50 protein-coding genes and 2 pseudogenes are annotated in these 56913 nt (G+C 61.3%); 23 read left to right on the top strand and 29 right to left on the bottom strand.

The annotated features are described in order from the left end of the window. Positions 1 to 89 precede the first annotated feature (89 nt). The 8 genes and pseudogenes from REA38_RS09570 to REA38_RS09535 form a co-directional block, all read right to left on the bottom strand. Positions 90 to 914, bottom strand: a pseudogene (locus REA38_RS09570) (M55 family metallopeptidase). A gap of 16 nt (positions 915 to 930) precedes the next feature. Then, the gene (locus REA38_RS09565) at positions 931 to 1986 is read right to left on the bottom strand and encodes a P1 family peptidase (protein WP_308885780.1); all 1056 of its coding nucleotides are present in this window, start codon (positions 1984 to 1986) and stop codon (positions 931 to 933) included. A 229-nt stretch (positions 1987 to 2215) separates the two neighbouring features. Further along, entirely contained in the window at positions 2216 to 4315 is a 2100-nt protein-coding gene (locus REA38_RS09560; RefSeq protein ID WP_308885779.1) for a peptidase domain-containing ABC transporter, read from the bottom strand. Continuing rightward, a complete protein-coding gene (locus tag REA38_RS09555; protein ID WP_308885778.1) occupies positions 4308 to 5582 on the bottom strand; it encodes an HlyD family secretion protein in 1275 nt (424 codons plus the stop codon). Before REA38_RS09555 ends, REA38_RS09560 begins: the two co-directional genes overlap by 8 nt. A 104-nt stretch (positions 5583 to 5686) precedes the next feature. Continuing rightward, the gene (locus REA38_RS09550) at positions 5687 to 6964 is read right to left on the bottom strand and encodes a TcdA/TcdB catalytic glycosyltransferase domain-containing protein (RefSeq protein WP_308885777.1); all 1278 of its coding nucleotides are present in this window, start codon (positions 6962 to 6964) and stop codon (positions 5687 to 5689) included. Positions 6965 to 7024: 60 nt separating this feature from the next. Next, on the bottom strand, positions 7025 to 7291 hold the full coding sequence (locus REA38_RS09545; RefSeq protein WP_033638479.1) for a hypothetical protein: 267 nt from the start codon (positions 7289 to 7291) through the stop codon (positions 7025 to 7027). A gap of 56 nt (positions 7292 to 7347) precedes the next feature. Then, positions 7348 to 7632 carry a hypothetical protein gene (locus REA38_RS09540; protein WP_154067230.1) on the bottom strand — a complete coding sequence of 95 codons (285 nt, stop codon included), beginning with the start codon at positions 7630 to 7632 and terminating at the stop codon, positions 7348 to 7350. 207 nt (positions 7633 to 7839) lie between these two features. Then, a complete protein-coding gene (locus tag REA38_RS09535; RefSeq protein ID WP_060420933.1) occupies positions 7840 to 8586 on the bottom strand; it encodes a sulfite exporter TauE/SafE family protein in 747 nt (248 codons plus the stop codon). Between the two features lie 107 nt (positions 8587 to 8693). On the opposite strand from REA38_RS09535, the gene REA38_RS09530 reads away from it, so the two are divergent. Then, complete coding sequence (locus REA38_RS09530) at positions 8694 to 9599, top strand: LysR substrate-binding domain-containing protein (RefSeq protein ID WP_039566275.1); 906 nt, start codon at positions 8694 to 8696, stop codon at positions 9597 to 9599. Here the strand turns inward: REA38_RS09530 and REA38_RS09525 are convergent. The 5 genes from REA38_RS09525 to REA38_RS09505 all read right to left on the bottom strand — a co-directional run bounded on the left by REA38_RS09525 (position 9583) and on the right by REA38_RS09505 (position 16334). Then, positions 9583 to 10443 carry an alpha/beta hydrolase gene (locus REA38_RS09525; protein ID WP_033655284.1) on the bottom strand — a complete coding sequence of 287 codons (861 nt, stop codon included), beginning with the start codon at positions 10441 to 10443 and terminating at the stop codon, positions 9583 to 9585. The genes REA38_RS09530 and REA38_RS09525 overlap by 17 nt on opposite strands. A gap of 99 nt (positions 10444 to 10542) precedes the next feature. Next, positions 10543 to 14115, bottom strand: a complete 3573-nt coding sequence (locus tag REA38_RS09520; protein WP_308885775.1) for a molybdopterin cofactor-binding domain-containing protein — start codon at positions 14113 to 14115, stop codon at positions 10543 to 10545. Continuing rightward, positions 14108 to 14650, bottom strand: coding sequence for a (2Fe-2S)-binding protein (locus tag REA38_RS09515; protein WP_033655193.1), 543 nt, complete (start codon positions 14648 to 14650; stop codon positions 14108 to 14110). The genes REA38_RS09520 and REA38_RS09515 overlap by 8 nt, the downstream gene beginning before the upstream one ends. An 85-nt stretch (positions 14651 to 14735) precedes the next feature. After that, entirely contained in the window at positions 14736 to 15209 is a 474-nt protein-coding gene (locus REA38_RS09510; protein WP_033634451.1) for a MarR family winged helix-turn-helix transcriptional regulator, read from the bottom strand. Positions 15210 to 15275: 66 nt separating this feature from the next. Continuing rightward, complete coding sequence (locus tag REA38_RS09505; RefSeq protein ID WP_015377796.1) at positions 15276 to 16334, bottom strand: 2,5-dihydroxypyridine 5,6-dioxygenase; 1059 nt, start codon at positions 16332 to 16334, stop codon at positions 15276 to 15278. 327 nt (positions 16335 to 16661) lie between these two features. On the opposite strand from REA38_RS09505, the gene REA38_RS09500 reads away from it, so the two are divergent. The 5 genes from REA38_RS09500 to REA38_RS09480 all read left to right on the top strand — a co-directional run bounded on the left by REA38_RS09500 (position 16662) and on the right by REA38_RS09480 (position 21464). Beyond that, positions 16662 to 17813, top strand: a complete 1152-nt coding sequence (locus tag REA38_RS09500) for an FAD-dependent monooxygenase (protein ID WP_033648243.1) — start codon at positions 16662 to 16664, stop codon at positions 17811 to 17813. Then, complete coding sequence (locus REA38_RS09495) at positions 17810 to 18604, top strand: alpha/beta fold hydrolase (RefSeq protein WP_033634449.1); 795 nt, start codon at positions 17810 to 17812, stop codon at positions 18602 to 18604. The genes REA38_RS09500 and REA38_RS09495 overlap by 4 nt, the downstream gene beginning before the upstream one ends. A 15-nt stretch (positions 18605 to 18619) precedes the next feature. After that, on the top strand, positions 18620 to 19372 hold the full coding sequence (locus tag REA38_RS09490; protein ID WP_015377793.1) for a maleate cis-trans isomerase: 753 nt from the start codon (positions 18620 to 18622) through the stop codon (positions 19370 to 19372). Positions 19373 to 19381: 9 nt separating this feature from the next. Beyond that, positions 19382 to 20011 carry an N-carbamoylsarcosine amidohydrolase gene (locus REA38_RS09485; protein WP_308885774.1) on the top strand — a complete coding sequence of 210 codons (630 nt, stop codon included), beginning with the start codon at positions 19382 to 19384 and terminating at the stop codon, positions 20009 to 20011. A 142-nt stretch (positions 20012 to 20153) separates the two neighbouring features. Continuing rightward, positions 20154 to 21464, top strand: a complete 1311-nt coding sequence (locus tag REA38_RS09480; protein WP_033655189.1) for an MFS transporter — start codon at positions 20154 to 20156, stop codon at positions 21462 to 21464. Positions 21465 to 21535: 71 nt separating this feature from the next. On the opposite strand, the gene dcp is transcribed toward REA38_RS09480, so the two are convergent. From dcp to guaD, 3 genes and pseudogenes are all read right to left on the bottom strand, one after another. Further along, the gene (gene dcp / locus REA38_RS09475; RefSeq protein WP_308885773.1) at positions 21536 to 23737 is read right to left on the bottom strand and encodes a peptidyl-dipeptidase Dcp; all 2202 of its coding nucleotides are present in this window, start codon (positions 23735 to 23737) and stop codon (positions 21536 to 21538) included. Between the two features lie 165 nt (positions 23738 to 23902). Then, entirely contained in the window at positions 23903 to 24706 is an 804-nt protein-coding gene (locus tag REA38_RS09470) for a hypothetical protein (protein WP_308885772.1), read from the bottom strand. Positions 24707 to 24818: 112 nt separating this feature from the next. After that, positions 24819 to 26128: pseudogene (gene guaD, locus REA38_RS09465) on the bottom strand (guanine deaminase). 425 nt (positions 26129 to 26553) lie between these two features. On the opposite strand from guaD, the gene fecI reads away from it, so the two are divergent. From fecI to fecA, 3 genes are all read left to right on the top strand, one after another. After that, positions 26554 to 27078 carry a ferric citrate uptake sigma factor FecI gene (fecI, locus tag REA38_RS09460; protein ID WP_033638471.1) on the top strand — a complete coding sequence of 175 codons (525 nt, stop codon included), beginning with the start codon at positions 26554 to 26556 and terminating at the stop codon, positions 27076 to 27078. Next, positions 27075 to 28031, top strand: coding sequence for a ferric citrate uptake sigma factor regulator FecR (gene fecR / locus REA38_RS09455; protein WP_308885770.1), 957 nt, complete (start codon positions 27075 to 27077; stop codon positions 28029 to 28031). Before fecI ends, fecR begins: the two co-directional genes overlap by 4 nt. Before the next feature lie 114 nt (positions 28032 to 28145). Further along, complete coding sequence (gene fecA, locus REA38_RS09450; protein ID WP_041034990.1) at positions 28146 to 30497, top strand: TonB-dependent Fe(3+) dicitrate receptor FecA; 2352 nt, start codon at positions 28146 to 28148, stop codon at positions 30495 to 30497. Between the two features lie 41 nt (positions 30498 to 30538). Here fecA and REA38_RS09445 read toward each other — a convergent pair whose 3' ends face one another. Beyond that, on the bottom strand, positions 30539 to 30706 hold the full coding sequence (locus REA38_RS09445; protein ID WP_308885769.1) for a hypothetical protein: 168 nt from the start codon (positions 30704 to 30706) through the stop codon (positions 30539 to 30541). On the opposite strand from REA38_RS09445, the gene REA38_RS09440 reads away from it, so the two are divergent. Continuing rightward, a complete protein-coding gene (locus REA38_RS09440) occupies positions 30698 to 31219 on the top strand; it encodes a GNAT family N-acetyltransferase (RefSeq protein WP_060430138.1) in 522 nt (173 codons plus the stop codon). The genes REA38_RS09445 and REA38_RS09440 overlap by 9 nt on opposite strands. Before the next feature lie 125 nt (positions 31220 to 31344). After that, positions 31345 to 32094 (top strand): bifunctional NADP-dependent 3-hydroxy acid dehydrogenase/3-hydroxypropionate dehydrogenase YdfG, encoded by a 750-nt coding sequence (ydfG, locus tag REA38_RS09435; protein WP_033648231.1) that lies wholly within the window; start codon positions 31345 to 31347, stop codon positions 32092 to 32094. 36 nt (positions 32095 to 32130) lie between these two features. Here the strand turns inward: ydfG and REA38_RS09430 are convergent, their stop codons facing one another. Beyond that, positions 32131 to 32457 (bottom strand): YnfA family protein, encoded by a 327-nt coding sequence (locus tag REA38_RS09430; protein ID WP_033648230.1) that lies wholly within the window; start codon positions 32455 to 32457, stop codon positions 32131 to 32133. Positions 32458 to 32605: 148 nt separating this feature from the next. Here REA38_RS09430 and REA38_RS09425 point away from each other — a divergent pair, with 148 nt between their 5' ends. Both REA38_RS09425 and REA38_RS09420 read left to right on the top strand, forming a co-directional pair. Next, entirely contained in the window at positions 32606 to 32974 is a 369-nt protein-coding gene (locus tag REA38_RS09425) for a DUF1283 family protein (RefSeq protein WP_004938560.1), read from the top strand. 89 nt (positions 32975 to 33063) lie between these two features. Continuing rightward, positions 33064 to 33363 carry a DUF1161 domain-containing protein gene (locus tag REA38_RS09420; protein ID WP_033648229.1) on the top strand — a complete coding sequence of 100 codons (300 nt, stop codon included), beginning with the start codon at positions 33064 to 33066 and terminating at the stop codon, positions 33361 to 33363. Positions 33364 to 33419: 56 nt separating this feature from the next. On the opposite strand, the gene REA38_RS09415 is transcribed toward REA38_RS09420, so the two are convergent. Beyond that, positions 33420 to 34907, bottom strand: coding sequence for an MDR family MFS transporter (locus REA38_RS09415; RefSeq protein ID WP_047567634.1), 1488 nt, complete (start codon positions 34905 to 34907; stop codon positions 33420 to 33422). Between the two features lie 508 nt (positions 34908 to 35415). Between REA38_RS09415 and REA38_RS09410 the strand changes: the two genes are divergently transcribed. The 5 genes from REA38_RS09410 to clcB all read left to right on the top strand — a co-directional run bounded on the left by REA38_RS09410 (position 35416) and on the right by clcB (position 40279). Beyond that, positions 35416 to 36132 carry an ABC transporter permease gene (locus REA38_RS09410; protein ID WP_101426871.1) on the top strand — a complete coding sequence of 239 codons (717 nt, stop codon included), beginning with the start codon at positions 35416 to 35418 and terminating at the stop codon, positions 36130 to 36132. Between the two features lie 64 nt (positions 36133 to 36196). Beyond that, positions 36197 to 37054, top strand: coding sequence for a glycine betaine ABC transporter substrate-binding protein (locus REA38_RS09405; RefSeq protein WP_223307178.1), 858 nt, complete (start codon positions 36197 to 36199; stop codon positions 37052 to 37054). 11 nt (positions 37055 to 37065) lie between these two features. Next, positions 37066 to 37716, top strand: a complete 651-nt coding sequence (gene osmW / locus REA38_RS09400) for an osmoprotectant ABC transporter permease OsmW (protein ID WP_033638455.1) — start codon at positions 37066 to 37068, stop codon at positions 37714 to 37716. Further along, complete coding sequence (osmV, locus tag REA38_RS09395; protein WP_041034977.1) at positions 37713 to 38852, top strand: osmoprotectant ABC transporter ATP-binding protein OsmV; 1140 nt, start codon at positions 37713 to 37715, stop codon at positions 38850 to 38852. The genes osmW and osmV overlap by 4 nt, the downstream gene beginning before the upstream one ends. A gap of 125 nt (positions 38853 to 38977) precedes the next feature. Then, the gene (gene clcB / locus REA38_RS09390; RefSeq protein WP_308885768.1) at positions 38978 to 40279 is read left to right on the top strand and encodes a voltage-gated ClC-type chloride channel ClcB; all 1302 of its coding nucleotides are present in this window, start codon (positions 38978 to 38980) and stop codon (positions 40277 to 40279) included. On the opposite strand, the gene REA38_RS09385 is transcribed toward clcB, so the two are convergent. Further along, complete coding sequence (locus tag REA38_RS09385) at positions 40276 to 40668, bottom strand: helix-turn-helix domain-containing protein (RefSeq protein WP_103829478.1); 393 nt, start codon at positions 40666 to 40668, stop codon at positions 40276 to 40278. The genes clcB and REA38_RS09385 overlap by 4 nt on opposite strands. Before the next feature lie 68 nt (positions 40669 to 40736). On the opposite strand from REA38_RS09385, the gene REA38_RS09380 reads away from it, so the two are divergent. Continuing rightward, complete coding sequence (locus REA38_RS09380; protein WP_126192334.1) at positions 40737 to 41231, top strand: DUF2938 family protein; 495 nt, start codon at positions 40737 to 40739, stop codon at positions 41229 to 41231. A 6-nt stretch (positions 41232 to 41237) separates the two neighbouring features. Here the strand turns inward: REA38_RS09380 and bioD are convergent, their stop codons facing one another. The 3 genes from bioD to REA38_RS09365 form a co-directional block, all read right to left on the bottom strand. Continuing rightward, positions 41238 to 41903: a dethiobiotin synthase gene (bioD, locus tag REA38_RS09375; protein WP_033648223.1), complete on the bottom strand. Its 666-nt coding sequence runs from the start codon at positions 41901 to 41903 to the stop codon at positions 41238 to 41240. Positions 41904 to 42047: 144 nt separating this feature from the next. Then, positions 42048 to 43265: an ROK family transcriptional regulator gene (locus REA38_RS09370; RefSeq protein WP_004938526.1), complete on the bottom strand. Its 1218-nt coding sequence runs from the start codon at positions 43263 to 43265 to the stop codon at positions 42048 to 42050. Between the two features lie 159 nt (positions 43266 to 43424). Next, positions 43425 to 44315: a LysR substrate-binding domain-containing protein gene (locus tag REA38_RS09365; protein WP_033638441.1), complete on the bottom strand. Its 891-nt coding sequence runs from the start codon at positions 44313 to 44315 to the stop codon at positions 43425 to 43427. Between the two features lie 147 nt (positions 44316 to 44462). Between REA38_RS09365 and REA38_RS09360 the strand changes: the two genes are divergently transcribed. Beyond that, complete coding sequence (locus REA38_RS09360; RefSeq protein ID WP_176692236.1) at positions 44463 to 45731, top strand: MFS transporter; 1269 nt, start codon at positions 44463 to 44465, stop codon at positions 45729 to 45731. 51 nt (positions 45732 to 45782) lie between these two features. On the opposite strand, the gene REA38_RS09355 is transcribed toward REA38_RS09360, so the two are convergent. Together REA38_RS09355 and REA38_RS09350 are read right to left on the bottom strand one after the other, a co-directional pair. Next, positions 45783 to 47069 (bottom strand): glycoside hydrolase family 10 protein, encoded by a 1287-nt coding sequence (locus tag REA38_RS09355; protein WP_374213781.1) that lies wholly within the window; start codon positions 47067 to 47069, stop codon positions 45783 to 45785. A gap of 118 nt (positions 47070 to 47187) precedes the next feature. Continuing rightward, positions 47188 to 48984 (bottom strand): glycoside hydrolase family 3 N-terminal domain-containing protein, encoded by a 1797-nt coding sequence (locus REA38_RS09350; protein WP_308885767.1) that lies wholly within the window; start codon positions 48982 to 48984, stop codon positions 47188 to 47190. A 332-nt stretch (positions 48985 to 49316) separates the two neighbouring features. On the opposite strand from REA38_RS09350, the gene tus reads away from it, so the two are divergent. Beyond that, positions 49317 to 50255: a DNA replication terminus site-binding protein gene (gene tus, locus REA38_RS09345; protein WP_094860125.1), complete on the top strand. Its 939-nt coding sequence runs from the start codon at positions 49317 to 49319 to the stop codon at positions 50253 to 50255. On the opposite strand, the gene REA38_RS09340 is transcribed toward tus, so the two are convergent. The 4 genes from REA38_RS09340 to REA38_RS09325 all read right to left on the bottom strand — a co-directional run bounded on the left by REA38_RS09340 (position 50245) and on the right by REA38_RS09325 (position 53416). Next, positions 50245 to 50613 (bottom strand): VOC family protein, encoded by a 369-nt coding sequence (locus REA38_RS09340; RefSeq protein ID WP_033638436.1) that lies wholly within the window; start codon positions 50611 to 50613, stop codon positions 50245 to 50247. The genes tus and REA38_RS09340 overlap by 11 nt on opposite strands. Before the next feature lie 90 nt (positions 50614 to 50703). Continuing rightward, on the bottom strand, positions 50704 to 51393 hold the full coding sequence (locus REA38_RS09335) for a YafY family protein (RefSeq protein WP_308885766.1): 690 nt from the start codon (positions 51391 to 51393) through the stop codon (positions 50704 to 50706). Positions 51394 to 51454: 61 nt separating this feature from the next. Then, positions 51455 to 52852, bottom strand: a complete 1398-nt coding sequence (gene fumC, locus REA38_RS09330; protein WP_033638434.1) for a class II fumarate hydratase — start codon at positions 52850 to 52852, stop codon at positions 51455 to 51457. A gap of 231 nt (positions 52853 to 53083) precedes the next feature. Beyond that, a complete protein-coding gene (locus tag REA38_RS09325) occupies positions 53084 to 53416 on the bottom strand; it encodes a hypothetical protein (RefSeq protein ID WP_033654745.1) in 333 nt (110 codons plus the stop codon). Positions 53417 to 53892: 476 nt separating this feature from the next. Here REA38_RS09325 and manA point away from each other — a divergent pair, with 476 nt between their 5' ends. Both manA and REA38_RS09315 read left to right on the top strand, forming a co-directional pair. Further along, positions 53893 to 55071 (top strand): mannose-6-phosphate isomerase, encoded by a 1179-nt coding sequence (gene manA / locus REA38_RS09320; protein ID WP_197668636.1) that lies wholly within the window; start codon positions 53893 to 53895, stop codon positions 55069 to 55071. Positions 55072 to 55211: 140 nt separating this feature from the next. Continuing rightward, complete coding sequence (locus REA38_RS09315) at positions 55212 to 56744, top strand: YdgA family protein (protein WP_033638429.1); 1533 nt, start codon at positions 55212 to 55214, stop codon at positions 56742 to 56744. Positions 56745 to 56913 lie beyond the last annotated feature (169 nt).

Raw genomic sequence — 56913 nt, 5'->3', positions numbered from 1 at the left:
TAGCCTATTATCCAGCAGGCCTAATCTTGATAAGGGATTTTTTCGTTGAGGAATCGTGCGCTGCGGGCGGCTAGCTCGCATATCGTGCATCAATTCTGCGTCGTCGCCAGATACGAAAAGACGCTGAGCAGGCGGATTGGCGCCGCCATGTTGTCGCTGTCGAAGGCCACGGTGAGCGCGTCCTGGCGCTCCACGCCGGGCACCAGGCTGAACAGATCCGCCAATACCGGTTTGGCCGCCATCAGCGTCAGCCGGTAAGGCGGCATGAAGCGGCGCTCCACCGGCAGCTTCCCGCCCTAGCGCACCTGCTGCATTGCCCGTTCGCGGATCTCGGCGCGCGCCCGCTGCGGGCTGAGCGATTCGGCGGCGGTTTGCGAGATCGCACGCTTGACGCAGGCATAGCCGACGTGCGGGTAACGTTCCGCTACCCAGCGTTGCAGCTCGTCGTCGCCGCTCACCAGCCACAGCGGCACGTTCAACTCGGCCGCCGCCGCCGCGTACAGATCGCTTTCGCCCACCGCTTCGCCGTTCAGGCTGACGCGGTAAAAGGCCCGGCCGTTGATGGTATGCGCCAGCACGCCATGCTCGCCGGCGGCGCTGTGGTAGCCGATGAACATCAGGCCGTCGTAACGTTGGTGTTGCAGCCCTTCCACCATCGACAGCCCACGCGGTTTACCCTGCACCAGGCGCGCGCGCCCATCGAGGCGATCGGCGCGCAGATTCTGCATCATGGCGTGGCTGTCGGCCACCGTCACCGCGGTGGCCCCGCCGGCGAAAGCGCCGTCGATGGCCGCGTTGACCTCCTGCTCCATCAGCTCGCGCGCCGCCGCATAGTCGGCATGGGCCGGGTTGCATTGCTCCGGCCGCATTACGCCGGCGATACCTTCGATATCCGCAGAGATAAAGACTTTCACGTCACGCTCCCGTTATTTAATTTTCCGCCAGCCGATCGAGCAGCGGCCCCAGCGCCATGCGATCGTGCCGCTGGAAACCGCTGACGCCCTCGGCGCTCAGCAACGCATCCAACACCGCGTATTCGGTGGCGTCCGCCGCCGCCGCAAACAGCGGCTCCAGCCGTTCGTCCGGCAGCGTTGCCCCCAGCAACCGGGTGGAAAACGCCAGCGCAATATCGCCGGAGCCGTGCCCCCAATGGCTGCCCACTCGCCCCAGGCCCGCGCCCGCGCGGCGGGCGATGCGGTTAAGCTGGCGGCTGTCCAGCGCCCGATCGCAGGCGATGATGATAATGACCGAACCGGCGTCCACCTGCGGCGGCGGATCCGCCAGCTGCCTGCCCAGCGCCTGGCCAACGCGCACGCCGCTCAGCGTCAACGAGTCGAGGGTGCCGAAGTTGGCCAGCACCAGCACGCCGAGCGTGGTGCCAAGCCCCGGGCAATAGCGCGAGGCGGTGCCGATGCCGCCTTTCAGGCCGAAGCTGCTCATGCCGCGCCCGGCGCCGACGCTGCCGCGCGCAAAGCGGGTGGAATGGTTATCCAGCGCGCTGAAGACGTGCTCCTCGCGCACCGCCATCGCCTGAATATCGTTGAGGTAGCCGTCGTTGCACTCCAGCACCAGCGGGTTGATGGTGGCGCTGCCGCGGCCGATCTGCGGGTAGCGCAGGCAGCTGCGCCGCACCATAGCGTTGAACAGCGTGCCGACGGCGAAAGTGTTGCTCAGCAGGATCGGCGTTTGCAGCACCCCCAGCTCGTTCAGCTGCACCAGCCCCAGCGGTTTGGCGAAGCCGTTGAGCACCGCGCTGCCGCACGGCAACGGCTGGTTGAACAGATCGCCCGGCGGCACGATGGCGGTAACGCCGGTCTGGCATTCGCCGTCGGCCAAGGTGTGATGCCCGACGCTGACGCCCGGCACGTCGCACAGGGTGTCGGTCGGGCCGGCCGGATAGCGCGCGCCTGGCAGGCGGCGATGGCGCCGCCAATAGCTCAGCAGATTGTCGAGGCTTTGTTGTTCAAACGCCTGGCTGTCCGTCATGGTTCCCTCATCCGCCGTTAGCCCATCAGAAAACCAGAATATCGCGCAATGTAAGCGCCCAGTAAATTGAAAACCGGAGCGGGCAGAAAAAATAGCCTTGCTCCGTCGCCGTTCAGACCAACTCGCCGGCATGTGGGGGACCATTTTGGCGGCCCGCAGGCCTGAGCCTTATTGGGTTTTTAGGGGGCAAAACAGGGTTAACGGCCGGTGCCGCTGGTGATATCCCCCCTTATCCAAAATGGATGACCCGATCTGCCGACGCAATGGTCGTTTCACGGTGGGCAATGATCACCTTCGTGATATTGAGTCTCTTGATGGCCTGATTCACCACAGCTTCGCTCTCCTTATCCAGCGCACTGGTGGCCTCATCCAGGAACAAAATCGCCGGCTTCTTGTAAATCGCCCGGGCAATGAACAGGCGTTGCTTCTGCCCGCCGGACAATCCTTCCCCCAGCTCGCCGATCGGGGTTTCATATCCCATCGGCATACGCATGAGCACGTCGTGCAGATAGCTGGCACGGGCACAGGATTCCATCCAGGCGTCGTCCACCTCGTCCGCGAACCCGCAGATATTTTCCCGGATCGAGCCGGAGAACAGTTTGTCGTCCTGCATCACACAGGCGATCATCTTGTGGTAGTTGTTGATGCCAAGCTGCCGGATATCAACGCCGTTCACCTCAACCCGCCCTGAGTCCGGGGGAAACAACCCGCACAGCACCTTCATCAGCGTGGTCTTGCCGGCGCCCGACGGGCCCACGATGGCCACGCTCTCGCCCGGCGCAACACTGATGTCCAAGGCATCGAAGACCGCCGGTGACTGGCTGTCGTAACGATAGCTCAGGGCATGGGTCGACAATCCCAAAGGTTGCAGGCCCGCCGCGTAAGGAAGGTCCGGTTTACGGTTTTCTCGTGGGTGCAAGGCGATATCAGCGATGCGCTCGTTATGCAGGCTCATCATACGCAGCTGCAACAGAAATTCCGTCAGCGACCCGATGCGGTCGGAAAACTGCCCGCGAAAGGCGCCGAACGCCACAAACATGCCGAGTGTCATCTGGTTATCGATCACCAGGCTGGCTCCCAGCCAAAGAATAACGACCTGATCGCAGGCGGCAATGAAGGTGTTGATCCCGCCAAACAGCATGTCCATGCGGGTGACCCGGATACCGGTATTGATAGTGTCGATTTCAAGGTTGAGCCAATGGGCAATGCGACGTTCCGCCATGCCCTGCATCTTGACGGTGGCGATACCGTACAGCGTCTCCATAAAATACGAGCCGGCGCGGGCCTCCCTGACCAGCGCTTCTTCGGACAGTTGGCGATAATAGCCGTAGGTCAGCAGCCGCATCAGCACGTAGAGCGCGGTGAACGCAATCACCACCCAGGTCAACCAGCCGCCATACAGCACCATCATCACCAGCACGCCGATCACCATGATGCCGTCCATGATGGCGCCGACAATGCTCGTGGTGAAGGTGCTGCGCAGCGTATCCAGCGAGCCGAAGCGCGACTGAATGTCACCCAGCTTGCGTCGTTCAAAGTAGCCCAGCGGCAGGCGCAACAGGTGGGTAAACAACCCGGATTGCCACTGCACGTTGATGAGCGTCGACATGACCAGCCCGGACCAGGCGCGCACCATGCCGACAGCTGCCCGCAGCAGGATGAACAGCATCAGACCAACGCAGATGAGCGTCAGTAACCCGCGATCGCCGGCGGGAATAGCATGATCCATCACCAGCTGCGTGCCGATGGGCATCACCAGGTTGATGGTTTCGAACACCAGAGACAGGCAAAAGATTTTGCCGAGCGCCCCCTTAAGACCGTGTACGCTGCCAATCAGCGTGCGCAGGTGAATGCGGTGGCGGACGCTGTCGGCGGTGAAGGCGCTGCCGGGCCAGGCCTCAAGCGCCACGCCGGTAAAATTGTGCGACAGCTCCGTCAGGCTGATGGCCCGGCGCCCGCGCGCCGGATCATGCAGCACCGCGCGGTGCCCCTTGATACTGACCAGCACCACGAAATGGTTGAACTCCCAGTGCAAAATACAGGGGAGTTTCAGCGCGCTGAGCTCGTCAATATCAAGTGATAGAGGGCGAGTGGCCAGGCCCAGCTGTTCGGCTATACCGGTTAACCCGGTCAGCGTGGCGCCGCGGGTCGACAGGCTGAACTGCCGACGCAGCGCGATCAGGTCGACGTTTTTACCATAGTAACCGCAGATCATCGCCAGGCAGGCCAGCCCGCATTCTGACGACTCTGTCTGGTGCACCATCGGAACCCGGTGGCGCAGCCGCAGATCCAGCTGGCTGATCCGCTGTTTGAACGTGGGCTTACTCATTGATCGGCCCCGTCGCGCTGTGTTTCATGTCGTAGAACGGTGACAACATCCACTGATAAATCTGCCTTTTTTCCAAAAACAGGGTGCTTTGCGCTTTCATGCCGTTTTCCAGGCTCAGACGTTTACCGTCATAGGCAATGACCTGTTTTTCCGGAATGACGATCGTCTTGTAGTACGGCACGGCGGCGGTCAGCGCCGCTTTGGGCGCCCCCTGGTAGGTCAGCATTTCCTGCGGTGAGGCCGGGGCTTTGGAGATGACGGATACCGTAGCGGCAAACTGGCCGAATTTCTCCGCCGGAAAGGCGTCATAACGCACATTGACTTTGTCACCGGCGGCGATGTAGGGGATGGCGTCGTTGGGCACCCATAGCACCAGGGCGTAGTGAGCGATATTGTGGGGGATCACTTGCAGCAGACTGTCACCGACGTTGACCATCTGGCCAACCGTGACGCTCAGCGAATCGATGCGGCCGTCGGCCAGCGCGCGAACGATGATCGCCCCGCCGGCATCAATGTTGAGCCGCTCCTTCTGCAGCTCGTGGCGCTGCAGCTCCATCTGGTAAATCTGGTTGTCGAAGTTGGCGGCCTGGATATGGATCTGGCTTTCCAGCGCGGTGATCTGCAGCGCATTCTGTTCGTTCTGGCCGGACAGGCCCAGCAGGTTGTTCTGCTGCTGGTAATACAGCGCCACCTGGTTGGTGAGCTGATCCTTAGTGATCAATCCCTTGGTTTGATAGTGCCGGTAATTCTCCATATTTTCCTTCATGATGCGTATCCCTTCCTGGGCGCGTTTGAGGATGTCGGTTGAACGGGTGAACGCGGCGGTATACTGCGCCTTTTGTTTTTCCAGCATGGTAAGCGTGGTCTGCTTGCTGCTTTCCAGCCGGCTGATGATTTGCGCAATGCGCGCCAGCTGGCCGTCGATATCCCGCTGCTGGTTATCGCTGACTACACCGCTGCGGGTGCTTTTGCTGACGTCAATCTGGTAAATGGGCGCGCCGGCGGCGATCACCTGCCCTTCGGTGACGAATTGTTTGACCACCACCCCCTGGACGGCGGAATAGACGTTGGCGGCCCGGGGATAGGTGCTGATTTCGCCGGTCACGTTGACCCGCCGGGTATAGGTGCCGGCGATTGCGAAGGTGAGAAAAGCAATGAGAAAAAACAGGCAGAGCCCTGCCGTGAGCCAAAAGGGAATACCGGGTAGCAGGATGGCCCGACCACGCCATTTCATTTTCTGATTATCGATCGCTTCCTGGCGAAACATGATCAGCGTCCCTTATTGAAAGCTAATATTCAAATTCACAGGCTATTGCATTGGTAATAAAACAAGCGGAACGTCAGTGAATCTGCATTACAAACCATCCCTTTTTATTTGCGCCACGTGGAATAGGCGCCATCAGGGGTATCTATGGTGTGTTGAAACAATGCAATTCCAAAATCAGGATTTTGCATATATTCCGCAATGCTGGAGGGCTCTATCAGACACCCAATATTAAAGGCCTTATAAGCCAACCCCAATAAAACCTCGACAATTAAACCCGGCCCCGTTAAGACCGAGGTAACGCAATAATTCCTTGTTGTTAACTCGCTCCTCCATGGTAAGATCCTGGTTAGATAACACCTTGACCCATCATCAATATAACAGTCAAATATGCAATTATTTCTTTCTAAAAAGCGGTATCTTTTTTTCATTACTCTAAGAATGATCCTTACCGCCTTGGATTTTTGGTGAGAGGATATGAAGTTATTAAAATAAACACCTTTAAATCTTCTGAGTGATCCTAGCGCCAATAAATTTTTATGAACGTATGTCTCACCCAATGGCAATATCATATCCAGAGAAAAATCAGTGAGATCCAGTTCGATAAGCCTTTTTATTTCTTCAAATCCAACAGCATCTAGCCCTAACTCATTTTCATCGCAGCCGATCACGGCTTCAGGCAGCACCCCTTCTGAATTTGTCTTTTTTAAAAAACATACGGTTTTAAACAATAGAAAGGAGTCACTCTCGGCAATGCCCTTTTTTCTTATATATTTGTTTAATTTATGATATATATTGTCAATATATGGGAGCGTATCAACATCTATATAAGTGCCGCCATACTGATAGATAATTAAAATCCTGACAATGTCACTTGCACTGGCAATGTTATGCCTTAGTATAATCTCATAGTAATAATACCTCATAAAATCATCGAAATCATTGCAAAAAAGCTCCGTTATAGACTTTTTTATAAAGCCTCTGTTGCCAAACCATGCGTCTTCAATCGCTTTTGGCGGTCTCTGATAAGGGATTTTATGCTTGGTTAAGAATTCAATAACGAGCTCATCAAAAGAAAAACCTGCCTTTATTTTTGGATATATATATTTGAAGGCATGATTTTTTATTTTTAATTCAGCCTTGTCTTTATTTTTAATTTTTTTGACGCTGACAAAATCGCGTATGGCATTGTTTAGCAAATGGCACAGTGAAGAGTCTTGGTCATACCAAAAGAATATCTGCTTATCTTTGTTTGTTTTTTTCCATATGTCGATATAATGCGTACTTACTTCATTTAAGTCACCAATCCATACAAAATGCAGGATATTTGGAACGGATAACCTTTCTATCTTTGATAAATCAATACCTAATGCCTGATGGCTCATTTAAATCACCACGAAAACTATAGTATGGAAAACTTGAATGATTCAATGCTGGATTATGGCTTAGCTAAAAAAATAGACGATCGCCATCACAATAACACAAATAGAACAGAGCAATAAATCACCGGAAAAATTTTTCAATGAATCCAAATAGTCATTGCTGTTCTTATTTAATTTGTTAATGGCATCGCTTTCGTTATCAGCCTCTACTTCGACATGATGCTTTCTGAAGCCTTTCCGCTTCATATCCTTAATAATTTCGCGTGTAACCACGTCCTTTCTTAGCACTTTTGATTCATCACTCTTTATAAAAACAACATATCTATTCATCATATACCCCATAAAAGCACAGAATTTTACTTCTGTGCTGGGATTGCATCGGTTAATTAGCGTTTGGTTCCGAATTCTCTGGCTTCTCTCGGTCCAGTGCCATTGCCGCCGTACCCATTTCTTGCAGAACCACCATTCCCCCAGAAACCACCGGCACCGGAACCACTGCCATAAGGGCTGTTTTTTGACAGGAATGACTGAAGCCCGCGGTCACCGCCGTTATTCCCGCCGCGACTTGAAGAACCGGAGCCTCCGTTATCAGACGATCTTTTTCCACTCCCATCTCGATCCTGCCATCCACCCGACACCGCATCGAGTTGGCTGCTTAAAATTTCCTTCATCAATATTCTCCTATGGATTCACTGGGGTTACCCCGTTTAAAACGGGTTGTAGTTGCAAAAGTAAAATACACTAATAACAATCCATAACTACTCTGTATTTCATAAACAAACCAATAAGCAAAGTGTATTTTAAATATCGAAAACCATCATATTAGAATAAAACCCAGAATAATATACCGAACCTGATTACACGTAGATGCTATCGATTCAATTAATTGAACGCCAAATAATCTCAACGCCCAAGATTAATAAGCCAATAAAGAAAAGGCGACGAAAAATCAGCGGGCTGCTGTGACGACGCGCGATCCCGCCCAGCCACATGCCGGCCAACGCCGGCAGCAGCGCCAACAGCGAAACGCCGAGCAGCGCGCCGGGCAGCGCCTGATGCCAGGCTAATCCGGCGGCCAGCGCCAGCGTCGAGACGGTGAACGACAGCCCCAGTGCCTGCACCAGATCGTCACGCGCCAGGCCCAATGCGTTCAGATAGGGCACCGCCGGTATGACGAACACGCCGGTGGCGCCGGTCAGCACGCCGGTCAACAGGCCGCACAGCGGCCCCAGCCAAGGCTCCGCCGCAGCGGAAACGCGCCAGTCGAAACGGGTAAAACCCAACAGCGCATAGCCGGTCAGGCAAATACCCAGCGCCAGCGGCGCCAGGCGGCCGTCGATGGCGGTGAGCGTGCCGGCGCTCAGCAAGGTGCCCAGCGTGACGCACAGCATCATCGGCCAGAGCCGACGGCACAGCGCCCCCAACCGCGGCCCGCACAGCAGTTGCCACAGGTTGGTGATCAATGAGGGCAACAGCAGCAGCGCGGCGGCCTGCCCCGGCGGCATCATCAGGCTGAGCAGCCCCATCGACACCGTCGGTAATCCCAAACCGATCGCCCCTTTGACCGTGCCGGCCAGCGTAAAAATGCCCGTCAGGGCGACAATTTCGAGTAACGTCAGCGACATGCGTCTATCCTTATGGCGAATCAACGGCCCGATTGTGGCCGGCGCCGCGCCGCGGCACAATGCGGCAATGGCAGAGCCTGCCTGCGGCAAAGACAGAGGAAGAACGCATGCATTTTGACTTTATCGATCTGCGGCTGTTGGCAGCGGTGCTCGAGACCGGCAGCATCACCGCCGGCGCCGAGCGCGTCGGGCTGTCGCTGGCCGCCGCCAGCGCACGCATGCGCGGGCTGGAGCAACAGGCCGGCGTGGCGCTGCTGACGCGCAATCCGCGCGGCGTCCAGGCGACGCCCGCCGGTGAACGCCTGTTGCAACACGCGCGCGTGCTGCTGCAGCAGCGCGACCGGCTGCGCGGCGACATGGCCGAGTTCGCGCCGGGCCAGCGCAGCCAGCTGCGCATCGTCGCCAATACCGTCGCCGCCGACGCTTTTCTGCCGGAACTGCTGGCGGATTTTCTGGTGCTGCACCCGTACACCGACATCGCGCTGGAGGAGCTGCCCAGCCCGGCCATCGCGCAGGCGATCGCCGAACGGGCGGCGGATATCGGCATCGTGGCGGATCATGCCGATCTGCGCGGGCTGGCAAGCTACCCCTTCCGGCAGGATCGTCTGGTGCTGGCGCTGCCGCCGGGGCATGCGCTCAGCGGCCGCCGCCAGCTCAGCTTTGCGGACGCCCTGCCTTTCGACTTTATCGGCCTGCCGGAACAGAGCGCGCTGCAACAGCATTTGGAGCAGTTGGCGATACGCAGCGGCGGCCCGATGCGGCTGCGGGCGCGCGCCGCCAATTTCGACGCCATCTGCCGCATGGTGCTGCGCGGCGCCGGGCTGGCGGTGGTGCCGGAAGAGAGCGCCCGGCGGCTGCCCGAGATCCTGCGCAACGCCCTGCCGCTGACGGACGACTGGGCGATCCGCCGTCTGTCGATCGTGGTGCGCGAACGGGCGCAGCTGCCATTGCCGGCGCAGCGGCTGGTGGCATTTCTGCGCCAGGAGGAGGACGGTATTACAGGTGCTCGTTGAACCAGGCGATCTGACGGCCGATGATGCCGGCGAAATGCGGGCCGGCGTACATGTCGTAGTGCTTCGCATTCTGCTCGACGTGCAGCGCCTTTTTCGCGCTGCCTACCGCCTCATACAGCGCGATGCCCTGCTCCGGCGGGTTGACGGTATCGTTGCCCGCCACCACCACCAGCACCGGGCATGTGACGCGCGCCGCATTGTCGCGCGGCTGATAGCGCAGCGTTTCGCGCACGGTCAGGAACGGGATCTTGATGTCCATCGCCGGGTAGCGCGCCTTGTTCTCCTCGAAGAACGCTTTCGACTCGTCATCGCTCAACACCCGGGTGACGGCGACAAACATCTCTTTGCCGGTGGCCTGTTTCTTCTCCGCCATTTTGTCCAGCGTGGCGATGAACGCCTGTTTTTCGTCGGCGGCCATTTTCCCCGTCACGATGGTTTCCCCGTCGGCGAAGGCCAGCTGGCTAACGATGCACTTGATGGCCGGATCGGCCGCGGCAGCGCCGAACACGTGGCAACCGCCAAACGATGTGCCCCACAGGCCGATGCGCTCACTGTCGATCTGCGGCTGCGTTTGCACCCAACGGCTAACCGCCAGAATGTCCTCAATCTGCAGCGCCGGCACCAGCCGCCCGCGTTCACCCTCGCTGGCGCCGAAGCCGCGATAGTCAAACGTCACCGCCGCAAAACCGGCGTTGACGAAGGCCTCGGCAAAGGCCGGCAGCAACAGCTCCTGAATGCCGCAGAAGCCGTGACACAGAATAATCGCCGGAACCTTGGCCTGATTCTCAGGTAAACGAACTGTTACGGCCAGGCCGCTTTCCATTTTATGCGTGGTTAATGCCATGTTAACTTCCTGTTTTTTATAGGTAAGGTAAAAATCAGGCTAACATTAATCACCAAATGAGCGCCGCCAGTCAATAACCCAATGTAACAATTTACAATGTTAATGATTCCCCGGCTCCGCGCGCAGCCGCGCCACCTGCGCCTCCACGTCGCGCCAGGCCGGTTTGTCGCCGGCATAGCGTTGACGCAGATAATTCACCAGCGCCGTCACCTGCCGATCGGAAAAGCTGTCCTTAAAGCCCGGCATAAAGCCCAATTCGGCGGTAGCCGGTTTGGGGATCCCTTGCAGGATCACCTTGATCAGGTTATCGGGGCGATCGCTGAAGATATTGGTGTTATTGGCCAGATCGGGACTGACGCCGAACAGCTGCGGCCCGCCGGCGGCGGCGCTGTGGCAGGCCTGGCAAGCGCCCTGAAATAACCGCTCGCCGGCCAGTTGCCCTGCCGCCGGCAAGGCGCGGGCCGCCAACTGCGCCTGCGGTTCCACATTCAGCGTCGCCTTGGTGCTCAGCGACATCACATAGTTGGCCATCGCCCGCAGATCGCTCTGCGGCAACGTCGCCAGTTCGCTGACCACCGGCCCCATCGGCCCGGCCGCCACGCCGTGCTCGGCGGAATGCCCGCTGCGGAAGTACTGAAACAGCTGTTCCTCGGTCCAGGGCTTGTCCGCATTGGCCAATTGATTCAGCGCCGGCGCTTCCCACCCGTCCACCATTCCCCCCGCCAGGAAAGCCGCGCCGCCCTTTTCCGCCCCCAGCAGATTGCGCGGCGAATGGCAGGCGGCGCAGTGGCCGAGCCCGTTGACCAGATAGGCGCCGCGGTTCCACTGCGCGCTTTGTTGCGGATCGGGTTGATATTCCCCCTGGCGCAGGAACAGCGCGTTCCATCCGGCCATCAGCGGCCGCAGGTTAAACGGGAAGCGCATCTGATTGGCCGGATTGCTCTGGCGCACCGCCGGTTGCGACATCAGATAAGCGTACAGCGCCTGCATGTCGCCGTCGGTCATTTTGCTGAAGGCGGTGTAAGGAAATGCCGGATACAGATGGCGGCCGTCGCGGGCGATGCCCTGGCGCATCGCCCGATCGAACGCGGTAAACGACCAGTTGCCGATGCCGGTTACCACGTCCGGGGTAATGTTGGTGCTGTAGAGCGTGCCGAACGGCGTCGCCATCGCCAGCCCGCCGGCGTTGGTCGCCCCTTCCGACGCGGTATGGCAAACCGCGCAGTCTCCGGCGGCGGCCAACTGGCGGCCGCGCTCCAGCGTGGCCGCCGACCAGGTGCCGGCGCCGGGCGTCGCCACCGGCGCGATCTCCGCCCGCCACGGCAAGGCGCTGCCGGCGATGCCCAGCACCGCGCCGAACAGCCCCGCCGCACCGCCGAACCACCATTTGCCGCGCTTCTTTTTCTTGGGCGGGGCGGTCTGCCGCTCGGCGTCCGGCCCGTTCAGCGCCTCGCGCAGTTTGTCCGAGGTGATCGGCAGCTCGCGAAAACGAATGCCGGTGGCGTCGAATACCGCGTTGGCGATGGCCGCCGCGCTGGGCACCGACGCCGATTCCCCGGCGCCCAGCGGCGGATCGTAAGGCCGCGGCATCATCACCACGTCCACTTCCGGCACCTCCGGGAAGGTCAGGATCGGGTAAGCCCCCCATTCTTTGGCGGAGACCGTCGATTCCTCAAAGGTCACGCGCTCTTTCAATACCCGGCTGGTCGATTGCAATACGTTGCCGTGAATTTGGTGGCGCACGCCGTCCGGGTTGACCATCATGCCCGCGTCGTGGCCGACCACGATGCGCGTCACCGCCACTTCGCCGCTGGCTTTGTCGATCGCCACGTCGGCCACCCAGGCGGCCCAGGCCGCGCCAAAGCCGGGAAACTTGCTGTGGATGTAACGGGCGTAGGCAAAGCCACGCCCGCGCAGCACGCCGTCTTCCGCCGGGGTCTGCATCGGTTCGGTATGCGGCGTCCAGCCGGCGCGTTCTGCGGTGCTGCGCATCAGCTCACTGGCGCGTTCATCATCGATATAGCGCAGCCGATATTCCAGCGGATCGACGCCGGCGGCGTGGGCCAGCTCATCGATATAAGATTCGTGGGCGAAGGTGTTCGGCAAGGCGGAAACGCCGCGCATCCAGGAGGCGCGCACGATCGGCGCCATGTCCTCGATGCTGACGCGCAGCGCCGGATATTCGTAAGGCGGTACCGAGGTGCGGTCGCCCATTTCATAGGCCACCGGCAGCGGTTCAACCCGGCCGGTCAGCAGCAGCGCCAGCGTCGGCGCGCCGTTGGAAGGATAATAGGTGCGAAAATCGTAGGCGACCGGATGCCCGGCGGCGTCCAGCCCGCCGTCCACCTCCATCAGCTGCGCGGTGCCCTTCGGTTCCCACACATGCTCTTGCTCGCGGGTCAGCTGCACCCGCACCGGCCTGCCCACCGCACGCGACAGCAGCGCCGCGTCGGCGCAGACGTCATCGGCGCAATTGCGGCCATAGCAACCGGCCGCCTCCATGCGAACGATCTCGATCTGCGCTTCCGGGTATTCCAGCAGCCAGGCCAGATCGGCGCGCAGCAGGTGCGGGTTCTGGCTGCCCGACCAGACCTGCAGGCGCTCCGGCCGGTAGTCCGCCAGCGCGCAGGAAGGGCCAATCGAAGCATGCAGCTGATACGGCCACAGGTAGCTGCGGGTGAAACGCCTGTCAGCCGTCGCCAGCGCCGCGTCCACATCGCCGGTATCGTGCACCACCCGGGTCGAGTGCGGGTTGTCGCGCAGCGCCTGCGCCACGTCGGTCATCTGCGGCAAATTGCGCCGCCAGTCTTTCCAACTGACCTGCAGCGCCTGCGCCGCCTTGATCGCCTGCTCTTCGCGCTCGGCGACAATGCCGATGAAATCGCCGATCACCACCAGTTTGACGATGCCGGGAATATGCGCGATCGAGGTTTCGTCAACCGCCAGCAGGCTGGTGCCGACAAATTCGCCGCTGTCGTACCCGGCATAGGGCGGCCGCACCACCCGGCCGTGCAGCATATTCGGCAGGCGCATATCGTGTACGTAGGTGGTTTCGCCGGTCGCCTTGGCCGGAATATCGACGCGCGCGGCGCTGGTGCCCACCAGGCGATATTCCGCCTGCGGTTTGAGCGGCGCGTCGCCGGAAATCGACAGCTCGACATGACCGCCGTCCACCAGCTCGGCGTAGCTCAGCGCCTGCCCCTGCGGGCTGCGGATCACGCCCTCCTCCAGCGTCAGCTGTTCCACCGGCGCATCGAAGCGCTGCGCCGCCTGGCGCAACAGCCAACGGCGCGCTTCGGCGGCGGCGTTGCGCAGCGGCACGGCGGAGATCTGCAGCGTGGCGCTGGCGATGGTGGCGCCCTGATTCGGCGCGCGCTCGGTATCGCCCAACACCATGCGCACCTGATCCATGCGCAGATACAGCTCTTCGGCGACGATCTGGCCGAGCGCGGTGCGCACGCCGGTGCCGAGATCGACATGGCCGTTAAAGGCATAGATTTCGCCGCTGTCGCACAGGGCGATAAACAGCCCCTGCTCCCTGGGCTTCAGCACCGGCGTTTGCCCTTTGGGCACCGGCCCCGAAGGCGGTTGCACGCTGTCGACGATCAGCAGCACGCCGTCGCGCTGCAGCAATTCGGCCTGGCTCGGCGATGAGGGACGGGAATCAGTCATAAGCGTGGGCGCCCTCATCGCGGCAGAGAATGATGGCGCGCTGAACCGCACGCAGGATCTCGAGATGGGTGCCGCAGCGGCACAGGTTGCCGGACAGCGCCTGACGGATCTCCGCCTCGCTCGGAGCGGGATTGCGATCCAACAGGGCTTTGGTGGTCATGATCATGCCGTTGAGGCAGTAGCCGCATTGCGCCGCCTGCTCTTCGATAAAGGCGCGCTGCACCGGATGCAGGCGCTGGCGATCGCCAAGGCCTTCCAGAGTCACGATCGCCCGGCCGGACACGCCGAGCGCCGGGATCACGCAGGAGCGCGCCGCCACGCCGTCGATCAACACGGTACAGGCGCCGCATTCGCCCAGGCCGCAGCCGTATTTCGGGCCGTTGAGCGCCAGATCGTTGCGCAGTACCAGCAAGAGCGGCGTATCCGCCATCACCTGCGCATGAAGCTGTTCGCCGTTCACCGACAGCATCATCGGATGCTCCGTCAGCGTGGTTTTCGCGCCTTCCCTGGGCGACTGCACTTCAGATATCGCCATTGTTCGCGTCTCCGCCTGCACTTGATGGTCTTATGGGCTGGCCTCTCGCCACCGACCACCAGGCAACCGACGTTGCGCGGGCGAATCAGCCGGTGGGCGGATCTTCCAGCATTTTATTCAGCAGGAATATCAGCGCTATCCGTTCGGCCGGGTTGAGCGTGCCGAACGTCAGCTCTGTGATTTTCGCCGCCTGCGGCACCGTTTCCGTCAGCAGCACGGCGCCGGCGTCGGTCAGGCCGACCACCACCTTGCGCCGATCCACCGGATCCGGCGTCACCGTGATCAGATCGCGCGCCTTTAGCCGCTCGACGATACCGCGTATGGTGGCCTGATCCACCGCCGTCACCTGCACCAGCTCGGTCAGCGAGCTCGGCCCCATATCGCGCACCGCGCACAGGGTGATGAACTGCACCGCCGTCAGCTGCGAATCGCCGACGTTTTGCTGAAAAATCGCCAGGTGGCGCTGATAAACCTTGCGCAGCAGGTGCCCGACTTGCTCGGTAAAATGATAATTTTCGGGTTGGCCGCTCACGGCTGACGGGTATTCGGGGGGCGTCATTGCGTTACTCTCACCATCTATGGAATTCACGAGAATAGTACAAACCCCCGCCGTTGGCAGCAACGATTAAGCCCGACGCACGCGCGAGGCCTCCGGCGCCACCACTTCCCCGTCCGCCACCACCGTTTGCCCGTCGAGGCGGATGTCGCAGCGGCGCAGCGCGATGTCCATATGGCAAGGCGTTTTGCGCGTGCCGCCCACTTCGGTATTCGGCCCGGTGGAGAACAGGAAGTTGCCGTAGAACGCGCGCGCGTCCATGCACATGCCGTCGTTCTTGTCGTGCAGGCCCATCGCCGTCCACTGGGCGCGCGGCTGCAGGCCCCAGCCGATATGCGAGATGCCGTACACCTCCGGATCGTCGAAGTATTTCATGTATTCGCGCAGGTATTCCGCCTCGAAGCCGCCGTGAATGCGGGTGACGAAGCCTTGTTCGATCTCCAGCGTAATGCGTTCGCGCGCGTAGCTTTTAAACGGCAGCAAGATATCGCCGACCTCCAGCACCAACACCCCTTCCGCCTGCTCCTCATTCGGCCAGGTGAACAGGAAACCGCTCGGCCAGTGATCCCAGCGCCCCGGTTCATCGGCATAGCCGTACTCGGTCACCGTCGGGTATTGCCCGAGCGGCGCGCGGAAATCGCTGCCGGCGGCGGAGGTCACCTGCATCAGCTTCGCCTGCTCCAGCACGGCGGCGGCGGCCAGCACCCGCGCCTTGTCCTCCGCGTTAGGCAACATGCGCGCCAGCACCTCCGGCGGCTCCACCGCCAGCAGGATGCGGGTGCCGGTTTTCAGGATCTGCTCCTGCTCCGGCGAATGCAGCAGCATCATGGTATCGACGATCAGGTCGGCGGCCTCCAGCGCACGCTGCGCCGCCAGGTTGCCGGTCAGCGCGGTATCGCCGCAATAGGCGGTCATGTCGTTGCCCATCGCCCGCGGATGGTTGAACGCTGGCAGCTCGACGGCATACACCCTGGCGCCCAGCCGCAGCGCCGCGTCGGTCGCGGCGCGCACCGTGCGCGCATCGGAATAATGGCTTTTCAAAATCGCCACGCTCTGCGAAGCATCGACCTTCGACAGCGTAAGCACCTGCTCGAACAGCTGTACCAACTGGGTTTCATTGACCGCCATGGCCTGTCTCCTGTCTCGTCAAGGGTGTCCGACGCCCGCAAGGCGGCGGTGATTTTTCAAACAATTTAAAGCGAACACGCTCATTTTTATCTAAATAAAAAAATCAAAGGAAAGCAAGCTGCGAATATCCACCATAAGAAAGTCCTATTTCATCCCTTTCCAATCCTGTGATTAACATGAGTTTAACAGTAAAGCGCTGTCAATTAGCGTGAGCAAGATCTGATTTAACACTTTTGCAACTTTGCGTTATCTAGTGCATACACTATAAATCGATCGTCCAGCCATGCGTTGGACCTACGCTGAAAAAAGCCAACAGACAGGGGAAACATGATGAGCAAACAACCACGCATCGCCGTCGTCGGCGCCGGGCTGGGGGGCGCCGCCGCCGCCGGGCTGCTGCAAAAAGCCGGCTTTACCGTCGATCTGTATGAACAGAGCCCGGCGTTCTCGCGCCTCGGCGCCGGCATTCACATGGGGCCGAACGTCCTGAAGATTTTCCGCCGGCTCGGCATTGAGCAGCGGCTGGAGCAGATGGCGTCTCATCCCGATTTCTGGTTCAGCCGCGATGCCGAGAGCGGCGACTACCTGTCGCGCATCGAACTGGGCGGCTTCGCCCGCCGGGAGTACGGCGCCGCCTATGTGACGGTGCACCGCGGCGATTTGCAGGCGTTGCAGCTCTCCGCGCTGCAGCCCGGCACCCTGCACTTCGGCAAATGCCTGAGCAAGATTGAAGATCGCGGTGACGAGGTGGTGCTGAACTTCGTCGACGGCACCTCGGCCCATGCCGACATCGTGATCGGCGCCGACGGCATCAACTCGCGCATCCGCGAACATCTGCTGGGCGCCGAAGCGCCGACCTACAGCGGCTGGGTGGCCCACCGCGCGCTGATCCGCGGCGAGAAGCTGGCGAAATACAACCTGACGTTCGAAGACTGCGTGAAGTGGTGGTCGGCGGACCGCCATCTGATGGTCTACTACACCACCCAACGGCGCGACGAGTATTACTACGTCAGCGGCGTGCCGCACCCGGCCTGGGATTTCCAGGGCAGCTTCATCGACAGCAGCCGCGAAGAGATGTTCGAGACCTTCGCCGGCTACCACCCGATCGTGCAGGCGCTGATCGAATCCAGCGAGCAGGTCACCAAATGGCCATTGCTGAACCGCAAACCGCTGCCGCTGTGGAGCGAGGGCCGCCTGGTGCTGCTCGGCGATGCCTGCCACCCGATGAAGCCGCATATGGCGCAGGGCGCGGCGATGGCGATCGAAGACGCCGCCATGCTGACCCGCTGCCTGCAGGAAACCGGCCTTGGCGACTACCGCACCGCCTTCCAGATGTATGAAGCCAACCGCAAGGAGCGCGCTTCACGGGTGCAGGCGGTGTCCAACGCCAACACCTTCCTGCGCACCCAGGAAGATCCGGCCTGGGTCTACGGCTATGACCTGTACGCGCAAGCGCTGAAATCGGAGAACGCCGCATGAGCACTTTCCTCTACGGCGCCCACGTTCACGCCAACGGCATTCGCCAACACTACCTGCGCTACGGCGGCCACGGCCCGGCGCTGATCCTGATCCCCGGCATCACCAGCCCGGCGATCACCTGGGGTTTCGTCGCCGAGCGGCTGGGGGAAAAATACGACGTCTACGTGCTCGACGTGCGCGGCCGCGGTTTGTCGTCCAGCGGCCCGGAACTGGCTTATGACGCGGAGACCTGCGCGCAGGACGTCAATGCCTTCGCCGCCGCGCTGAGCCTGGCCAGTTACGCCCTGCTCGGCCATTCGATGGGCGCCCGCTTCGCCCTGCGCGCCGCCGTTTTGCAGCCCGCCGGCGTGCGGCGGCTGGTGCTGGTCGATCCGCCGGTTTCCGGCCCCGGCCGCCGCGCCTATCCCGGTCAATGGCCGTGGTACGCCGACTCGATCCGGCAGTCGCTGCCGGGCATGAGCGCCGAGCAGATGCGCGCCTTCTGCCCGACCTGGAGCGAAGAGCAGCGCCGGCTGCGCGCCGAGTGGCTGCACACCTGCTACGAGCCGGCGATCCAACGCGCCTACGACGATTTTCATCAGGTGGACAGCCACCGCGACTACCCGCTGCTGACCATGCCGACGCTGCTGATGGCCGCAGGCAAAGGCGGCGTCATTCAGCCCGAAGACCGGGCGGAGATCCGCGCGCTGCAGCCGGAGATCGCCATCGTCGAGGTCGAGAACGCCGGGCACATGATCCCGTGGGACGACTTCGACGGCTTCTTCCGCGCCCTGGGCGATTTTCTGGATTAACTGAGGAACACCGACATGAGCAACCACTACCGCATCGGCCAGATCGTGCCCAGCTCCAACACCACGATGGAAACCGAGATCCCGGCGATGCTGGGCGCGCGCCAGCTGATACGCCCGGAGCGCTTCACCTTTCACTCCAGCCGCATGCGCATGAAACACGTCAATAAAGAAGAGCTGGCGGCGATGGACGCCGAGTCCGATCGCTGCGCGCTGGAGCTGTCCGACGCGCGGGTCGACGTGCTCGGCTACGCCTGCCTGGTGGCCATCATGGCGATGGGGCTGGGCTACCACCGCGAATCGCAGGCCCGGCTGGCGCAGGTGACGAAAGACAATCAGGCCGCCGCGCCGGTTATCAGCAGCGCCGGCGCGCTGGTCAACGGCCTGAAGGTGATCGGCGCCAAACGCATCGCGCTGGTGGCGCCCTACATGAAACCGCTGACCCAGCTGGTGGTGGACTACATCCAGCACGAAGGCATTGAGGTCAAGGTGTGGCGCGCGCTGGAGATCCCGGACAACCTCGAAGTCGGCCGGCACGATCCGGCCAGGCTGCCGGGGATCGTCGCCGAGATGGATTTACGCGAGGTCGATGCTATCGTGCTGTCCGCCTGCGTGCAGATGCCTTCGCTGCCGGCGGTTCCGACGGTGGAGGCCCAAACCGGCAAGCCGGTGATCACCGCCGCCATCGCCACCACTTACGCGATGCTGACCGCGCTGGAGCTGGAACCGATCGTTCCCGGCGCCGGCGCCCTGCTGTCCGGCGCCTATTGAGGAGGCAGGATGAACGACACCCTCAGCGACAACTACCGCGGCGTCTGGGGCCAGCGCATCGGCTTCGGCCGGCGCTCGGCGCTGCTGGCGATCGACTTTATGCAGGCCTACACCACCGAAGGCGCGCCGCTGTTCGCGCCGGGCGTGGTGAGCGCGGTCGAGGAGAGCCGCGAGCTGCTGGCCTGCGCGCGCCGCACGGGAATTCCTGTCATCCACACCCACATCCGCTATCATGCAGGCCATTTTGCCGATGGCGGCCTGTGGGTGAAGAAAGCGCCGGTGATGAAGGACATGGTGGCGGGCAACCCGCTGGCGGCGTTTTGTCCGCCGGTGGCGCCGCTGGCCGATGAGGTGGTGCTGAGCAAGCAATACGCCAGCGCCTTCTTCGGCACCGCGCTGGCGCCGCTGCTGGTGGCGCAAGGGATCGACACGCTGCTGATGATCGGCTGCTCCACCAGCGGCTGCATCCGCGCCAGCGCGGTGGACGCGGTGCAGCACGGCTTTCGCGCCATGGTGGTGCGCGAGTGCGTCGGCGATCGTCACCCCGGCCCGCACGAAGCCAACCTGTTCGATATCGACAGCAAATACGGCGACGTGGTGCACAAACGGGAGGCGCTCGACTACCTGAACCGGTTATGAGTCAAGGATTCACCTGCAACGACAATAACGAAGGCGCAAACAGCGCCTCACGCGACCGCCCGAAACAGGGCGGCGCCCCTGCAACGCAAACACAACAGGCGCCTCCTGCGGAGGCCAACACGCACCACCTGGAGACAACATCATGGCCATTGTCGACACCCCGCTGGCGGGGAAAGCGGACGCAGAATCGCTGCTGCTGTACCGCAAAATCACCTGGAAACTGATCCCGTTTCTTTGCCTGTGTTACCTGGCGGCCTACCTCGATCGCATCAACGTCGGGCTGGCCAAGCTGCAGATGGCCGACGCGCTGCAGCTGAGCGAAGCGGCCTTCGGCCTCGGCGCCGGGCTGTTCTTCGTCGGCTATATTCTGTTCGAGGTACCGAGCAACCTGATCCTGCAGCGCGTCGGCGCCAAGATGTGGATCGCCCGCATCATGATCACCTGGGGGCTGTTGTCCACCGCCACCATGTTCGTCACCACGCCGACCCAGTTCTACGTCATTCGCTTTCTGCTCGGCGTGGCGGAGGCCGGTTTTTTGCCCGGCGTGCTCTTTTACCTGACGCTGTGGTTCCCGACCTATCGCCGCGGCCGCATCATCGCGCTGTTCATGATCGGCCTGCCGCTGTCCAGCGTGATCGGCGGGCCGCTGTCCGGCTGGATCATGGGCCATTTCGACATGCTTCACGGGCTGCACGGCTGGCAATGGCTGTTTTTGCTGGAGGGCATTCCCAGCGTGCTGTTGGGCGTGCTGACCTTTTGGCTGTTGCCTAACACCTACCAGCAGGCCAAGTGGCTGACGCCCGAGGAGAAACAGCGCATCGCCGACGATCTGGCGCGCGACGACGCCGAGGCCGATCACGGCAAGCACAGCTTCCGCGACGGCTTCTTCAACCTGAAAGTCTGGATGCTCGGCGGCATCGACTTCGCCATTCTGCTCAGCGCCTACGCCATGGGCTTTTGGATGCCGACCTTCATCAAAACCGCCGGCGTCACCGACATCACCACCATCGGTTACCTGACGGCGATCCCCAGCGTCGCCGCCCTGCTCGGCATGCTGCTGATCGGCAGCAGTTCCGACCGGCTGCGCGAACGGCGCTGGCATATCATCGTGCCGTTTATCGTCGGCGCGCTGGCGATGGCCGGCAGCACCTTCTTTACCCACAACGCGCTGGCCACGGTGCTGCTGTTCTCCATCGCCCAGGCGGCGATCATCGGTGCGGTGCCGGTGTTCTTCAGCCTGCCGGCCACCTTCCTGCGCGGCACGGCGGCGGCGACCGGCTTCGCGCTGGCCTGTTCGCTGGCCAACATCGCCGGGCTGGTGAGCAATTCGCTGATGGGGCTGGCGTTGGATCTGACCGGCAAGAGCGGCGGCGCGCTCTGGGCCTTCGCCGGCTGCCTGCTGCTCAGCTCGCTGCTGGTGGTGGCCCTGCCGGCCAAGGTGGTGAACCGCTGAATGTCGACCAAGCCAAAAAGACCAAGGGCGCATAACGCGCCCTTTTGTTTGCTTACCGGGAGTGGCCGAACTTACTCGTCCTTCAGCCCGCGGTTGATCAGCATCGGTTCGATGCTCGGCTCTTTGCCGCGCCAGTCGATGTACAGCTTCTCCAGATCCTGGCTGTTGCCGCGCGACAGGATCATGTCGCGGAAGCGCTGGCCGTTTTCGGCGGTCAGGCCGCCGTGTTCGGTAAACCACTGGAAGGCGTCGTCCGCCAGCATTTCCGTCCACAGATAGGCATAGTAGCCCGCGGCATAGCCATTACCCCAGATGTGCTGGAAGTAGCTGGAGCGGTAGCGCGGCGGCACGTAGCTGAGATCGACCTTGTCTTTTTGCAGCGACTCGGCCTCGAACTTGTCCACGTCCTGCTGCGGCTGATCGGCGGTCAGCATGTGCCAGTGCATGTCCAGCAGCGCGGCGGACAGCAGCTCGGTCATGCTGTAGCCCTTGTTGAACTTGTCGGCCTTCTTGATCTTGTCGACCAGTTCCTGCGGCATCGCCTCGCCGGTCTGGTAGTGCTTGGCGAAGTGGCTGAACACTTTCGGATCGCTGACCCAGTGCTCGTTGAACTGCGACGGGAACTCGACGAAGTCGCGCGCGGTGTTGGTGCCCGACAGGCTCGGGTATTCCTGATCGGCAAACATGCCGTGCAGCGCATGGCCGAACTCGTGGAACATGGTGATTACGTCGTCATACGACAGCAGCGCCGGCTGGCCCGGCGCCGGTTTGGTGAAGTTGGCGACGTTGTAAATCACCGGCTTGGTGCCGTTGAGCTTCGACTGATCGACGAAGTTGCTCATCCAGGCGCCGCCGCCCTTGTTGTCGCGCTTGAAGTAGTCGGTGTAGAACAGCGCCAGCGACTTGCCGTCCTTGTCGAACACTTCGTACACCTTGACGTCCGGCTGATAGACCGGAATGTCCTTGCGCTCCTTGAAACTGATGCCGTACAGCAGGTTGGCGGCGTAGAACACACCGTTGTTCAGCACGTTGTTCAGCTCGAAGTAAGGCTTGATCTGCGACTCGTCCAGATCGTACTTGGCCTTGCGCACCTGTTCGGCATAGAACTGCCAGTCCCAGGCCTGCACCTTGAAGTCGCCTTTCTGCTGATCGATCACCGCCTGAATGTCTTTGGCTTCACGCTCGGCGCGCGCGGTGGCCGCCGGCACGATGTTGCGCATAAAGCTCAGCGCGGCATCCGGCGTCTTGGCCATCTGGTTTTGCAATTTCCAGGCGGCGTAGTTCGGGTAGCCCAGCAGCCTGGCCTGCTCGGCGCGCACCTTGGCCAGACGGGAAATGGTCTGGCGGGTATCGTTGCCGTCGCCCTTCTCCGCACGCGTCCAGGAGGCGTCGAACAGCGCCTGGCGGGTGTCGCGATCTTTCAGGCTCTGCAGCAACGGCTGTTGCGTGGTGTTTTGCAGCACCAGCAGCCACTGTTTCTCCAGCTTGCGTTCGGCGGCCGCCTGGGCCGCCGCAGCCAGCTCGCCTTCCGACAGGCCGTCCAGCTTCGCCGGGTCGGTTATCGCCAGCGCACCGTTTTTGCTCGCCGCCAGCAGCTTGTTGGTGAACTGGGTGCTCAGCGTCGCCGCTTCCTGGTTCAGCGCCTTCAGCTTGGCCTTGTCGGCGTCCGACAGGTTGGCGCCCGCCAGTTCGAAGTTCTTGTAGGTCACTTCCACCAGCCGGCGCGACTCCGGATCCAGCTTCAGCGCATCGCGATCCTGATAGATGGCCTTGATGCGCGCGAACAGCTTGCCGTTGAGCATAATGTCGTCGTTCAGCGCCGCCAGCTTCGGCGAGGTTTCTTCATCCAGCTTTTGCAGCGCGTCGCTGGTGTTGGCCGAGGTCATGGCGCCGAACACGTTCATCACCCGTGTCAGCAGCGAACCGGCCTGCTCCAGCGCCACGAAGGTATTCTTGAAATTAGGCTTGGCCGGGTTGTTGGCGATCTTCTCCACCTCTTCCCGCTTTTGCTTGATGCCCGCTGCGATCGCCGGCGCGTAGTCGCTCTCCTTGATCAGGTTGAACGGCGGCGCCTGGAACGGCAGACGGCTTTGATAGAAGAACGGATTTTGAGTCTTTTGCTTGTTGTGCTGATTGGCTTCACCGGTCACGTTAGCCTCCTTCGCCTGGCCGCTGGGCAGTGCGCTATGGTCGGCGTGAGGTTGGGTTTCTGCTGCCTGTGCCTGCGAGCCCAGCGCCATGCCGATCGCCAGCACCAATGTGGATAAACGCATCAAATCGAAACTCCTCCATGTTCACGGAATAAGGTCTCGGGGAATCGCTCCCTCTGAGTCACCTCCTAGCTTAGGTGCAGTTGGCAGTTTGAGCAAAAACAAGTGATTAGAATACTCATCCCACGATGATTCGCTCCCTGTAGCTATAGCGGTGCGTTAACTCGATTAGATATAACCTATGAACGCTTGAATGCGCCGACCGGGCACCGGACGATCGTATGACCTGATTCTTGTCCCTACTGCAGCCTCGAAGGTTGCCGAAGTATATAATCCGCTACGGGTTTCAAGCGAAATCTGCCATAGAAATAACTCCCTCATATTACTGATACGTGTCACATCAAGCCGTGCGAAAACAAAGGGGTCTTTTGAGCTATGTTGATATTTTTCCATCCAAGCCGTGAGCCTTGAGTTACTCGGTGAATGCGTAAGCAAATCATGCCGGTGAGAGATATTATTCTCCTTTGGATAATCCTCGGATACGCTGGTATGTATAAGAATCTGTACGATATTGTACGCATAACCATTGAGCCTGTTGCTGGGGTGCTTGCGCCAAACGGAAGGTTGCTCTTCAACTTTCCACTCCTTCTCGATCACGCGAGCAAGATAAATCAGCTTGTCGGCAGCTTGCAGATCCAACTTACGTCTGCCAAAGATGAGCCAAGACCTTAGTTCATAAGTGGCGCGAGGATAAACATGCCCCACCGATTGCAAAAACTCACTTGACGACTCTGGCGATATGGTTGGCAGTGGTGATGTCCAACAACTCCGCCAAAGAACAGCATCAAACGCTAGCGGTTCTAGTTTATCGCGAGCACAGATTCTTTCAGCTACAGCGCGCAGATGCTGAGCGCTGCAGACGGCTAACAAGTGATAACGGGGGTCAGACACGAGCATGAGCAATAAATCCTTTATATAATGTTTAATTAAAAATACGCGCAGAGTCATTCCTGATAAATAGTATCCGCTCAACAGTGTTAACCCTGTGCAAATAACTTCACGTCTCTCCCGCCCTTTCCCGCTCAATAACCAGATAAAGACAACGACGTTGGACGCTTCGATACTGGGAGTGAATGCGGCTGCGTCAACGCGCCGCCTGATAAACCACCTTGCCGTCCACATAGGTGCGATAAATATTGCGATCGTCCCCCAGCGTCATCAGCACGAAGCCTTGTTCCGCCGGCGTGGCGCTGTTGGCGTAGCGTAACTGCTGCAGCGGCGTCACCGCCGGATCGAGCACCACGAAATCCGCCTCTTTGCCGACGTCGAAGTTGCCGATTTTATCGTCCAGCGACAGCGCGCGGGCGCCGCCCAGGGTGGCGTGATAAAACGCTTCTACGGCGGAGAGCCGGTAATGCTGCAGCTGGCCGACCTTGTACGCCTCGCCCAGCGTGCGCAGCATATTGAAGGAGGTGCCTGCCCCCACGTCGGTGCCGATGCCGAGCTTAACCCGCTTGCGCCAGGCCTGCTGCAGGTCGAACAGCCCGCTGCCGAGGAACAGGTTGGAGGTGGGGCAAAAGGCGATCGCCGAACGGGTCTCGCACAGACAGTCCCACTCCTGCTCCTCCAGGTGCAGGCAGTGGGCGAACACGCTTTTGCCGCCGGTCATGCCGTAGCGATGGTAAACGTCCAGATAGCTTTGGCTTTGCGGGAACAGCGATTTTACCCAGGCCACTTCCTGCGGATTCTCGCTCAGGTGCGTCTGCAGCCACACGTCGGGGAATTCTTCGCGCAGCCGCTGCACCTTCGCCAGCAGCGCCGGGGTGCTGGTTGGCGCAAAGCGCGGCGTAATGGCGTAACCGAGGCGGCCTTTGCCGTGCCAGCGTTCAATCAACTCGCGCGTGTCGCGGTAACTCTGCTCCGGCGTTTCCAGCAGCGCCTGCGGCGCATGGCGATCCATCATCACCTTACCGGCGATCAGGCGCATGTTCAGCGTTTGCGCCTGGCTGAACAGCGCATCGACCGACTGCGGATGCACGCTGCCGAACACCAACGCGGTGGTAGTGCCGTTGCTCAGCAACTCCCGCAGAAAGAAGGCCGACATCGCGTCGGCGTGCCGCTCGCAGCCATAGCGGCTTTCGGTCGGGAAGGTGTAATTATTTAACCAGTCCAGCAGTTGGTCGCCATAGGCGCCGATCATTTCGGTTTGCGGATATGGGTGTCGATAAAGCCCGGTACAATCGGTTTGTCGCGATACTCCGTGACCGCGAAACCCGGCGGCAGCAGCGCCTCACCCTGCTGCCAGCTGCCGAACCAGACGATGACGCCCCCGTTCAGCAGCAACAAACCGTCGGGAATGTGCCGCAGGCGTTCGTCAAGCTGTTGCGGTTCCTCCACGCAGGCCGCGATATCAAAAAAATTGCCACGAATAGCCGTGGTGAATTGCAGTGCCATTATTTTCTTCCTTGTGACGACCGGCCAATCTCACCCGCATAATAACCTGCGCCGATGAAACAATGCCTTCTGTTGCCCAAACTTAAAGACCGGGTTAAGCATAGCAAGCCGTGTGCCAACAGACCGACATAAAATATATTTTCACGTTAAAACAAAGTGATACTAATTAAACAAAGAAAACCAACCGAAGAAAAAGAATAAAACACGCGGCGATCTTCGACGGCAGACTAATAGCAACCGTTTGCTTACCGAAATAACACCGTTGCTGCACCTTTAATGGGCAAAGGGATATTTTCGCGCCCGTCAGCCTATTTCAACGCGATAAAAAGAGGCCGGAACCATTCAGGAACCCACCCGACAAACTTGAAACGATAACCATTCTCAATTATCATCCGCGCATCTTTTTGACCAGCAATGCGAAAACCATGTCCGCCACCGCTTCCGCCCCGCACGCCGCGCTGTCGCGCCTTTACGCCACCCATCACGCCTGGTTGCAGGGATGGTTGCGCCGGCGGCTGGGCTGCGCTTTCGACGCGGACGATGTGGCGCAGGACACCTTTATGCGCCTGCTGAAAAGCGACGCCGCGGCGACCCTGCGCGAGCCGAAAGACTTTCTGGTCACCGTCGCCAAGCGGGTGATGGTCGATCTGTTCCGCCGCAGAACGCTGGAGCGCGCCTATCTGGAGATGCTGACGCTGATCCCGGAAGGCTACGCCCCGTCGCCGGAACAGCGCCAGAGCCTGTTGGAAAGCCTGCAGCAGATCGATGCCATGCTCGACGGCCTGGGGCCAAAAGCGAAACAGGCCTTTCTGCTGTCGCAGCTCGAAGGCCTGGGCTATGCGGACATCGCCGTGCGCCTCGGCGTGTCGGTCAGTTCGGTTAAAAAATACATGGCCAAGGCCACCGAGCATTGCCTGCTGTTCAGCCTGGAAAACGACGTTTTCTCATGAGCAACGCCATTACCCCCGAGCAGCGCCAGGCGCTGAAGATGGCCGCACACTGGTATGCCCTGTTGTGCGATGAGCACGTCACCGACCGCCAGCGCCTACAGTGGCAAGCCTGGCACCAGCAGCACGCCGATCACCGCTGGGCCTGGCAGCGCGTCGAAGCGCTGCAGAGCCAGCTGCAAGCCGTGCCGGGCAAGTTCAGCTACCGCGCGCTCGATCGCGCCGGCCGCCAGTCGGCGATCGATCGCCGCACCCTGCTGAAGAGCCTGCTGCTGTTGCTTGGCGTGGGCGGCGGCGGTTTCCTTTACCAATCGCCGTTCGGCCGGGAGCTGCGCGCCGACTACCGCACCGCCACCGGCGAAATCAAACCCATTGTGTTAAGCGACGGCACCCAACTGGTGCTCAACACCGCCAGTGCGGTGGACGTGCATTACGACGATCGTCAACGGTTGATCCGTTTGCACGCCGGAGAAATCAGCCTGATTACCGGGCGCGACCCCCGGCCGCTGTGGGTGCAAAGCCCGCAGGGAGCGATGCGCGCGCTCGGCACCCGCTTTTTGGTGCGCGAGATCGGCGGCGAGACGCGCCTGACAGTGCTGGAGCATGCGGTCGAAGCGCAGCTGGCGCAGGATCCGCAGCAAACGCGCCGGGTGGACGCCGGGGAACAGATCGGCTTCAGCGCCTCGGCCTTCAGCGACAAGCAATCGGCTGCGGCGGAAGACGGCTGGCTGCGCGGCGTGCTGAGCGTCAGCCAATGGCGGCTGGACCAGGTGATCGCCGAACTGGCGCGCTACCGACGCGGCCACCTGAGCTGCGATCCGGCCGTCGCCGGCCTGCGCGTCAGCGGCAGTTTCCCGCTCAACGATACCGATCGCGCCCTCGCCCTGCTCAGCCAGACGCTGCCGGTGCGCCTGCAAAGCTTTACCCGCTATTGGCTGCAAATCGTTCCCGCCTGAATTTTTTAAATGAAAATGATAAAAAATCGCATTCTTGATTGTCCCTTTTGCTTCGCTCATCCGACTCCCAGGAAAACACTGCAGCAATAAATAAAAAATGATTCAGGAGAAGGTATGAACAACGCTTGGGGAAAGGGAGCGCCGGCTTCGCTTTGGGGAAAACGCGCCACGCCGCTGGCCGTGGCCATTGGCCTGGCCTTCGCCGCACCGCTGACGGCGAGCGCCGCCAGCGCCGCCGCAGCCTATCATATTCCGGCCGGTGAGCTGGACGGCGCGCTGAACGCTTTCGCCGCTCGCGCCGGCATCGCGCTCTCGGTGGACGGCACGCTGACCGCCGGTAAACGTTCGCCGGGCCTGAGCGGCAGCTACGGCGTCGATGACGGCCTGAACGCCCTGCTGGCCGGCAGCGGCCTGCAGGCTAAAGCGCTCGGCAACAACGGTTACACGCTGGCCAAACTGCCGCAGCCGCAGAAGGAAGAAGACATCACCGTGGTCGGTGACTGGCTGGCGGAAGGCCGCCAGGTAGACGTGTTCGAACATCCCGGCGCGCGCGACGTGGTGCGCCGCGAAGAATTCGCCAAAACCGGCACCACCACCGTGCGCGAAGCGTTGAACCGGGTGCCGGGCGTGGTGGCGCCGGAGAACAACGGTACCGGCAGCCATGACATGGCGCTGAACTTCGGCATTCGCGGCCTCAACCCGCGCCTCGCCAGCCGCTCCACCGTACTGATGGACGGCATCCCGGTGCCCTTCGCGCCTTACGGCCAGCCGCAGCTGTCGCTGGCGCCGGTCTCGCTCGGCAATATGGACGCGATCGACGTGGTGCGCGGCGGCGGCGCGGTGCGTTATGGGCCGCAGAGCGTCGGCGGCGTCGTCAACTTCGTCACCCGCGCCATCCCGAAAACCTTCGGCATGGAAGCCGGCATGCAGGGGCAGCTCAGCCCGACTTCGCGCCAGGATCACCCGAAAGGCACCGGCAACCTGATGATCGGCGGCACCGCCGACAACGGCTTCGGCGCGGCGCTGCTCTACTCCGGCACCCGCGGCAGCGACTGGCGCGAACACAGCGCGACCAAGATTGACGACGTGATGCTGAAAAGCCGTTACGCCCCGAACGAGGTGCACACCTTCAACAGCCTGCTGCAATACTACGAAGGCGAGGCGGACATGCCGGGCGGCCTGAGCCGGGCGGACTACAACGCCAACCCGTTCCAGTCGACGCGCCCGTACGACAAGTTCTGGGGCCGCCGCCAGCTGGCGAACTTCGGCTATCAGTATCAGCCGGATCAACAGCACAAGTTCGACGTGCAGAGCTTCTACACCTACACCCTGCGCAGCGGCTATCTGGATCAGGGCAAAAATCTGACGCTGTCACCGCGCGAATACTGGGTGCGCGGCGTGGAACCGCGCTACAGCCAGAGCTTCCGCTGGGGAGACTCGGCGCATGAGGTCGGCGTCGGCTACCGCTACGTCAGCGAATCCACCCACGAGCTGCGCTACACCAGCAAGGCCAGCACCGGCCGGCTGCCGTCCAGCGCCAGCCCCTACGATCGCGATACCCAGTCCGGCACCGAGGCGCACGCCTTCTATATCGACGATCGCATCGACATCGGCGACTGGACCATCACGCCAGGCATGCGCTACGAGTACATCAAGTCGTATCAGAACAACTACATCAAGAACAACCGCCTCGACGTCAGCTATAACGCGCCGCTGCCGGCGTTGAACGTGATGTATCACCTTAACGAATACTGGAACCTGTACGCCAACACCGAAGGCTCCTTCGGCACCGTGCAGTACAGCCAGATGGGCAAAGCGGTCGACAGCGGCAAGATTGAACCGGAGAAGGCGCGCACCTGGGAGCTGGGCACCCGCTACGCCGGCGATGCGCTGACCGGCGAGATCGGGCTGTTCCTGATCAACTTCAACAACCAGTACGACTCCAACCAGGTGACCGACAGCGTGACCGCGCGCGGCAAAACTCGCCACGCCGGGCTGGAGGGCAGCCTGCGTTACGATCTGTCGCAGCTGACGCCGAAACTGGACGATCTGACCGCCTACGCCAGCTACGCCTACGTCAACGCCACTATCCGCGAAGACGGCGGCTACAAGGGCAACCAGGTGCCGTTCTCACCGAAGCATAAAGGCACGCTGGGGCTGGACTACACGCCGGGCAACTGGGCGTTTAACCTCAACGGCGAGTTCCAATCCAGCCAGTTCGCCGATAACGCCAACACCGTGGCGGAAAGCGCCGACGGCAGCACCGGCCGCATTCCCGGCTATATGCTGTGGGGCGTGCGCGCCGCCTATGATTTCGGCCCGGAAATGGCCGGCCTGAATCTGGGCGTCGGCGTGAAAAACCTGTTCAACCACGAGTATTTCACCCGTGCCTATGACGACAATAACAAAGGTCTGTACATCGGCCAGCCGCGTACGATCTATCTGCAAGGCTCGGTGAAGTTCTGATCCCCGACGGCGGGCGCACCTCAGCGCGCTCGCCGCTTCATTCATAACGTGACATTGTCACCAAGCCCGATCTTTCCATCTTGCCCAAGCGGCGAAAAATAAGTCGCTTCTGCCGCCAATGCGCGTAATATCGACGATCCGCCCTGATTTATGGGCGCGGATTTTTTGCCGTTCTGGCCTGAAAAGCGAGGGAAAATAAGATGAATCATAATGACCTTTCTCAGTGCCGCGTGGACACCGACCGTTTGTTGATTGCCCCCTTTACCGCAGCAGACGCCGACGATGTTTACCAGGCGATCACCCCCACTCTGACGCGCTTTATGACCTTTGAGCCGGAGGCGTCGCCGGAAGATTTCGCCAACGTCTGGCAAGGCTGGCTGCCGCTGATGCGCGAAGGCGAAGAAGTGATCTTCGTCGCCCGCCGGCGCGAAGACCGGCAGTTCGTCGGCGTCGGCGGCGCGCATAACCTGCGCAGCCGCACCCCGGAGCTGGGCATCTGGGTGAAAGAGAGCCTGCACGGCCAGGGCTACGGGCGCGAAATCGTGCAGGGCATCGCGCGCTGGGTCAGCGAGCGCTTTCAACCTCAGCACCTTATCTACCCGGTGGCCGAGCAAAATACCGCCAGCCGCCGCCTCGCCGAGTCGCTGGGCGGCGTGCTGGCCGGCAAGCGTGAAAACATCAAGTATGACGCCGTGGTCTACCACCTGCCGCCTCAGCATTGATCCGCACCGGGCCGCCGGCCCGGTGCGGCCTTTTTTTCTCTGCGCCGCGATAACCGCTGCCACTGCCAGCGGGTTTGTGCTAATGATAGAGGCATGTAGGGTAAAAACAGTTGAGGAACAGCAACATGATTATTTTTGTTACCGGCGCCACCTCCGGTTTCGGCGAGGCAATCGCACGCCGTTTTATCCGTGAAGGCCATCAGGTGATCGCCGCCGGGCGCCGCCTTGAGCGTCTCGAAGAGCTGCGGGACGAATTAGGGCAAGCGCTGCACATTGTGCGGCTCGACGTGCGCAACCGCGCTGCCATTCAACAGGCGATCGAAGCACTGCCGGCCGAGCTGCGCCAGATCGACGTGCTGGTGAACAACGCCGGCCTGGCGCTGGGGCTGGAGCCGGCGCACAAGGCCAACGCCGATGACTGGGAAACCATGATCGACACCAACGCCAAGGGGCTGGTGAACATGACGCGCGCGCTGCTGCCGGCCATGGTCGAGCGCAACGTCGGCCATGTGATCAACATCGGCTCCACCGCCGCCAACTGGCCTTACGCCGGCGGCAACGTGTACGGCGCCACCAAGGCGTTCGTCAAACAGTTCAGCCTGGGCCTGCGCGCCGATCTGCACGGCACGCGCATCCGCGTGACCGATATCGAGCCGGGCCTGGTGGGCGGCACCGAGTTCTCCAACGTGCGCTTCAAGGGCGATGACGGCAAGGTCAACAAAACCTACGAAGGCGCCGATGCGCTGACGCCGGAAGACATCGCCGAGTCGGTGTTCTGGGTCGCGACGTTGCCGGCGCGCGTCAACATCAACACGCTGGAAATGATGCCGGTCAGCCAGTCCTTCGCCGGGCTGAACATCCACCGCGGCGCCTGATCTCCGGCGGCGGGAGGCGACTCCCGCCGTGTTTGCTCAGGCTGCGCGCCAGCCTGAAACGATGATCAACATGCCCGCCAGCGCCACCCCCGCGCCCACCCAGTCCAGCGCAGACAGCTTCACCCCGTCCACCACCCGCAGCCACAGCAGCGCCGTCGCCACATACACGCCGCCGTAGGCCGCATAGACCCGCCCGCTGGCCGCCGGATGCAGCGTCAACAGCCAAACAAACAGCATCAGGCTCACTGCCGCCGGCAGCAATAGCCAGGCGCTGCCCTGCTTTTTGAGCCAGAGATAAGGCAGGAAACAGCCGATAATTTCAGCCAGGGCGGTGGCGAAAAACAACAGCGTGGTTTTTAACATCGGTCGCAGTTTTCTCTCGATAAAGTAAACGAATCGGCGCTTGGCTGGTGAATTTCAGAAGCGCGGTGGTATATTTGTCACCACGCCTGCGGGCGAAGTAACGCCAGTGTCGCCATCATCAGGCGCACTCACTCATAAGGATGAAACGATGAAAACATTTTCGACCCAACGACTGCTGCGCGGGATGCTGCCGGTCGCCATGCTGGCCGTTATGGGCGCCTGGCAGGCGCCGGCGCTGGCCGCCACCTGCACGCAGGGCAGCACCTGCGTCACCGTCGATGGCAAAGGCAGCGGCGCGATGAGCACCGAAGAAGCACGCCAGAGCAAAGAGCAGTGGAATGATACCAAATCCCTGCGCCACAAGGTTAACACTCGCGTCGAGAAAGAGTTCGACAAGGCCGATCGCGCGGCGGATGACGAAGATCGCTGCAACGACAGCAACAACGTTAACGCGTACTGGGAGCCGGACACCCGTAAATGTCTGGATCGTCAGACCGGGCGTCGGATTAATCCTTAATCCGCCTGCGGCGGGCGGGCAAGCGTGAAACCCGGCCGCCATTACTGCTATCCTGTCACAGGAAGTCCATTGTCTAAAAGGATGACGTGATGAAGAAAACGCTGATATTAACCGCTGTCTTGCTGGCCGGCGCGCCGTTGGCGGCTCTGGCCTCCTGCGAAAGCGTGAAAGCGGACATTTCGCAGAAAATCATCAATAACGGCGTTCCGGAGTCCGGCTTCAAACTGGAGATCGTGCCTAACGATCAGGCCGATCAAGCGGGCGGCCAAGTGGTCGGCCACTGCGAAAACGACACCCAGAAGATCGTCTATACCCGCCTGAACAATGGCGACGATCGCGGTGACGCGGCGCAGACCGGCAGCAGCCAGGATACCTCCAACACGCAGTAAGCCGCATCGGCTATCCAGGGCGCAGTTCATTCACAGCCGCGCCCTTTACTTTTCCCTTACGCCTGCTCCGCCTCTTCCCCTTCGCCCTGCGGTCGACAACGCGCCGGGATCAGCATCGCCGCCGCCAACGCCAGCAACGACACCAACGCCGACGCCAGGAACACCCAATGCAGCGAAGCCGCCACCTGCTGGATCAGCTGCGCCAGCGCTTCGCTTCCCATGCTCTGCCGCACCGCCGGCTCCATCAACCGCTGCACCGGATCGTCAACCTCTGGCAAACGCCACTGCAGGTTGAGGTTCAGCGTGGCGCCCAAAATCGCGGTGCCGATGGCCGAACCCACCATGCGGGTAAACACCGTACAGGCGGTGGCGATGCCGCGAATGCTGTAATGCGCCGCGTTCTGCACCGACACTAAAAACGTGGTGTTGCACAACCCCATGCCGGCGCCGACCATAAACGCCGCCACCCGCCCCCACAGCAGGCCACCGGTCGGCTGCAGCATCAGCAGGATCAGGCCGCCCGCCACCAACAGCAGCGCACCCAGCAACGCCGTCGCGCGGTACGAGGTCATCAGCATCAAACGGCCGCTCAGCGTGCTGGCCAGCGGCCAACCGATCGACATCAGCGCCAGCGTGGTGCCCGCCTCCAGCGGCGAGCCGCCCATTACGCCCTGAATGAAAGTAGGCAGGAAGGCGCTGATGCCCATCATCGCCGCGCCGATCACCAGCCCGCCGATGTTGCCGGCGACGATCACCCGGCTTTGCCACAGCGCCAGCGGGAACAGCGGTTCGACCGCGCGCCGCTCCTGGCGGACAAGCAGCGCCAGCGACGCCGCCGCCAGCGCGAGCAACGGCGCCACCCACCATCCCAGGCTTTCCATCTGCAACAGCGCCAGCAACAGCGCCGAAACGAACAACGTCAGCCAGGCGGTGCCCGCCAGATCCAGCGCGTGCCGCCGCAGTTGCTGATGCGCCGGCAGATAGCGCCAGAGGAAGAACATCGCCAGCAGGCCGATCGGCAGGTTGACCCAGAAAACCAGCGCCCACGGCAGGTGCTGCACGATAAACGCCCCCAGCAGCGGGCCGATGATCGCCGACACGCCCCACACGCTCGACAGGTAGCCCATCACCTTCGGCCGCTCGGTGGCGCTGTAGATGTCGCCGATGATGGTGGAGGCGATCGGCATGATGGCGCCTGCGCCCAGCCCCTGCAGCAGACGGAAGCCGATCAGCCAATACATGTCGGGGGCGAAGCCGCACAGCACCGATCCCAGCAGGAACAGCGTGGCGCCGAAGAAGAACACCCGCTTGCGGCCGTAGAGATCCGCCAGCCGGCCGTAGATGGGAATGGTGATCGCCTGCGCCAGCAAATAGACCGCGAACACCCAGCCCAGCAGCGAAAAGCCGCCGAGATCGCCGATGATGGTCGGCATGGCGGTGGCGACGATGGTGGCTTCGATCGCCGACATGAACATCGCCAGCATGCAGGCGATCAGGATCAGCGGGCGGTGGGCGATGGGTGCGGGTGAAACGTTATTTGTCATGGCGTTATGCAGGCTTCCTGGCGTTTTTATTTTCCCTGAGTATATCAGCAAGCGTCTGCGCCGAGTCTATCCGCCCTCACATCCTGCCTTTGCCGGCGGCGAATCGCACCATTTGGACTGATTGTTACGGCGTAACTTTTTTTCTGCGGATTTTTTTACTTTCCACGCATCCCAGCGCTGACGCGGTCTGCGGCGCCAATCTGGGCAAACTCAATCAGCTGATTTTGTTCATAAAACTTGGCACGCTCAACGACAGGGTGCTATACCTTCCCTAGCCGGCGCCTTTGGGCTTCGTGCTTTCTCGGGTTTAAATATCAGTATCTTATGCTGATTAACTCACGTATTGAGCCTACGTTCAGCACGCTGTGCCGAACGCACCCTTCGCTCAATGTCGCTAACCTCATGCGAAACGCCCGTTTTGTACCGCCACGCCCGCCGGGCAGTGGGTAACAATCAGAGCGGAATGCGCCGCCTATCGGCCGCTCCGCGCAACGGAGGACGCAACATCATGCACAAGTCAGCGCCATACCGGCGCCTGCTCCTCGGGAGCCTGCTGTTTATCGCCGTCATCGCGCTGCTGGTTTACGGCATCGGTTGGGAAACCCTCAAGTCGCGCCGGGAAGATTTGATTTACCTCGGCCAGCAGCACATGTTCCTGGTGGCGTGCTCCATGCTGCTGTCGCTGTTGGTCGGCATTCCCAGCGGCATCCTGCTGAGCCGCCCCTTCGCCCGCCGCTGGGCGGAGCACGTGATGCAGATCTTTAACGTCGGCAACACCCTGCCGCCGCTGGCGGTGCTGGCGCTGGCGATGGTGATCATCGGCATCGGCGACCGGCCGGCGGTGGTGGCGCTGTTTCTCGCCTCGCTGCTGCCCATCGTGCGCAATACCTATGCCGGCCTGCGTTCGGTGCCGCCGGCGCTGGTCGAGGCCGCCAACGGTATTGGCATGACCGCCGGGCAGCGGCTGCGCCAGGTCGAACTGCCCAACGCCCTGCCGGTGATCTTCGCCGGGGTGCGCATCGCGATGGCGATCAACGTCGGCACCGCGCCGCTGGCGTTTTTGATCGGCGCCAGCAGCTACGGCGAACTGATCTTCCCCGGCATCTACCTGAACGACTTCCCGACGCTGATCCTCGGCGCCGCCGCCACCGCGCTGATCGCCCTGCTGCTCGATCTGGCGCTGGCCGGTCTCGGCCGCCGGCTCAGCCCGCACACCGCATCCTGATGGGAGAAACGCGATGACTCGATGGTTACAACGCCTCCGCCACGCGCTGCTGTTCTCCTTGCTGATGACCGGCGCGGCCGCCTGGGCCGCCCCGCTGACGCTGGCGAGCAAGAACTTTACCGAACAGCGCATTCTGTCGGCGATCACCGTGCAATACCTGCGGGCCAAAGGTTTTCAGGTCGAACCCAAGACCAATCTGGCCACGGTGATCACTCGCAACGCCATGATCAACAAACAGATCGACATGACCTGGGAATACACCGGCACCTCGCTGATCATCTTTAACCACATCAATAAGCGCATGACGCCGCAGGAAACTTACGACACGGTGAAAAAGCTCGACGCCAAACTCGGCCTGGTGTGGCTGCAGCCGGCGGACATGAACAACACCTACGCCTTCGCCATGCAGCGCCAGCGCGCGGAAAAAGAGCAGATTCGCACCATGTCGCAGCTGGTGGCCAAAGTGGAACAGGTGCGTAAAACCGACCCGAAACACAACTGGCTACTGGGGCTGGATCTGGAGTTTGCCGGCCGCTCGGACGGCCTGAAGCCGATGCAGGCACTGTACGATATGCCGCTCGATCGTCCGCAAATCCGCCAGATGGATCCCGGCCTGGTCTACAACGCCATCCGCGACGGTTTCGTCGACGCCGGGCTGGTGTACACCACCGACGGCCGGGTGAAAGGCTTCGATCTGCAGGTGCTCGAAGACGACAAGGGTTACTTCCCGAGCTATGCGGTCACGCCGGTGGTGCGCGCCGACGTGTTGCAAAACACGCCGGGGCTGGAAGAGGCGCTGAACACGCTGTCGAAACAGTTCAACAATCAGGTGATCACCGAGCTTAACGCCAGGGTGGATATCGACTACCAGACGCCGCAACAGGTCGCCGACGCGTTCCTCAAGCAGCGCGGCCTGATTTAGGGAGGCATGTGATGAATACCATACTTTACGCCTGGCAAAACTGGGCCTATATCGCCGGATTGACGCTGGAACATCTGCTGCTGGTCGGCGTCGCCGTCGGCCTGGCGATCCTGATCGGCGTGCCGCTCGGCGTGCTGATCGTCCGCCACAAATGGCTGGCGACGCCGGTGCTGAGCCTGGCCACGCTGGTGCTGACCGTGCCCTCCATCGCCCTGTTCGGGCTGATGATCCCGCTGTTTTCCTTAATCGGCCACGGCATCGGCTACGTGCCGGCGATCACCGCGGTGTTCCTTTACTCGCTGCTGCCAATCGTGCGCAACACCCACACCGCGCTCGACAACCTGCCCGGCGGGCTGCGCGAAGCCGGCCGCGGCATCGGCATGACGTTCTGGCAACGCCTGCGCTGGGTGGAGATCCCGGTGGCGCTGCCGGTGATTTTCGGCGGCATCCGCACCGCCGTGGTAATGAATATCGGCGTGATGGCGATCGCTGCGGTGATCGGCGCCGGCGGCCTCGGCCTGCTGCTGCTCAACGGCATCAGCAGCAGCGACATCCGCCAGTTGATTACCGGTGCCGTGATGATCAGCCTGCTGGCGATCGTCCTCGATTGGTTATTGCACCGCTTGCAAATTGCGCTAACGCCCAAGGGGATCCGCTCATGATTAAATTGGAAAATCTGACCAAACAGTTCATGCAAAAGAACGGCACGCCGTTCAACGCCGTAGACAACATCAATCTGGACGTGCCGGAAGGCGAAATCTGCGTGCTGCTCGGCCCTTCCGGCTGCGGCAAAACCACCACGCTGAAGATGATCAACCGCCTGATCGAACCCACCGGCGGCACCATTCTGGTCAACGGCGAAGACACCAGCGCGCTGGATACCGTCAGCCTGCGCCGCAAAATCGGCTACGTCATCCAGCAGATCGGCCTGTTTCCCAACATGACCATCGAGGAGAACATCACCGTGGTGCCGCGCATGCTGGGCTGGGACAAAAAACGCTGCCACGATCGCGCCGAGGAGCTGATGAGCATGGTGGCGCTGGATCCCAAACGTTTTTTGCACCGCTACCCGAAAGAGATGTCCGGCGGGCAGCAGCAGCGCATCGGCGTGATCCGCGCGCTGGCGGCCGATCCGCCGGTGCTGCTGATGGATGAACCCTTCGGCGCAGTGGATCCGATCAACCGCGAAACCATCCAGAACGAGTTTCTCGACATGCAACGCCAGCTGAAAAAAACCGTGATGCTGGTGAGCCACGACATCGACGAAGCGCTGAAGCTCGGCGATCGCATCGCGGTGTTCCGCCAGGGCAAAATCGTGCAGAACGCCAGCGCCGATGAGCTGCTGGCGCGACCGGCCAACGACTTCGTCGCTTCCTTTGTCGGCCAGGATCGCACGCTGAAGCGCCTGCTGCTGGTGCAGGCCGGCGACGTGGCCGATCAACAGGAAACGGTGACGGTGCGGCGGGAGACGCCGCTAGTGGAAGCGTTCGGGCTGATGGACGATATCGACGCCCGCTCGGTGACGGTGGTGGACGCCGACGGCAAGCCGCTGGGGTACGTCAAGCGCCGCGAGGCGCGCGGCGCGCCGGGCGTCTGCGCCGACAGCCTGCACCGTTTCCGCGTCACCGCCCGTGCGGAGGAGAACCTGCGCGTGGTGCTGTCAAAGCTGTACGAGCACAACACCTCCTGGATGCCGATCGTCGATGAAGACGGCCGCTACAGCGGCGAAATCTCGCAGGATTATATCGCCGACTACCTCAGCTCCGGCCGCACGCGCCGGGTGCTGACGCCGCAATAACCCACGCCGGGGCGCTCGCCGCCCCGCCCACGCCGCAGTTTGCTAAAGATTCACTGGTCATCGGCCGGAGCGCCAAGCACAATGCGCTGATGACCCTTTGATTTTTCTCACGACGCTGCCCACGCATGAAAAGATTGGTCCATCTGCACCACTATCGCGCCCTGTTGCGCAGCCTGTTTATCGCCGTGTTCATCGGCGTCGCCGCCGCCCTGGCGGTGTGGCTGTTCCACCGTTCGATGATTGGCCTCGAGTGGCTGCTGCTCGGCAATGCCGACGGCAGCCTGGTGGCCGCCGCCGCCGCGCTGCCCGGCTGGCGGCGCGCCCTCACTCCGGCGCTGGGCGGGCTGGCGGCGGGCCTGCTGCTGTATATGCATCAGCGCTACCGCCACCAGCGCCCGGCGGCGCCCACCGACTATATGGAAGCGATCGAGACCGGAAACGGCAAGCTGGACACCGGCGCCAGCCTGGTGAAGTGCCTGGCGTCGCTGCTGGTGGTGTCGAGCGGCAGCGCCATCGGCCGCGAAGGCGCGATGATCCTGCTGGCGGCGCTGGTGGGCTCGCTGTTTGCCCAGCGCTTTACGCACGAGAAAGAATGGAAACTGTGGGTGGCCTGCGCCGCCGCCGCCGGGATGGCCAGCGCCTATCATGCGCCGCTGGCGGGCAGCCTGTTTATCGCCGAGATCCTGTTCGGCACCCTGATGTTGGCCTCGCTCGGCCCGGTGGTGATCGCCGCGGTCAGCGCCCTGCTGATGACCAACCTGCTCAACGGCGGCCAGGCGCCGCTCTATCTGGTGACGCCGCTCGCCGCCCCCTTGCCGACGCAATACCTGCTGATGGCGCTGGTCGGCGTGGTGGCCGGCGCCGGTGGGCCGCTGTTTTTATGGCTGATGACCGTCACCGGCCATGCCTTCCGCTCGCTGCGGTTGAAGCCGCCGTTGCAGCTGGCGCTGGGCGGCCTGATCGTCGGGCTGCTTTCGCTGCTGTTCCCGCAGGTGTGGGGCAATGGTTACAGCGTGGTACAGGCGCTGCTGATCGCGCCGCCGGGGGTATTGCTGCTGGGGGCGATCCTGGTGTGCAAACTGTTGGCGATCCTCGCCAGCAGCGGGTCGGGCGCGCCGGGCGGGGTCTTCACCCCGACGCTGTTCGTCGGCGCCGCGCTCGGTTCGATCATCGGTCAGCTGTTTGGCCTGTGGCCGGGCATGGATGCGGCGGTGCCGCTGCTGCTGGCGCTGACCGGCATGGCCACCCTGCTGGCCGCCACCACCCATGCGCCAATCATGGCGGCGCTGATGGTGTTTGAAATGACCGGCGAATACGCGCTGCTGCCCGGCATTCTGCTCTCGTGCGTGATCGCCACCACCGTGTCGCGCGGTCTGCGGCCGGTGTCGGTGTATCACTCGGCGCCGCCGCCCAAACGCGAGGCTTAGAACTCGCCCTGCTGCAGGATTTTCCTGAACTGCGGGCACTGCAGGTGCTCGGGTTCAGGGCAATCGACCATGTGGCGCAGCCCGTCGCGCACCTGCATCAGGCGTTGGATATGGCGATCCAGTTCATCCGCCCGCGCCGCCAGCAGCCCGCGATCGAGCGCTATCTTGCCCCGTTCGTCAAACAAGGCGCTCATCTCGTCCAGCGTCAAACCGGCCAGGCGCGCCAGCGCGATCAGCCGCAGTTGGTCAAGCACGCCGGCGGCGTATTGGCGGCGCAAACCGTGGCGGCCCGTCGACGCGATCAGCCCTTTCTTCTCGTAATGCCGCAGCGCGGAAGGCGCGACTCCGCTCAGGCGCGCCACCGCGCCGATATCCAGTTCTTTTGCCATTGACTTGAAGCCGACTTTAAGTTGCACACTGTGCGCACATTATCACGTCACTGAGCCAAGGACACCCTATGACCCCCGATCTGTTAGTGCGCATCCTGTTAACCGGCGCCGGCGCCACCCTCTGCATGGATCTGTGGGCGCTGCTGCTGAAGCGGCGCTTCGGCATCCCTTCTCTCGATTATGCGCTGGTGGGCCGTTGGTTTCTCGGCATGTTCGACGGCCGCTGGTTTCACGCCACCATCGTTACGGCGCCGCCGCGCCGGGGGGAGAGAGAAATCGGCTGGATATTGCATTACGCCATCGGCATCGCGTTTGCCTTTATCCCGCTCGGGTTGGCGGGCAGCGAGTGGTATGCGACGCCGGAGCCGCTCATCGCGCTGTTGAGCGGCTGGCTGAGCCTGGCGGCGCCATTTCTGGTGATGCAGCCCGCGCTGGGCTTTGGCGTGGCGGCGGCAAAAACCGCCTACCCACGAAAAGCGCGGCTCCTCAGCCTGCTCACCCACACGGTGTATGGGCTGGGCCTGCTGATCGCCGCCCGGCTGTTGGCGACGCTCTGCGCCTGAACGGTTTTACAGCAGCGTGGAAATATCGAGGTAGTGCGCCAGTTCGCGCTGCTCCGCGCGCGGCAGATACGGAATTTCACCCAGCAGCGGCGCGGGAATGCGCTGCTGCAGCGCCGTGATGGTTTCGGCATAGTGCGCCAACCCCGGGTTGATGCGGTTGGCCACCCAGCCCAGCAGCGGCAGGCCGTCGTTGATGATCGACTGCGCGGTCAGCAGCGCGTGGCTGACGCAGCCCAGTTTGATGCCCACCACCAGCACCACCGGCAGCTGTTCCTGCACCACCCACTCGGCGTAAGGCCGCAGATCGTTCATCAGCACCCGCCAACCGCCGCTGCCTTCCACCACCACCGTATCGGCTTTGGCGGACAGATCGCGCAGACCGCTGCTCATCACGCCATAGTTGATGTCCTCGGTTGCATGCGCGTGAAACACCTCATCCAGGCAGGTGATGGGATTGATCTCCTCGTAGGACAGCGGCAGGGTTGAGGTGGCCTGCAACACCAAAGCGTCTTTATTGCGGATGCCCTCACTGGTTTCCTGGCAGCGTGCGGCGATCGGCTTGTAGCCGGCCACCGAACGGCCATCGGCGGCCAGCGCCTGCATCAACCCGCGGGAAACCACGGTTTTACCGACGTCGGTATCCGTGCCTGTCACAAATAAACGCTTCAACATGAATAAAATGCCCCAGAATGCCCCGTTAACAATGTGTCGCCGCACCGGCGGCGAAGAAGTCTTGCGGAAAAATTCTAGGGGATGCGCCCTCATAGGGGCTTGAGGTAGCTCAATCTTTTGCGGGATTAATAAGAAGTTCTGATGTTAGCCCTGCAACAGCTGCACCAGCAATGAACCGTTGTACAGCGCCTCTTTCACCAGCGCCGCGCCGGGCATGGTGCCCTGATTGAAGAACTGCGTGGATTCGACCTTGACCTGCTCGCTGTAGGCCGGCAGCGCCTGCTGACGAATGCAGGAGGCGATGGCCGGATGCAGGATCTCCGCCGCGCGGTTGAGCGGCGAGCCCACCAGGATCTTCTCCGGATTGAACAGGTTGACCATGATAGCCAGAATGCGCCCCACGCTGTGGCCGACGCCGAGGATAATGTCCCGCGCCAGCTGATCGCCCGCCAGCGCGGCGTCGCACAGCGATTCGACGGTCAGCGGCGCCCCGTGCAGGCTGGAGCTCATCGAGCCGCTCAGCCGCTGCTGGGCGATCTCCAGCATGTTCTCGATGCTGGCCACGGTCTCGAGACAGCCGTGGTTGCCGCAGTAGCAGCGTTTGCCGTAAGGATCGACCTGGGTGTGGCCGATCTCCACCACGCTGTGGCTGCCGGCGTGCAGCACATGGCCGCCGGTGATCACCCCGGCGCCGACGTTATGGTCGATCACCACCTGAATGACGTTCTGGCTGCCGCGCGAGGCGCCGTACAGCGCCTCGGCCATGGTCCAGGCGCTGATGTCGTGCTGCAGGTAAACCGGCAGGCCGGTGCGGGTTTCCAGCGCCGGGCCGAGCGGCATCTCCAGCACGTCGTAAAACGGCATGCGGTGCACCACGCCGGACTGCACGTCGATCATGCCCGGCAGCGTGATGGCGATCGCCGTCAGCCGCTCCAGCTTGCTTTGGTGGCGGATAAAGAACTGATCGACTTCGGTCAGGATGCGTTTCAACAGCGGTTCGGGGTGTTCGGCCGCCAGCGGCAGCTGTTCCTCCACCACCAGTTTGCTGCTGAGATCGCGCAGCGCCAGCGTGATGCTGCCGCGGCTGATGCGGGCGGACAGGTAATGCCAGGCTTCGGTGTCCAGCACCAGTCCCACCGCCGGGCGGCCCCGGCTGCCGATTTCCTGGTACTCGGTTTCCTTGACCAGGTGGGCTTCCAGCAGTTCGCGCACGATCTTGGTGATGCTGGCGGGCGCCAGCTGCGCGCGTTTTGACAGTTCGATGCGCGAAATCGGGCCCAGTTGATCGATTAGCCGATAAACCGCCCCCGCATTAGTCTGCTTGATTTGATCGATATGCCCAGGCTGCCCAACCGCAATCACAAACCTGCTCCTACTATTTTTCGCGCTTCTAAATAAAGACTAGGGGTTATGGTGGGGCTTTTGTCATACAGCGTCAACTATTTGATTCGTTATGTGATTTGCTGCACAAATTCCTCGCAATTTCAGCGTGAATCGAGTTTTATTTACCCGGTTTCGGCGTCATTTGAGCATCAACGCCATCAGCGCCTGCGCCGCAGCGGTCAGCGGCCGCCGGCGGTGATGCACCAGCCACACTTCGGTGGTGGCGTCCGGTTCCGCCAGCGGCAAATAGCGCACGCCGTCCACCCGCACCCGGGCGAAAGAAGCCGGCAAAATCGACACCCCCAACCCGGCGGAAACCAGCCCGATAATGGTCATCGCTTCGCCCACTTCCTGGGTGATGTACGGAGTTATGCCGGCCTTGCCGAGTAGCAGCAGAATTTCGTCGTACAGCGCGGTGCCCACTTCGCGCGAGAAGAACACGAACGGCTCCTGCGCCAGATGTTGAAACCGCAGTGCGCCGCCGGGCGTTTCCGCCAGCGGATGCCCTTGCGGCACCACCGCCACCAGCGGTTCGCGCAGCAGCAGCTGATAGTGAAGCGCTTCCGGCAGCCGCGTGTTGCGCATCACCCCCAGATCCAGCTCACCGTTCAGCAGCGGTTCGATCTGCTGTTTGGTGTTGATTTCGCGCATTTTGATATGCACCTGCGGCGAGTGCTGACGAAAGGCGCGCAGGCTGCGCGACACCACGCCGATAAAGGGCGCGGAAGAGGTAAAGCCGATGGTCATTTCCCCCAGTTCGCCGCGATCCAGACGCGCCGCCTTTTCCGCCGCGCGCCCGACCTGATCGAGCACCTGATAGGCTTCTTTGAGGAACATCTCCCCGGCCTGGGTCAAACTGACGTTGCGGTTGTTGCGCGCCAGCAGCCGCGCGCCGACCATCTCCTCCAGCGCCTGGATTTGCTGGCTGAGCGGCGGCTGGGAGATGCGCAGCCGCTCGGCGGCGCGGCCAAAATGCAGCTCTTCCGCCACGGCGATAAAGTAACGCAGGTGCCTCAATTCGATATTCATATTTAAAACGTCTTAATTTTAATTATTAATATATTAGACAAAAAAATCGCCGCTCCCTATCATTTTGTTATCTGCAAAGTGTCTGTTTATCTCCCCGACGTTCGGTAAGGAAACGCTGTGACAACCCCTGTGCGTTCTGCGGTCGCGATGCCGTCGACGCTGGCCGCCAACGATGACGCGGCCGCTGCGCCAAAAATAAAACGCTCCACCCTCAACAACAAACTCCCCTACATCGAACGCGGCACGCCGCAGTTTATGCGCGTAACGCTGGCGCTGTTTTCCGCCGGGCTGGCGACCTTCGCGCTGCTCTACTGCGTGCAGCCGATCCTGCCGGTGCTGTCGCAAGATTTCGGCGTCTCGCCGGCGGAAAGCAGCCTGTCGCTCTCGGTCTCCACCGGCCTGCTGGCGATCGGCCTGATGTTTACCGGGCCGCTGTCCGACGCCATCGGCCGCAAATCGGTGATGGTGGTGGCGTTGCTGCTGGCGGCGGTCTGCACGCTGATCTGCGCCTTTATGACCAGTTGGCATGGCATTTTGCTGATGCGCGCGCTGATCGGCCTGTCGCTGAGCGGCGTGGCGGCGGTCGGCATGACCTATCTCAGCGAAGAGATCCATCCCAGCTTCGTCGCCTTCTCGATGGGGCTGTATATCAGCGGCAACTCGATCGGCGGCATGAGCGGCCGCCTGGTGACCGGGGTGTTGACCGACTTCTTCTCCTGGCGCGTGTCGCTCGGAGTTATCGGCCTGTTCGCCCTCGCCGCCGCCTGCATGTTCTGGCGCATCCTGCCCGCCTCGCGGCATTTTCGCGCCAGCTCGCTGCGCCCGCGCACCCTGCTGATCAATTTCAAACTGCATTGGCACGATAAGGGCCTGCCGCTGCTGTTCGCGGAAGGTTTCCTGCTGATGGGCAGCTTCGTCACCCTGTTCAACTACATCGGCTATCGCCTGCTGGCGGATCCTTACCACCTGAGCCAGGCGATCGTCGGCCTGCTGTCGGTGGTGTACCTCACCGGCTCCTACAGCTCGCCCAAGGCCGGCGCGCTCACCTCGCGCTTCGGGCGCGGCCCGGTGCTGCTGGCCTCGATCGTAATTATGCTGATCGGGATTCTGATTACCGCGCTGCCACAGGTGCCGGCGATCTTTATCGGCATGATGCTGTTCACCGCCGGCTTTTTCGCCGCCCACTCGGTGGCCAGCAGCTGGATCGGCCGCCGCGCGCGCCGCGCCAAAGGCCAGGCGTCGTCGCTGTATCTGTTCTGCTATTACGTCGGCTCGAGCGTGGCCGGCACCCTCGGCGGCGTGTTCTGGCACAGTTTCGGCTGGAATGGCGTGGCGGCGTTCATCAGCCTGATGCTGCTGCTGGCGCTGCTGGTAGTGCATTACCTGAAACGCCTGCCGGAAGCGGCGCGCCTTTGAAGAGAAAAAGCCGCGGTGGTTTGCCGCGGCTTGTCATGCCAGTGCCTGTGATTATTGACCGGTTTTCCAGCGGGTGCGCAGGTACGCCACCGCCTTATCCGTTTGCGGCTCAGTCAGATAGCGTTGCCGGAACAGGATGGTTCCCCCCATTCCCGGCAGGCTTTCGTTGAGATCGAGCTGCCTTTTCAGTTCGGGAACGCCGCCCTCGACGGCCCAGGCCGGCTCGCTAGCCGCAGGCGTACCCACTTTATACAGCGCCACCCCGGCATAGAGCCGAACCGACGTGCCTTTCACCACCTCGGCCCACCAGTTGGCCAGCACGTCGTAGCGGACAATTTCACGATCAAAAGGCCAATACAGCTGCGGTGCGATGTAATCGAGCAGCCCCAGTTTTACCCACTGGCGCGTATCGGCATAGGCCGTATCATACGATGGCGCGCCTGCCCGCGTCGCCGAACCGTCAGGATCGTCCGCTTTGTTTCGCCATACGCCCGCCGGGCTGACGCCAAACGCAACCTCGGGCTTCAATGCTTTGACGGCGGCTGACACCTGTTTTATCAATTGCAGCGTGTTGTCTCTGCGCCAGGCGGCTTTGTCTGCAAATCCTTTGCCGTATGCGCGATATGTTCGTTCATCATCCAGCGGCGATTGCGGCGTTTCGTAATAGAAGTAATCGTCAAACTGAATGCCGTCGACATCGTAGTTTTTGACTATTTCAGCCACCACGCCGGTGATCCAGTTGCGCACGTCGGGCAGGCCGGGGTCGAGCACGAAGCGCTCGTTGGCGGTGCGTATCCAGTCGTGATGCAGCGCATAGACGCTGGCCGGCGGCGACTGCAGCGTATGATTGAGTGCCTCAATCGTCTGTGGGCGAGTATTCATGGAAACCCGATAAGGGTTCAGCCAGGCATGCACCTTAATGCCGCGCCGGTGCGCTTCTTGCAGCATAAAGGCCAGCGGATCATAGCCGGGATCCTGGCCAACGGTGCCGGTCAACACCTCAGACCAGGGCAAGATGTTTGAGCGCCACAGGGCCGTGCCGTCCGGTTTAACCTGAAAATAAACCGTGTTAATCCCGGTTTTCACCATCTCGTCCAGCGCGTCCGTCAGCCCCTGTTTCTGCTGGCAAACCCGCTCTTGCGCGGTTTCCGCCTTCAGGGAGGCCGCCGGCGGCCAGTCCAGGCCAATGACCGTGGCCAGCCAGATGCCCCGCATCGGTGTTATCGGCGGTGTCGGCCGCGGGGGCTTCTCCGGTTCGGGTGGCTTGGCGCATCCGCTCACGCCCAGCATGGCGGCCATCAACAGCCATCCGCCTAATTTTGTTGCGCCTGTCGGCATCCTGATTCTCCTTCCGTGAGTGACGGTTATCCCATGTCGTTACGTGCAGAGCAAGAAACTGCCCGCTATCAAGCTGCCGGCGTCGCCTTTTTCAGACGACGCCGGTGTCCTTACCCCATCACCAGCTCAGCCCAGTCCCGCGAGGGAACGCCACCTTGCCCGTATTGGTTTCCGCATCGTAGTCATGCCAGGTGTTGACCGGCAATTTGCCCTGCGGTTTGATTTTACCCGTCAGCACCTGCGCCAAAGAGACCATCGAAGGGCCGCGCCACACGCCGCTGTCATAACCGTAGTAGGCGTAGGTGGCGACGGCCGCCTCCACCTCTGCGGCATAGTTCACGATATCGTAAGGGGCGCGCAGTGAGAGGTGAACGCGTTTTTTCCCTTGCTCGGCAGCGTATTTCAACCAGCCCGGATAAGGACTGCCTTCATTGCCCGCTCCGGTTGCTGAAGTCACCACCCCATCCTGCTCGGCAGGCGTAAAGCGGGTTGACAGCGTTCCGAGCAGGAACACGTCGCAGCCGGCAATATGCTCTCTGACCTGGGCGTCGCTCAGCTCCGTTTCCTTCGCGGCAACGACGTTCTGATACCCCTCCTGCGCCATCACGCGCGCAATGCCGTTGGCCTGCTCGCCCCACGGGGTCAAAATAAAGTAGCGCAGCGTTTTGTCCTTCAGCGGCAACAGGCTGTGGCGATTGATCACCACGGTAATGGAGCGATCGGCGATGCGTTTTTCCAGCTTGTGCGCTGAGGACGAAGCGTCGTTGGAACACGGCCTGTCGCTATGGCCCATCAGGTTATGGCGTAATTTCAGGCGCAAAATTCGCTCGACCGAGGCATCGATATCAGCCTCGCTGAGATGCCCCGTTTTCACCCTGTCCGCAAGGTAACGGATCAGATCCGGCAGCAAGCGCGCCTGAGCCGGCGAAGCGATGCTGACAGGCATAAGGGCAATATCCACCCCCGCGGCAAAGACGTTTTCAGCAGCCGCTTGCTGGCTGAAATGCTCGGCAATCGCGCCCATATCCAGCGCGTCTGAAATCGTTACGCCGGCATACCCCAATTCATTGCGCAGGATCTGGGTCTGAATTTCATGCGACATGGTGGCCGGCACCGTGATTTTTTCACCGCTGCGGGTGTCTATCTGGCGGTTATCCAGTGCCGGATACTGAATATGGGCGGTCATGACCATGTCCGGCGCCGCGCAGCGATCGATGGCCTGCTTGTAAGGAGCGATATCGATGGCAAAAGCCTCTTCCCGCGTGCGATCGACGCGCGGCAAGCCGGTATGCGAGTCGGTCGAGGTGCTGCCATGGCCGGGGAAGTGCTTGTAAGCGGTGATCAGCCCCTGCTGTTTCATGCCCGCCACCATTTTCTCTGCCAGACGGGAAACGGTGTTCTTATCATCGCTGAAGGCGCGAACGTTAATCACCGGATTGAACGGGTTGGTGTTGACGTCCACGACCGGGGCAAAGTTGGTATTGATATGCAACGCGCGCATATCCTGGGCCATCAGTTTGCCTTGTTCAACGGCGAGATGTTTATTCGCACCGCCCTCAATCGCCGCTGCGAGCGCCATATTGCCGGGAAATGAGGCATAGTCGCCGCGCGGCAGCCGGAAAACGTTACCGCCTTCGTTATCGGTGCCAATAAACAAACGAATGCCCGCGTGGGTTTTCATCGCGGCATACCAGGCCGTCAATGTGTTGATCTGCTGCTTGTCTTTCAGATTATTGGCAAACAGGATCACCCCACCCACGTGGTTATCGGCGATCAGCTTGCCAATGGCTTCATCGGGAACGGTCATATCCTGATTGCTGCTACCGCTCCGATCCCAGTAGCGAAAATCCAGCATGATTTTTTGCCCGATTTTCTCTTCCAGCGTCATGTTTTTGACTTTCTGTTTAATATCCACAGTGAACCTCCGTTTAAAGCGCCCGTTAATGACAGAAGAAAAGATAACCCCAAGGGCTCATCGCGTCCTGCCATTCCGTTTGTTCCAGCGTTTGGACAACGGCGAGCGGAAAATGGATTAAACAAAACACAAACGAACAGGATAAAATCCATAAATGAATCAAAACACTACGTATACAGAGTGTATTGCGTGCCCTGCCGCCAAAGACCGTTATGGCGTATTTTCCGCTGGTAAGCCGGGTGGCCAATGAAGCCGCCTTTTCCCCGGTGGCCTATGTTGCCCCCAGTCTGCTACTCTTCTATAGTATGTTGTAACTAAAACAGGAAGGTGCGATGAGCAGATACGATGTGATAGGCCGGATGAACGCCTGCTTTAGCGAACTGGAGCAGGCGCTCGGCGCGCTGCAGCAGCAGATCGCCCCGCTGCGGTTGCTGGCAGCGCGGGTGTTCAGCCTGCCGGAGGTTGAAAAAGGCCAGGAACATCAGGCCATCTCACATATCGCGGTCGAACAGCATGTGGGGCAAGCGGCGCGCGATCTGGCGCTGGAGCACTATCAGCGGCTGTTTATCCACCATAACCGGGAGAATGTCAGCAGCAAGGCCGCCGTTCGCCTGCCCGGCGTCATCTGTCTGGCGGTGGAGCAGCCGGAGTATCAGGTGCTGCAAACGCAGCTGGCGCTGATCAATCGCCTGAAGGGCGAGCTGGAACAGATTATCACCGTCGATTCCGGCCTGGCGCCGGAGCAGCGTTTCGAGTTCGTGCACACCCATCTGCACGGGCTGATTACCCTCAGCGCCTATCGCACCCTCACCGCCCTGACCAATCCCGACTCCGTGCGCTTCGGCTGGGCCAACAAGCACATCATCAAAAACGTCAAGCGGGACGACATCCTGGCGCAGCTGGAGAAAAGCCTGAAAGCCGGCCGCGCGGTGCCGCCGCACAGCCGTGAACAGTGGGCTGCCCTGGTCAGCCGCGAGATAGACGACGTCAGCCGCCTGCCGCAGCACGCGACGCTGAAAATCAAGCGGCCGGTCAAAGTGCAGCCGATCGCCCGGGTGTGGTATCAGCAGCAGCAAAAACAGGTGCAACACCCCTGCCCGCTGCCGCTGATCGCCCTGTGTCAGGTTGAAAACGGCGCCGCGGTGCCGAAGATTGGCGAGCTGCTCAACTACGACGTCGACGCAGTGAAACACCGTTACAAACCCGACGCCCGGCCGCTGCGGCTGCTGGTGCCACGCCTGCACCTGTATACCGACGACGCTACTCGCTGAGGGCATACACCCGCAGGCGATGGCCGTCCGGATCCCGCGCCACGAAGGTGTAACCGAACGCCATCTCGGTCGGCGTTTGCTCAATCGGCAGCCCGAGTTCGCGCCACTGGTTATAGCGCGCCTCGACCTCTTGCGGATCCTGGCACAAAAAGCCCAGTTCACCGCCGCCGCCGGTCAGGGTCGCCGCAGGTTTTACCCCCTGTTTGGCCCACATACCCAGCTTAAAGCCGTTGTTGAGCACGAACAGGGCGAAGCCGGGAGAAAGTTCCACCGGCGCCTGTCCCAGTAAGCGTTGATAAAAGGCGGCGCTGTTCAGCGGGTTGTCGACGTAAAGCAGGGTCATGCTGGGAAGAGTCATCGGTCTGTCCTCTGGGTGATGGGAACCGGCCGGTTCCCGATAGGCACAGACTAAAGCGCGCGGCTGACAGTTTATGGCAGCAGCGTGCCGCTATTGCTCCGCAATGCCCTCGCTGAGGCGCCACTCTTTCAGCAGCCGCCGCCGGCCGCGCGGATAGCGCTGTTCCAACGGCATGGCGGCCTGAATGCGATCGAGGCGAAAATGGCGAAACGCCTGGCGCAGCTCGCACCAGGCGACCAGCACCTGGAGCTGGTCGAAAAAGCCCAGCGCAAAGGGCCACAGCAGGCGTTCGCTGCGCTGCCCCGCCAGATCGAGATAGCCGATATGCAGTTTGCGCTCGCGGCGGATGGTGTCACGGATCAGCACCCGCATCGCATCCGCCACCGGCGGTGCCTGAACCGGCGCGATCAACAGCGTGTTAGCCTCCAGCTCCTCCCGCAGCGCCGGCGGCAGCACGGCGGCGATCTTGGCCAGCGCCTGGCCCGCCGCGCTCGCCAGTTGGCTGTCGCCGCGGCGGCTGACCCAGCGCATCCCCAGCACCAACGCTTCTGTCTCCGCCTGCGAGAACATCAGCGGCGGCAGCATAAAGCCGGGGCGCAGCACATAGCCGACGCCCGCCTCGCCGGCGATCTCCGCCCCCTGCTGCTGCAGCGTGGCGATATCGCGGTACAGCGTGCGCATGCTGATGCCCAGCGTCTGCGCCAGCGCATGGCCCGCCACCGGATAACGGCGGCTGCGCAGCAGCTGCATCAGATCGAGTAAACGTTGTGCGCGCGACATCTTGATCTCTCCACAAAAAAAGGGCTTACCTCAGTAAGCCCCCGGTTGCCTCACAGATCAATCATTTCTGCATGCTGCCGACCATCGCTTCCGGCCGCACCCACTCGTCGAACTGCGCTTCGGTCAGGTAGCCGAGCTTCAGCGCCGCGGCTTTCAGCGTCAGCCCTTCCTTGTGCGCTTTCTTGGCGATTTCCGCCGCCTTGTCGTAGCCGATGTGGGTGTTGAGCGCCGTCACCAGCATCAGCGATTCGTTCAGCAACTGGGTGATGCGATCGCGGTTCGGTTCGATGCCCACCGCGCAGTGCTCGTTGAAGCCCTGCATGCCGTCGGCCAGCAGGCGAATCGACTGCAGGTAGTTGTGGATCACCATCGGGCGGAACACGTTCAGCTCGAAGTTGCCGGAAGCGCCGCCGATGTTTACCGCCACGTCGTTGCCCAGCACCTGGGCGCACAGCATGGTCATCGCCTCGCACTGGGTCGGGTTGACCTTGCCCGGCATGATGGAACTGCCCGGTTCGTTCTCCGGGATCGAAATCTCGCCGATGCCGCAGCGCGGGCCGGAAGCCAGCCAGCGCACGTCGTTGGCGATCTTCATCAGCGAGGCCGCCAGCCCTTTCAGCGCGCCATGCCCTTGCACCAGCGCGTCGCAGGTCGCCAGCGCTTCGAACTTGTTCGGGGCGGTGACGAACGGCTGATGGGTCAACTCCGCCAGCGCTTTAGCCACGCGCACCGCGTACTCCGGATGGGTGTTCAGGCCGGTGCCGACCGCCGTGCCGCCAAGCGCCAGCTCGGCGATGTGCGGAATACTGTCCTCGATGTGTTTCAGATTGTGCGCCAGCATCGCCGCCCAACCGGAGATCTCCTGCCCCAGGGTCAGCGGCGTGGCATCCTGCAGATGGGTGCGGCCGATTTTGACGATGTCGCGGTAGGCTTCAGCCTTGTCGCTCAGCGTCTTGTGCAGCACTTTCAGCTCGGGGATCAGATGTTCGCGCAGCGCAATCACCGCCGCCACGTGCATCGCGGTGGGAAACACGTCGTTGGAGCTTTGGCTTTTATTGACGTCGTCGTTCGGGTGCACCTTGCGCTCTTCACCGCGCACGCCGCCCAGCAGCTCGCTGGCGCGGTTGGCCAACACTTCGTTCATGTTCATGTTGGTCTGGGTGCCGGAACCGGTTTGCCAGATCGACAGCGGAAACTGGTCGGCATGGCTGTCCGCCAGCACTTCGTCGGCGGCGCTGATGATGGCGGCGCCCCGTTCGGCCGGCAGCAGCCCCAGATCCACGTTCACCTGCGCGGCGGCGCGCTTGGTCAACGCCAGCGCGTGGATCAGCGCGGTCGGCATCTTTTCGGAGGAAATGCGGAAATGCGCCAACGAACGCTGGGTTTGCGCGCCCCACAGCTTGTCGGCCGGTACTTCGATGGGGCCCATAGAGTCTTTTTCGATACGAACGCCTGCCATCATTATCTCCTTAGCATAATTCCTAAAATCGTAGGGTTGAGCCGACGCGCTACCCCCCCGTCGGCATGCACTCCCAGTATAGTGACATAATAACTATTCGCATTAAGAGAGTTATCTCACAGCACGTTTCATCTTTTTTACCCATTAACGACGCGGTTATTTTCCATCGGTTAACCCGCGACGAAATAAACGGCCGGGAATGAGCCAGGAGAATAAAAGTGTGGCTACTCATTAACGCGGGTGACGCGAATTAAAATTATTGATGCGCTGCGCCTGTAAATGATTGAGCTCATCGATACGTTGTTGCTGCAGATGATTGATCTCGTCGTAGGCGTCCTGCCGTTCATGATGCCGATACGCCCCGGTCGCCACCGCGCCGGCGGTGAGCGCCAACGGGTGCGCCACGGGCACGATCGCGGCGGGAACCGCGACCGGCGCGGGTGCAACGACGATCGGCGCCGGCGCGATCGCCACGGCGCGCGGCGCCGCGTAGGGATAGGTGACGATCACCGCCGCCTGGGCTGCGCCGGCGCAAAGCCCCAACAGCAACAACAGTTTTTTCATGCAACAGACCTCTGGTTTTGTTAAATCGACTCGTTAGCCGTTACGGTAAAGGGGTCTGACGCGCAGGTTTAAGCTCGGCGTGTGATCGCCCGGCGCAGCGCGAAAATAATAATAAGGGAATGGCTCAGACGGTAAAAAATAAATTCAGCAGTCATATTTTGACATGCTGAATAATAAATAATGCGGCAGGATGAGCGGACTATCGGCAATAATCCCGCCGGTTCAAAAAATAATCGAACGGCGGGTTTTCCGGGCCGCCTTGAGGCCTGCGCGCCAATTGAGGCGCCGATCGTTATCACGCTATACTTTGGCCCCGTTGCCGGGCGCGACGTTATTCGGCGTTGTTTTGATCGCGCCCATGATTTTTCCTGCCGACGCGGGCGTATGATGGTTGTCGGCACAGATTTAACTAACCGTATAAAATCAGTAAGTTATTGCCATCCGGTACGGCAATGACGCTAAGGACGTTTATCGACATGCAAAAAATGACCAACGCGGTACAGAATTACGCCTGGGGCAGCCACGATGCGCTGACCCGTCTTTACGGCATCGCCAACCCTGATAATCTGCCGATGGCCGAACTGTGGATGGGCGCCCATCCCAAGAGCCCTTCCCGCGTGCCGGGCGCCGACGGCGAGCTGCGTTCGCTGCGCTTTCTTATCGATGAAGACCAGCCAAAACAGCTGGGCGCCAACGTCGCCAGCCGCTTTGGCGAGTTGCCGTTCCTGTTTAAAGTACTCTGCGCCGATCAGCCACTGTCGATCCAGGTTCACCCGAGCAAAGCGGCGGCCGAAATCGGCTTCGCGAAAGAGAATGCCGCCGGCATCCCCCTGAGCGCCGCCGAACGCAACTATAAAGATCCCAACCACAAGCCCGAGCTGGTGTTCGCCCTCACGCCGTTCCTGGCGATGAACGGCTTTCGCGAACTGGCCGATATCGTTTCCCTGCTGCAACCGATCGCCGGCGCACACCACGACATCGCCGCCTTCCTGCAACAGCCGGACACCGCGCATCTCGCAACCCTGTTCGCCAGCCTGCTGACGATGAGCGGCGAGCAAAAGTCGCTGGCGCTCGGCGTATTGAAAGCCGCGCTCAACAACCAGCAGGGGGAGCCCTGGGATACCGTACGCTTTATCGCCGGCTTCTATCCGGACGACAGCGGCCTGTTCTCACCGCTGCTGCTGAACGTGGTGCAGCTCGCGCCGGGCGAAGCGATGTTCCTGTATGCCGAAACGCCGCACGCCTACCTGAAAGGCGTGGCGCTGGAGGTGATGGCCAACTCGGACAACGTGCTGCGCGCGGGCCTGACGCCGAAATTCATCGACGTGCCCGAGCTGCTGGCCAATCTGCAGTTCCGCCCGCAGCCGGCTTCCGGCCTGCTGACCCAGCCGGAGCCGCGCGGCAACGAGCTGTTCTTCCCGATTCCGGTGGAGGATTTCGCCTTCTCGCTGCACGATTTGACCACCGCCCCGCAGGCGCTGGCGCAGCAAAGCGCCGCCATCGTGTTCTGCGTCACCGGCGAAGCGACGCTGGAAAAATCCGGGCAACGCCTGACGCTCAAACCGGGCGAATCCTGCTTTATCGGGGCTTTCGAATCCCCGGTCAACGTCAGCGGCAGCGGCCGCATCGCCAGGGTTTATAACCAGCTGGCCTAACCGTTGATAAATTTCAGCAAATTGCTTGCTGAAAGCGAGAGCTACCCCCACAATTAAACGCCTGCGGGCGTTTATTTTCGGCCCCTATTTGCCCCTCCCGCGCAACGGAGGGTGATAAGAAAAAAGGATGAAACAGAGCTATGAAAAAATCGTTAGTCGCTGTCAGCGTCATTGTGGTTCTTGGCGCAGCATGGACCGGGGCATCCTGGTACACCGGGAAACTGATCGAGCAGCACATGGGCGAAGTCGTCGACAACGCCAATGGCCAGCTGAAAGCTTACCTGCCGAAAGCCGGGGTTAAGCTGAGCTATGAAAATTACCAGCGCGGCCTGTTCAGCAGTAAAGTGCGTTATGTGCTGCGTTCCGACGGCACGGATACCAGTGAAGACGCGGCGCTGAAAGCCGGTGAAGAAGTGGCGTTCCTGGAAACCATCGATCACGGCCCGTTCCCCTTCGCCCAGCTGAAAAAATTCAATCTGCTGCCGAGCATGGCGTCGGTGCATACCGAGCTGGAAAATACCCCGGCGGTGAAGGGCCTGTTTGACACCACCAAAGGCAAATCGCTGTTTACCGCCGATTCGCGCATCTCTTACAGCGGGGACACCTCGTCCGCCATCGACATCATCCCGCTGGACTACCAGAAGGATAAGTCTTCGCTGAAATTCAGCGGCGCCACCATTAACGCCGATGTGTCCAGCGATCTGAAAAAATTCGTGCTGGACGCCAATAGCGACAATATCGTGTTCGCCAGCCCGAACGAATTCGGTCAAAACGAGCAGATCACCTTCCAGGGCTTCAACCTGAAAGGCAACAGCAACGAGAGCAAGTTCGGCGTGAAGCTCGGCGATCAGACGATGACGCTGAAGCAGTTCAAACTGACGATCGACGGTAAAGATACCGTGGCGTTGGACGGTTTCAACCTGGTGAGCAAGTTCGGCGAGCAAGGCAGCAGCAACATCGGCGGCCAGATCGACTACACCATGGACGCGCTCAAGGTGCAGGGCAACGATTTCGGCGCCGGCAAGCTGGCGCTGAAAATCGACAACGTCGACGGCAAGGCGCTGAAAGACTTCGCCGACAGCTACAACCGCCAGACCATGGCGCTGCTGCAACAGGGCGAGAACCTGGATCCGGCCGTGTATGAGCAGCAAAACGCCGAGCTGTTGCAAAAGAACCTGCCGCTGCTGCTGAAAGGCAACCCGAGCCTCAGCATCGCGCCGCTGAGCTGGAAAAACAGCAAGGGCGAGAGCACCTTCACGCTGGATCTGGCGCTGACCGATCCGAGCAAAGCCGCCTCCCCGGCGCAATCGCCGGATCAGCTGATCGCGCAGGCGGTTAAAAAGCTGGATATCAACCTGACCATTCCGGAAGCGATGGCCACCGAAGTGACCGCGAAAACCGCGCTGTTGCAGGGTTACAATGCGGAAGACGCGCAGAAACTGGCGCAGCAGCAGGTGCAGGGCCTGGCGGCCATGGGCCAGATGTTCAAGCTGACCACCCAGAAAGACGGCGTGATCGCGAGCAAGTTCCACTATGCCGACAACCAGGTTGACCTCAACGGCAACAAGATGTCGCTGCAAGAGTTCATCGGCCAGTTCGCCATGCTGGGCGCCCCGGCGGAAGACGCTGAACCGGCGCAGGAAGCGGAACCCGCTCCGGCACCGGCGCAGTAATCGCCTGACAGCCTGATCAAGGGCCCCCTGTGAACTGCACCCCAAATGTTGGACACATCTGACATTTGGAGGTGCAGTTCTATGAAGTTTTCGCTGCAAGACAAACTCAGTGCCGTCCGGCATTACCTTGCCGGGCTTGGCAGCCAGCGGCAAACCGCCAGAAAGTTCT

Source organism: Serratia sp. MF1(2023) (assembly GCF_030954545.1).
Taxonomy (GTDB): Bacteria; Pseudomonadota; Gammaproteobacteria; order Enterobacterales; family Enterobacteriaceae; genus Serratia; species Serratia sarumanii.
This window is presented reverse-complemented; position numbering and strand designations above follow the sequence as displayed.

Bases quoted from the DNA above. Each gene is read 5' to 3' on its own strand.
- REA38_RS09355 (WP_374213781.1), bottom strand. From the start codon at position 47,069: ATGCCGACAGGCGCAACAAAATTAGGCGGATGGCTGTTGATGGCCGCC.
- REA38_RS09545 (WP_033638479.1), bottom strand. From the start codon at position 7,291: ATGAATAGATATGTTGTTTTTATAAAGAGTGATGAATCAAAAGTGCTA.
- REA38_RS09335 (WP_308885766.1), bottom strand. From the start codon at position 51,393: ATGTCGCGCGCACAACGTTTACTCGATCTGATGCAGCTGCTGCGCAGC.
- REA38_RS09415 (WP_047567634.1), bottom strand. From the start codon at position 34,907: ATGACAAATAACGTTTCACCCGCACCCATCGCCCACCGCCCGCTGATC.
- REA38_RS09425 (WP_004938560.1), top strand. From the start codon at position 32,606: ATGAAAACATTTTCGACCCAACGACTGCTGCGCGGGATGCTGCCGGTC.
- bioD (WP_033648223.1), bottom strand. From the start codon at position 41,903: ATGTTGAAGCGTTTATTTGTGACAGGCACGGATACCGACGTCGGTAAA.
- tus (WP_094860125.1), top strand. From the start codon at position 49,317: ATGAGCAGATACGATGTGATAGGCCGGATGAACGCCTGCTTTAGCGAA.
- REA38_RS09565 (WP_308885780.1), bottom strand. From the start codon at position 1,986: ATGACGGACAGCCAGGCGTTTGAACAACAAAGCCTCGACAATCTGCTG.
- REA38_RS09560 (WP_308885779.1), bottom strand. From the start codon at position 4,315: ATGAGTAAGCCCACGTTCAAACAGCGGATCAGCCAGCTGGATCTGCGG.
- REA38_RS09550 (WP_308885777.1), bottom strand. From the start codon at position 6,964: ATGAGCCATCAGGCATTAGGTATTGATTTATCAAAGATAGAAAGGTTA.
- REA38_RS09500 (WP_033648243.1), top strand. From the start codon at position 16,662: ATGATGAGCAAACAACCACGCATCGCCGTCGTCGGCGCCGGGCTGGGG.
- dcp (WP_308885773.1), bottom strand. From the start codon at position 23,737: ATGCGTTTATCCACATTGGTGCTGGCGATCGGCATGGCGCTGGGCTCG.
- REA38_RS09385 (WP_103829478.1), bottom strand. From the start codon at position 40,668: ATGGCAAAAGAACTGGATATCGGCGCGGTGGCGCGCCTGAGCGGAGTC.
- REA38_RS09420 (WP_033648229.1), top strand. From the start codon at position 33,064: ATGAAGAAAACGCTGATATTAACCGCTGTCTTGCTGGCCGGCGCGCCG.
- REA38_RS09410 (WP_101426871.1), top strand. From the start codon at position 35,416: ATGCACAAGTCAGCGCCATACCGGCGCCTGCTCCTCGGGAGCCTGCTG.
- REA38_RS09480 (WP_033655189.1), top strand. From the start codon at position 20,154: ATGGCCATTGTCGACACCCCGCTGGCGGGGAAAGCGGACGCAGAATCG.
- REA38_RS09325 (WP_033654745.1), bottom strand. From the start codon at position 53,416: ATGAAAAAACTGTTGTTGCTGTTGGGGCTTTGCGCCGGCGCAGCCCAG.
- fumC (WP_033638434.1), bottom strand. From the start codon at position 52,852: ATGGCAGGCGTTCGTATCGAAAAAGACTCTATGGGCCCCATCGAAGTA.
- fecI (WP_033638471.1), top strand. From the start codon at position 26,554: ATGTCCGCCACCGCTTCCGCCCCGCACGCCGCGCTGTCGCGCCTTTAC.
- REA38_RS09405 (WP_223307178.1), top strand. From the start codon at position 36,197: ATGACCGGCGCGGCCGCCTGGGCCGCCCCGCTGACGCTGGCGAGCAAG.
- manA (WP_197668636.1), top strand. From the start codon at position 53,893: ATGCAAAAAATGACCAACGCGGTACAGAATTACGCCTGGGGCAGCCAC.
- REA38_RS09495 (WP_033634449.1), top strand. From the start codon at position 17,810: ATGAGCACTTTCCTCTACGGCGCCCACGTTCACGCCAACGGCATTCGC.
- osmW (WP_033638455.1), top strand. From the start codon at position 37,066: ATGAATACCATACTTTACGCCTGGCAAAACTGGGCCTATATCGCCGGA.
- ydfG (WP_033648231.1), top strand. From the start codon at position 31,345: ATGATTATTTTTGTTACCGGCGCCACCTCCGGTTTCGGCGAGGCAATC.
- REA38_RS09515 (WP_033655193.1), bottom strand. From the start codon at position 14,650: ATGGCGATATCTGAAGTGCAGTCGCCCAGGGAAGGCGCGAAAACCACG.
- REA38_RS09490 (WP_015377793.1), top strand. From the start codon at position 18,620: ATGAGCAACCACTACCGCATCGGCCAGATCGTGCCCAGCTCCAACACC.
- REA38_RS09360 (WP_176692236.1), top strand. From the start codon at position 44,463: ATGCCGTCGACGCTGGCCGCCAACGATGACGCGGCCGCTGCGCCAAAA.
- REA38_RS09520 (WP_308885775.1), bottom strand. From the start codon at position 14,115: ATGACTGATTCCCGTCCCTCATCGCCGAGCCAGGCCGAATTGCTGCAG.
- REA38_RS09365 (WP_033638441.1), bottom strand. From the start codon at position 44,315: ATGAATATCGAATTGAGGCACCTGCGTTACTTTATCGCCGTGGCGGAA.
- REA38_RS09440 (WP_060430138.1), top strand. From the start codon at position 30,698: ATGAATCATAATGACCTTTCTCAGTGCCGCGTGGACACCGACCGTTTG.
- REA38_RS09555 (WP_308885778.1), bottom strand. From the start codon at position 5,582: ATGTTTCGCCAGGAAGCGATCGATAATCAGAAAATGAAATGGCGTGGT.
- REA38_RS09430 (WP_033648230.1), bottom strand. From the start codon at position 32,457: ATGTTAAAAACCACGCTGTTGTTTTTCGCCACCGCCCTGGCTGAAATT.
- REA38_RS09530 (WP_039566275.1), top strand. From the start codon at position 8,694: ATGCATTTTGACTTTATCGATCTGCGGCTGTTGGCAGCGGTGCTCGAG.
- REA38_RS09485 (WP_308885774.1), top strand. From the start codon at position 19,382: ATGAACGACACCCTCAGCGACAACTACCGCGGCGTCTGGGGCCAGCGC.
- REA38_RS09505 (WP_015377796.1), bottom strand. From the start codon at position 16,334: ATGGCGGTCAATGAAACCCAGTTGGTACAGCTGTTCGAGCAGGTGCTT.
- REA38_RS09540 (WP_154067230.1), bottom strand. From the start codon at position 7,632: ATGAAGGAAATTTTAAGCAGCCAACTCGATGCGGTGTCGGGTGGATGG.
- REA38_RS09510 (WP_033634451.1), bottom strand. From the start codon at position 15,209: ATGACGCCCCCCGAATACCCGTCAGCCGTGAGCGGCCAACCCGAAAAT.
- REA38_RS09315 (WP_033638429.1), top strand. From the start codon at position 55,212: ATGAAAAAATCGTTAGTCGCTGTCAGCGTCATTGTGGTTCTTGGCGCA.
- REA38_RS09445 (WP_308885769.1), bottom strand. From the start codon at position 30,706: ATGATTCATCTTATTTTCCCTCGCTTTTCAGGCCAGAACGGCAAAAAA.
- REA38_RS09340 (WP_033638436.1), bottom strand. From the start codon at position 50,613: ATGACTCTTCCCAGCATGACCCTGCTTTACGTCGACAACCCGCTGAAC.
- REA38_RS09380 (WP_126192334.1), top strand. From the start codon at position 40,737: ATGACCCCCGATCTGTTAGTGCGCATCCTGTTAACCGGCGCCGGCGCC.
- fecA (WP_041034990.1), top strand. From the start codon at position 28,146: ATGAACAACGCTTGGGGAAAGGGAGCGCCGGCTTCGCTTTGGGGAAAA.
- fecR (WP_308885770.1), top strand. From the start codon at position 27,075: ATGAGCAACGCCATTACCCCCGAGCAGCGCCAGGCGCTGAAGATGGCC.
- clcB (WP_308885768.1), top strand. From the start codon at position 38,978: ATGAAAAGATTGGTCCATCTGCACCACTATCGCGCCCTGTTGCGCAGC.
- osmV (WP_041034977.1), top strand. From the start codon at position 37,713: ATGATTAAATTGGAAAATCTGACCAAACAGTTCATGCAAAAGAACGGC.
- REA38_RS09525 (WP_033655284.1), bottom strand. From the start codon at position 10,443: ATGGCATTAACCACGCATAAAATGGAAAGCGGCCTGGCCGTAACAGTT.
- REA38_RS09535 (WP_060420933.1), bottom strand. From the start codon at position 8,586: ATGTCGCTGACGTTACTCGAAATTGTCGCCCTGACGGGCATTTTTACG.